Genomic DNA, 56,062 nt, shown 5'->3' on the forward strand with positions numbered 1-56,062 from the left:
TGGTCACCTTCGGTGACTACGGGGCGGTTCGGCCGGCCGAGGCGTACAAGCCGTGGGTGGGGCCCGGCGGTGGTTCCTCACCCGCCTGCGGCGGGTGTTTCTGCTGTTCAGAGCGGTTTGGGGAGGTTGGTGGTGAGGCCGTCCCAAGGGATTTCGCCGCTGGCCCCTGCGGGGCCGACGGCTCCCGGACGAGGACTGACACCCTCTCACCGGTCACAGTATGCACAGGCCGAGAGGGACTGTCCAGCGGCTGGCGGGCCCGAGACAACGACCACACTCCGTACAACACCACCAGCATACCCGACAGCAGGAGGTCTAAACCAATGACAAGACCAACAACGAGAGAAACAGGGTGTACGGCCGGACATCCGGCGACCCCATTCGGCACAGGAATGCCAAAACCGCACCCAGGGAAGAGACCTGACTTACCGCCAGAAACCAGACCCAGCAGCCCGTATGACGAAACCGCAAAAACCCTCGGATTCACGCCGACTGACTCCACGAAACACCCCGCATACACAATACGCATAAACCCCGAATACGCATATCGCATACCGCCTCATGCGGAAAACGAATACGGCCGGGACGGAAACCACCGCCCGTGCGAGGGCGGGGCGAGGGGCGCCAGAACGGCGTGCGGGGCCTCCATGGAGACGGAGGGGCAAAGGGACGGGACCGGACAGCGGCCCTCGCCCGGAGAGCCGGGCGAGGGCCGGTGGATGGCCGGCCCGCGCGCGTCCGGGGGGATGGTCCGCGCGTGCCCGGTCCAGGAAGTGTCCACTTCACTCCGCCGCACCACCTACCCCAGCCCACGCCACACACACCCACCGTCCCGAACGGTTTTCTCCCAGGCGCCCGGCGAAAGGCGGGGCCGGGTCACATGGGTGCGTCACACCTCGGCTGGGACGGGGATCGGGAGGCGTAGGCGCAGGTGGGAGATCGTCTGTCACACGAGCGGGTACGAGCCAGCCCGCAGCGGAGCGGTGGCCCGTGACAGGCGGCAAGCGGCACGGAGCAAGGCCGGGCGAGCGTCATCGAGCGCGTCAGCGAGGGCGGCAAGGCCGTCATGGGGGCGTCACCGACGGGACGCGGATGACACTGTTGGCGCTCTTCGAAAACGGCTCTGTCCGCACTTCCGTGAACGATCTCTCAGCACCCTCTCTGCTGGCCGGTCGGTACGATCGACAGGTGATGGACGAACCTGTGATAGAGCTGTCAGACGCTGAGGACCGCCGCGTCTGGGACCGCTTCTACAAGAAGTTCAGCTTCCAGCCGAGCACGAGTCCGTCCAAGTGGCCGGCCATCAAAGAGCCCGGTGCATCAGTCACATGGAGTCTGGCGACTCTTCCCGACGAACCTGACTATGAGCGTCTGGACCGCCTGGTCTCCGTCGTCGAGCAAGGACTGTCCTCCTGTGCCGGCCCGTCGGGCACTCTGTTCGCCCTCGACTGGCAGCACCCGTCGTACCGCTTCGCACCGCAAGAGGTCGGTGGTCCTGGGCAACCGACCTGGCCGTTGAGCCCGTATCCCGACGGGGATTACTTCATCTTCCTTGCAGAGGACTTCCGCTTCGGCAGCTTCGGACACCCCTGGGAAGAGTCTCTCTGCCTGTTCGGTGAGGAACTTCTCGACGTCGCGGCCACGGAGGTCGACAAGGTTCTTGGCCCGCCGATCCGCAGTTCAGGCAAGGCGGTAGGCCCCGCCTGAGCCTGGACCGGGCTCAGCGTCTCGCGAGAATGCGTGCCCGCAGCAGAGCGAATGTTGCGCGTCCGTACATGCTCCTCTTCAGCAGTTTCACGCGGCAGACGTGACCTTCGACAACGCCTGAGCTGTAGGGCAGGGTCAGGCCGGCCGTCACCGCGTCGAAGTCCTGCCGCAGAAAGCTGCCGAACGATCGGAGGGGCCCAATCGGGGATTGCTCGGCCTCTCGGATCCAAAGCCCGAGCATCGCCCCGCGGCGGTGCCGCACCAGATCGGTGAAGGCACGCGCAAGATTGCACGAGTGCAGAGGCTTCCCGGCGTGGTGCTATTTTTGGTCGAAATTTGTCGGAGAGGTGAGTGAGTTGGCGGACGGTGCCCTGCGGCGCGCTGCTGTCGTGGCCCTCGGCGAGCTCGCTCGAAGCAGCGACTTTGGGGACCGTGCGGACGCTGGTCGTGGCCTCGCGGGCTTTGCCGAGATGGAGGAAGCTGTCGGTCCGCTGCTGGAGCTGGTGCTCGACCGCGAGGACACCTTCGTCACACGGGCGACCGCAGAAGCCTTGCTCAGACGGCATGACAGCGCCGGGCTCAGGGTCGTCGCGTCAGCGCTGGCAGTCGCCAGCCCGAACCATAGCGACTGGATCCACACCGCGACCCTCGATGCGTTTGCCATCTACGCCACCGACCGCGACGACGCGGTGCGGCTTTGCGAGGCGCTCACGCGGGATACTGACGAGCACGTCACCCTGGGAGCTCGCGAGCTCCACGACAGCCTGTCCGGGATCGACTGCGTTCTTCATCCCGCATAGCGCAGGAGGCGCACGGTGCCGTGGACGCCCTCGAAGAGGGCGATCGGTGACCGCGATGCAGTCAAACAGCCGAGCTCATCGCCACCCTTCAACCGAACGCATTATCACCCTGTGCGACGGCTCCCCAAGATCTGTGCCAGAACCCACCTCTCACCTACGCAGCCAGGCCCGATGACGGCGGGGCCGTTCCCAGGTCTGGGAACGGCCCCGCCGTCATGTCTGGGCGGCCCGGCGGTACTGCCCCCGGAGGGTGAACCCCCTGGGCGCCGGGCCTCGCCCGCGCACGCCATATCGGCACGGGCTGGCCCCGACCCCTATCCGGGCCGGCCGGGTGCGGCGCCGGGGTCGGCAGGGCCGTCTCCGAGGGGGCGGCGGCCGGTGCGCGGTGGAGGCGGGGTGGTGTCGGGAGCGGCGGTCCACTCCCCGGCAGCGAGGACGGCGGCAATACGGGCCCACCGGTCGGACGGAAGCCGGTCGGGGACGTCGGAGCCGGAACCGAGCGGACGGCGGTGTGGTGCGGTGCTCACCCCACCCCAGTCTCCCGCCCCGTGGCGGAGTGTCAGAAATTTCTGACACCCGCGGCCCAGACGCGTCTGCCGCCCGCCCCGCGAAAGAGGAAGGAGAACCCTCTCCTGCCTTCCGCAGGAGAGGTGTCGGCGCGGAGATCGACTGACCCACGGTCGGTGACCTGCACGAACGCGAGGCACGGCTGAAGGGGCCCGCAACCGGTGGCGCAACTTATGGCGCAACGGGTGGTGCAACCTGGCGCGGGGGCTGGTGGCTGCCTGTGCCTCGCAGCGATAGATGACATCTCGCAGCCCAAACTGTCACCGCACCGCCGTTCGCCCCGATGACGGTCCCGACGTCCGCGCGAAGCGCCAGGTCATCGGCTCGCACCTCCGCCGGGCCTGGTGACAACCGGTCTGCGAAATCGGCGCTGGTGACGACAGGCTCGCGCATTCGGTGACGAGTACCGCTGAAAATCCGACGCCGCACCGCAGGCCGGCCGCCATCGCCGGTGTCATCTATCGCCGCGAGGCACAGGGAGGCACCCACCTGCGCCCCGCGCCGGACGGGCGGCACGAGGCAGAGGGCCCGGGGCAGGGCGGGCGGCGCCCCGACGCGCGAGGAACAGCCCGGCCGGAGGGGGCGGGTGGAGGAGTGACCCAAAGACTGACCCTCGCAGGTCACAGCGGTGCAGGCCGCGGCTTGGCGAGGCCGGTGGTAAGCGTGGTGGCAAGTCCGGCAGCAAGCACGACCAAGATCATTCTTGCCCCATTGTCCAAACGGCCCGCTCCCCTTGCGGGACTTGGGAGCAGCACGCCGCAAGGGGCGGCACCCGAGCGGGTACCGCCCCTGCGGACGGGTCACGAGCAGGTCGCGGCGGCGCAGCTCTGGGCCGGGGTCAGGGGATGTCGCCTGTCCGCTCGTCAGCGGCCCGGGGCGCCGGGGGCTACGTGTCGGCGTACTCGTCGAAGTACCCAATCAGGTACGGACGAACATACCCAGCCAGCCGGCCGCCACCTGGGCCGTGCGCCTTCTTCCCGGAGCGCTGGCCAGGGTTCGTGATGCGAGCCGGAGCCAGGGATGATCGCCTTGTGATGAGAGGTGTCTTTGACGATGTCCCTGTGACTGCGCTCTTTCCTTTCCTGACGGCTGCGGATGTGGAGTCGTTGCGTCAGGTGGCCGGCATGGTCGACGCGGCTCGTGCAGACAGAGCCCCAGCAGATTGGGAATGGGCCCTGGAACACGCCGTCTTCCCGGGCGCACAGCAGAGCACGCCGATCGTCTTCGGGCTGGATGTCATCCAGCATGCCGGGGGAGGCGACCAGCTGGAGTTCTTGCTTCAGGTGGTATGGGTCGACCCAGGTCGGCTCGCTGTCGATGCGGCGGTGAACGTGGCCTGCTGGTGCGAGACCGACCACGCCACCCACGACGTCGACACCTTCAGGCTCGTGGTCGACGAAAAGACCCCGCTGCCTGAAGCTTTCCTCGCCGGCGCAGTACGTCTGGCTGGCTGGCTGGCCGATCCTCACGACGCCGACCACTGGCGGGCTACAGCGAGCCTGCCTTCCCGGGTGATCGACTGAAGGCACAAATGCCGGGCACGTTCGTCTGTACCTGACTGGGTACGTTCACGCATACGCCGACACACGGTGACCAACGGGACCGCTACCCCGGGGCCATCCCCGCGCGAGCGGGGAGCAGTCTTCCTGACCAGCAGTTCTACCCCACACCAGCCACCCCACAAGCAACTTTCACCGAAACAGACAAAACACCCGCCACTCCCCTGCCAACCATCCCCTCGCAAGCGAGGGAGCAGCTCGAGCGGCACCTGGGCCCCGGCCATGCCGGCAGGCCATCCCCGCGCGAGCGGGGAGCAGACGCCGAGGGCGAGGGACTACCGGCGGCGCGGGGGTCCATCCCCACGGGCACGGGGAGCAGGGGGCGAGCCGGGCCCGCATGACGCGGCGCCCGGGGCCATCCCCGCACAGGCGGGGAGCAGTCGGCGACGATCAGGGCGGGGACGATCGGCCCGGGGCCATCCCCGCACAGGCGGGAAGCAGCCGTCCCGGCGGAAGTCGCGGAGGAAGGACCCGGGGCCATCCCCGCGCGAGCGGGGAGCAGCTGGAGTCGGCGTCCACGGTGAAGCCGCCGAAGGGGCCATCCCCGCGCAAGCGGGGAGCAGTCGACCGCGACGAACGGGTCGTCGTCCCGAGTGGGGCCATCCCCGCGCGAGCGGGGAGCACCGGATCTGCCAGAGGCCCACGCAGCCGAGTTCGGGTCCATCCCCGCGGGCGCGGGGAGCACCAGGTGTCCGGGTGCCCGAGAACGGTGAGGTCGGGTCCATCCCCGCGGGCGCGGGGAACACCTTCCTGACCTGCAGTTCTACCCGACGGCAGCCACATCCCAAGCAACTTTCACCGAAACAGACAAACCACCCATCACCCCTCCCGCGCCAGCCCAGAACAGCGACCCAAGCGACCGAGACTCGAGCACCTGGCTTTATCGAGCAGTTGCGGCTCTGGCACACATTCCGTGATTGGTGACAATCCGTCACTACTGCCGGGCGAGCGGGGAGCGTGGTGCTTGCCGGTGGCGGGTGTCATGATCGGCTGGGGCCGGCTGAAAGTGCAGAGATGGGGAGAGCGAGTGGAGAAGTTCACCGTCGAGCCGCTTCGGATGGTCGACTTCGTGGAGCACGTGCGGCGCCGCCCGGCAGGGTATTTCCTGGTTGAGCGGGGCAGCCCTGAGCTTCCCACCGAGGTGCTGCGGGCGGTGGCCTGGGATGCGCTGCACCGTCGCGACGGCAGGCATGGGCAGATCAGTGTCGAGATCGGATCTGATCTCAGCTTCACAGTGGAGAGCGACCAGCGGCCCAGCTCTGATGAGCGGGAGAGGTATCTTCCAGAATTCTTCGGTTCCCTGCTCGACATGTTCGACATGGAGCGTTGGGCACCCTCCGCAGCCGCCGCTCTCAGCGTCCGCACGGTCATCGAGGTGTGGCTGGATGGTTGCGGCTATCGCCAGGAGCTGGTCGGGATGGACCCGACCGGCTCCAGGGAAGAGTTCGTAGCGCCGAAACCTTTCGGGACCTGGATCACGTTCCACCTCGATCCTTCATTCTGCGGTTCGGGCGAGGCCATTGCCTGGGCGCTGAGGCCCGAAGAGCTGCACGGGGAAACGTGCAGGGAACATCCCTCACCCACGACGTTTCCGATTCGCGATCTTCGCGCGGAGGCTGAGGAGTCACTCAGCAAGTAGGACTCGTTTTCGCAGGAGGTCGAAGCCGGCGCGGCCGAACATCTGGCGCTTGAGCATCTTGATCCGGTTGACGTGTCCTTCGACCACGCCTGAGTTCCAGGGCAGAGTGAGGCCGGCGATGACGGCGTCGCGGTCGCGGTCGATGCCTGCGGCGAGGGTGTGGAGGCTGGGAAGATCGTCCTGGCGGACGGCGTCGAGCCATTCGGGAAGTCGTCGCCCTTGGCGTTCGGTGAGCATCTTGGCGAAGGACCGGACGTGGCCGGTGAGGGCTTCGAGTTCGGGGCAGTTGGCCAGCACGGCCTTGAGCCGGAGCTGCTCGACTTCCGTGAGCGTTTCCGGGCGGCTGAGGATCCATCTGGCCACCTGGCGGGGTGCCGGGGGTTGTGCGGTGATCGGCCGGGGTGACGTGCGCTTCTTCCGGATGTAGGCGCTGACGATGCCGTAGCTGCCCTTGTAACCAAGCGGGATGATCTCCTCCCAGAGTTTCCAGGCGTTGGTGCGGCCCTCGTTCCAGCGCTCGTCGAGGTAGGGCTTGTACTCGTCCAGCGCGGAAGCCCGGTTGAACTGGTACTGACCGGTGAAGAGGTCCTCCGGTCTGGCCGCATCGGCAAGGCTTTTGACGGTGCGATGCGTCATGTGGAGTTGGCGGCCGATGGAACGGCGGCTGTGGCCGGCTTCCAGCATCGCGTGGACGGTGGCGTGTCTGGTTCGGATGCGGTTGGCGAACCGGTCGCTCTTCCACGGCGAGGCGGGGTCCACCACGGAGGGTGCGGACCCGTCGGATCCTTCCTCGACCGGTTCGGGGACCAGGACGCGTAAGCACTGGCGGTGGCGGGCGACAGCTCGCTCGGCGGCCTCGCTGAGGTTGTGCCACAGATGCCACCGGTCAGCGACCTGAACCGCCTGAGGCGCCCCGACCGAAGCGCCTTCGGCGAAGAACGGAGCCCGGTCCCGGCAGACCACCTCGATGCCTGGCCGCTTCGCCAGCCACTCGGCCAGGCTGGACGCCTCCCGGTCAGGCAGAAGGTCCACGGGCCTGCGGGTCTCGCAGTCGACCAGCACGGTGCCGTAGACGTGGCCCTTGCGCGTGGCGTACTCATCGACGCCGACCACCCGCGGTGCCGAAACGTTGGGCTCAGGTAGTGCCGCGACGAACCGCAGCACCGTGCTGCGGCTGACGGGCACTCCGAACACGCCCGCCATCCGGGCGCCGGCTCGGCCTGCGAGGGCGAGGCCCACCAGGGCCAGGGTCGATCGCAGCCGTTCGGTCCACCGGCTGTATCTCCTGGTCAGGCCCGGCATCTGCTCGACGAACGTTCGCCGCCCGCATGCGGCATCTGAACAGAAGAACCTGCGGACGCGCAGGCACAGAACGACCCGTCGTCCTGCGCTGGGCACATCAGCGGGAAACCGCAGGTAGGAGCTGTGTATTCGGCTTGAAGAGCACCCACAGCTCGGACATAGCGCCTCGTCGGTCGTACGGCGGGCCTCGACGCGTACCACCTCGTCGCACACGTCCACCGACAGCACCGACACGTCCGCGACCGACGGGAACAGCAGAGCTTCCAGCCGGAGCAATCCCTCTTCCACGACGTCGAACTGTCGGCCACCCCAGGATCAGCCCCGATCGTTTTCAGGCAACTTCCCAGAAGCCGCCGCAGACGGCGGCCGTTACTCAACGTGTGCGCTTCACGGAAACTGAGCCAGAACCGCAGTTGCGACGTCGCTTGTCGATGGGTTTGGGAGGCGCCCTGTTCCACGGATGGGTGATGTCGACGAGTTTGGGAGGCACTGGGGTTCTTGCCAGGGCAGCATCGGGATGCTCCTGGTGAAAGGTGCTGGTCATGCCGCGGATGTCGAAGGTCGAGCTGTACGCGGCGATCCGGCGTGACCACCGTGGCGGCATGTCGATGCGGGAGCTTGAGCGCAAGCACGGTGTGACGTGGCGGACGGTGCGAAAGGCATTGGACTCGTCGTGGCCGGAGCCGCGCAAGAAGCTGTCGCCGCGGGCGACCGGGCTGGACCGCTACAAGCCGGTGATCGACGAGATCCTGCGGGCGGACCTGGACGCGCCGCGCAAGCAGCGGCACACGGTCACCCGGATCTTCCACCGGCTGGTCGAGGAACACGGCGCCGACGTCTCCTACGGGATGGTCCGCTACTACGTGGCGGCCCGGAAGCCCGAGATCCTGGTCGAGTCGGGCAAGGCCCCGCTTGAGGCGTTCGTCCCGCAGACTCACCAGCCCGGTCATGAGGCGGAGGTCGACTTCGGTGACGTGACGATCCGCCTCGCCGGCGAACTGGTGACCTGCTACTTGTTCTCCTTCCGCCTGTCGTATTCAGGCAAGGCCGTCCACCGCGTGTTCGCTTCGGCCGGCCAGGAAGCCTTCTTCGAAGGCCACGTTCACGCGTTGCGGTCGCTGGGCGGGGTCCCGCGGGTCAAGGCCCGAGCTCGGCTACATGGAACTCGACCGCCACGGCGCCGAACTCCTCTTCCAGGTTCTGACCGAGCGCGAGGAGAAGAACAGCGTCGCGATCGCCTCGAACGAGTCGTTCGGCGGCTGGACCAAGACCTTCACCGACCCCAGGCTCTGCGCGGCCATCGTCGACCGGCTCACGTTCAACGGCACCATCATCGAGACCGGCACTGACTCCTACCGCCTCGCCTCCACCCGAGCCCAAGCGGAGCGAGCAGCCGGCTGAAAGGCTGAGCAGCTGCGTCATGAGGCGTTGGCGGGGTTCCAGCTTCGATCTCCCGCAGCAGTTCCCCGTCATCGTCATAGAGCTCAAGGCTGAACCGCAGGCCGAACCGGGTCAGCAGCGCAGCCAGCTCCTCGAAACGTTGAGGATCGACAACTCCGTTCAGGAGTGTGTCCCCGTCGGTCGGGTCGATCTCGATGCGGCACCAGCTGGTCTCGACCTCATACGACTCCCACGACGAGCCTGATTGGGAGTTCCAGCCAGCCCCGATGAACCGCTCGGCCACCAGCGATGCACTCGGGGCTCCTGCCAGGCCACCACACACATTGTTGTTGATCTCAAGCCAGACGGGATCGAGCGGCTGTCCCTCATCGGATATGTCCACAGCTGGATTATGAAGCAGACCCCGCAACCCGCGATCGCACACGCTATCGACATCAAAACTCGTCGATGTTGATCACTGCACACCGGGCCCCACGCCTCCCGAACTCCTCGACAAACGACTCCCCAAGAAGTCGTCATAGCCAGACCAGCCCACCACGCGCGGCGAGCGGATGCCGATCACCGTGGCGAGGTAGAGCCAGGTCGTGCCGACGGCGGCGTAGGTGATGTCACCGCACCACCTGGTATTCAGGGCGTCCGCGGTGAAGTCGCGCACCACCAGGTCCGGCACGGGCGGCGCGGTCCTGTCCGCGATCGTCGTCCGCTTCTTCTTCCGCAGATGCCGGCCGACGATGTCGTTGACCCGCATCAGCCGGGTCACGCGCTTGCGGTTGATCCGCCGTCCCCTCGCACGCGGCTCGGCATGGACGCGCGGGGCACCATAGGCGCCATCGTGCTCGGCGTGGATGGCGCGGATCTCGCTGATGGTCCGCTTCTCCTCTGCCTGGCGCTCGGCGCAGGCCTGCTTGGTGGCCAGATGGCGGTAGTAGCCGGCGCGGGATGCCCCGAGCACCCGGCAGATCGCTTGACGCCGAAGTCGGCGCGGTGGTTGGAGATGAAGTCCCCTCGGCGAGGGCCCACTTCACCTCCCGAGCGAAATACGCGGCCGCCCGGCGCAGGATCTCGCGTTCGAGGTGCCACTCTTCCTCGGCCTTCAGCAGCCGGGCGTTCTCCGCCCGCAGCCGGGCCGGCTCCTCCGCCTCGCCGCCCGTGTCACGGCGTCCGGGCACGGCCTGGTTCTCGTCCTTGCGCACCCCGCGTCCGCAGCGACTCCGCGGTGATGCCCAGATCCGTAGCCACCGCCGCGTACGTCCGCTTCCCGGCCGCGGCACGGTAGAGCGCGACCGCGTCCTTCCTGAACTCCTCCGGATACGGAGACCTGTGTCCCACCTGGACATCCCTCCCCGGACCATCAAGATCCATTGTCAGGGTGTCCACTCCACAGGATCAGCCTCACTCACGCCGGTGGCCCGCGAGGGGCCGCCCGGGCGGACGAAGCAGGCGGCCCCGCCTCCGCCCCGGGCGATCCTCGTTCGGCGGCCGGCGGCGCCTCGTGCCCGTTCGAGCCGTGCTGGACGGCCCTGTCGGCGCCCGCACGTCGGAGTTGCTCAGCGGGTCGCGTAATAAAGGGCGTTGTGAGCGGTGTCCGGAACATAGAGCACATCGTGGCCGTCGGAGTTCCGGCGTACCGCGAGCCGGTCCGCGGTCACGCCCGGGGTGACGGAGAGGGCGGTCCAGGTCCCGTCCGCCGACTGGGTCGCGGAGAAGGCCCGGTCGGTGCCCGAGGCGGTCACGTAGTAGATCCGCTTGGTGTCCGTCTCGTCCCAGGTGATGCCGAGCGCGCTCGCGGTCTGTCCGCCGGCGTACACGGTCTTGCCGACCCAGCCGCCACCGCTCGGGTAGGCGTAGTACACGCGGAAGTGGCCACCGCTGTCCGCCGAACGGTAGCGGTAGGCGATCTTCGGAGTGGAGCCGTCGAGGGTGAGCTTGGCGCTCTGCACCGCCGGCCCGGTGTACGCGTTGTCGGCGCTCCACTCCTCGCCCGCGGTGAGGTCCTGGACGACGTCGGAGGTGGCGGGCGTGACCGGTGTGGTGACGGTGGTGTTCGCACTGTCCGCGAAGGCGCCGGTCGACGGGTCGTAGGACAGGTACGAGAGCTGGTGGCGGAACGCGGTCGCCGGCGCCTTCGCCCACTCGTAGAGGAGGTGTACGCGGCCGGAGACGTCCACCGTGAGGTCGTCGGGGTACACGGAGCGGTACAGCGCGCTCGCGAAGGTCGCGACGACGCTCCAGCGGGAGGCGGCGTTGTCCCAGCGGTACAGCTTGCCGGGGCGCCGGTCGGAGGTGGCGCCGACGCGGGCGGCCAGGTACAGGTCGCCGTTAGGGGCGGTGGTGACGATCGGGTAGGTGATGCCCACGTCCTGGTCGGGCAGTTCGGACGCGTGGTCGGTGACGTCCCCGCCGGGGGCCTCGGTGCGGAAGTAACGCCAGGGGTTGGCGTGCATGGAGGTGAAGACGTGCAGGCGCCCGCTGCCGTCGCGGGCGACCGACGGCTGGTTGTGGCCGTTGTCGTCGGGGAACTCGGCCTGCTGTCCGTCCCCGTTCAGCAGCGGCAGCCGGCTCCAGACGCCGTCCGGGTCGCGCCGTGCGATGGCGGGCCGGTGCGTAGCTGCCGTCGAACCCGGCTCGTTGAAGGCGAAGTACGTGTACTGTCCGCGGCCTTCGTAGGTGGCGACGGGCGTCCACCAGGCGGCCTGGTTCGACGCGTCCATCGCGTACGGGACCTTCTCGATCACGGTCGCCGCGACCGCCGTGGTGTGCTCGGTGCCGGCCCCGGCGGCCGGGGCCGGCAGGAGGAGGGCGGCCAGGGCCGCGGCCGCGGCCGTGTACGTGCGGAGCAGGTGACGTCGCAAGATGAGCCCCTTCGCGGGTGCGGGTGCGGGTGCGGGCGTGGCGGATGACGCGCACGGCATCGGCCGGGGAGCCGGTCGGCGCGGTCTTCGTGCGGGGTGGGGGCGCGGACGGGGCCCGGCGACGCCTGCGGCGTTCACCGGGTCCGGGCCGCGGCGCCCGGTCTCAGCGCTTGATGAGCGCGGCGGTGTCCTCGCCGGCCTGCTTCATCGCGTCCTTGGGCTTCGCCGTGCCGACGAGGACCGCCTGTACCTGCTTGGCGATGGCCTCCTCGATCTGGGCGCTCTGCGCGAACTGCCAGAACGGGCTGCCGGTCGCCGTTCTGGTGATCTTCCGGGTCCACTCCGTGGTGAACGCGTCCTTGGCGACCTCGGGGGCGGCGAGACCCGCGGTGGTGGACGGCGGCAGGGCGCGGGCGGCAAAGTACTCGGAGGTGGTGGCCCGGTCGGTGGTGGTGTGCAGCGCGAACCGGGTGGCCGCGTTCTGCCCCTTGCCCTTCACGATCGCGATCACGCCGCCCCACAGCAGCGCCTGCGGCGTGTCGCCGGCCTTGAGCACCGGACGTTCCATGGGCTGCATGGCGTCGGCCAGCGTCTTGTCCTTGGACTGGGCGGAGGTCACGCCCTTCCCGATGATCGCGTCGTCGTAGAAGGCGGCCTTGCCCTGTCCGAACAGGGCGCGCGCGTCGAAGCGGTCCACGTCGGCAGCGATCAGCTTCTCGTCGTGCAGCTTCTTGTACCAGGTGACGGCGTCGACGGAGGCGTCGTCGCCTATCGTGACCTTCCCGCCGTCGAGCATCGTGCAGCCGAAGGTCTGCATCCAGGGGAAGATGTCCTTGAGCTGCGCGACCTTGGTGGCGGCCGCGTACGGCACGACGCCGCCGCCGAGCCCCTTGAGTTCCCGCAGCGCGGCCTCGAACTCCTCGACGGTGGTGGGGTGCTTCTTGATGCCCGCCTTCTCCAGGAGCTTGGAATTGGCGATCACACCGATCGATCCGGTGTTCCACGGCAGCCCGTACTGCTTGCCGTCGTAGACGCCGCTCTTGAGGGCCACGTCCGTGTACCCGGCCTCAGCGGCCACCGATCCGAGGTCGAGCAGCTTGCCCATCTGGGCCATCGCGGCGAGCCAGGCGATGTCCAGGTGCACCGCGCCTGTCGTCTCGCCGCCGCCCAGCTTGAGGGTGAGCTGGCTCAGGTACTCGTTGTAGGGGTACGAGACCGCGCGGACGGTCGACTTCTCGGCCTTCTCCCACGCCGTGATGATCTTCTCGATCGAAGGCTTGGCGGCCTCCTCGTTGAGCGACCAGGAGGTGAAGTCGAAGTCCTTGGACTTCGGGTCGCCGCCGTTGGACGGGGAGCCCGCACCGGACGGCGCGCAGGCGCCGAGCGCGCCGGCGCCCGCTGCACCGAGCGCGCCGAGGCCGAACATGCGCAGCGCCGCGCGCCGACTGATGCCAGAGGTGGTCATGATTCTCTCCATGGGGAGTGTGCGGGAGGGGGTGCGTGGAAGGGGGCGGGCCGAACCCGCGGGTTCAGCTCTTGACCGAGCCGGCGGTCATGCCGCCGACCAGGTAGCGCTGCAGGAACATGAAGGCGACGATCACCGGGACTGACACCACGAGCGAGGCCGCCATCAGTTGGGGCCACGCGGTCTGGAACTCGCCGATGTAGGTGGAGACGAGCCCGGGGGGCAGGGTCTGCTTCTCCTTGCCGGCCAGGGTCAGCGCGAAGACGAAGTCGTTCCAGCCGCGCACGAAGGCGAAGAGCCCGGCGGCGATCATCCCCGGTGCGGCCAGCGGCGCCACGATGGAGTGCAAGGTCCGCCATCGGGAAGCGCCGTCGATGGACGCGGCTTCCAGCAGGGCGTCCGGGATGGTGTCGAAGATGCCCTTCAGCATCCAGACGCACAGCGGCATGGTGAACGTCGTGAAGGAGAGCACCAGGGCGGAGTACGTGTTGAGCATGCCGAGGCTGGAGAAGACGGTGTACAGCGTCACCAGGAGGAGTGCCTGGGGGAACATCTGGGAGGCCAGCACCAGGTGCATCAGCGAGCGTCGTCCCCGGTAGCGGAACTTGGAGAACGAGTAGCCCATGTACGTGGCGACGATCACGCTCAGCACGGCGGTGATCGAGGCCACGATGAGCGAGTTGATCATGTAATTGATCAGCTGGTCGTTCTCGGCCAGGGCCGTGAAGTTGCCGAAGGTGAGATCGGTGGGTATCAGCTTCGGCGGGAACTGGAAGGTCGACTCGGGGGTGCTCAGCGCGGTGGCGAGCAGCCAGTAGACCGGCAGCAGGCCGAAGGCGCCGATGACGGCGACCGCGCTCCAGGCGGCGATCCGCGAGCGCAGCAGGTCCTTGCGCAGGGGGCGCCGGGTGCCGCGCCCGGCCCGCGTGGCGGACGGGCGCGGGCGGACGGCCGCGGGCACGGGGGTGGAGGTGGTGGAGGTCATCAGGCGTCGCCCTTCCGCTCGGTGATCCTGAGGTAGACGGCGACGAGGAGGAGCAGGAGCAGCATCCACAGTCCGCCCAGGGCGGTGGCCCGGCCGATGTCGAAGCCCTTGAACGCGGTCTGGTACACGGCGGTCGCGAACGTCTCGGTGGTACCGGCGGGCCCGCCGCCGGTGAGGACGTAGATGGTGTCGAAGTGCTGGAAGTTCCAGATGAACTCCAGCAGCAGCACGATAGAGGCGACGCCGCGGACCTGCGGCCAGGTGACGGCGAAGAAGCGCCGGATCGATCCCGCCCCGTCCATCGAGGCCGCCTCGTGCAGTTCCTTGGGCACGGTCTGCAGACCGGCCAGGAGCATCACCATCATCCAGGGGAAGCTGGCCCAGGTCTTGGTGACGATGACGGCAAGCATCGCAGTGCCGGGCCGGCCCAGCCAGGCCACGGACTCGTCGAGGATGCCGGCCTCCATGAGGAGGCCGTTGAGCACCCCGTAGTTCGCGTTGAAGATCCACATCCAGAGGAAGGAGACCACCACGCCCGGGATCACCCAGGGGAAGAGGAACAGGCCGCGCAGGAAGCCGCCGCCCTTGAGTCCGGTGTTCAGCGCGAGCGCGAGTGCGAAGCCGATCACGAAGGGGACGAGGGTGGCGCCGACGGTGAAGGTCAGCGTCTGCTCCAGGATGGTGAGGAAGTCGCCGTCCAGCCAGTAGGAGAAGTTGTCCAGTCCGACGAACTCGCGGCCCGGCAGCCGCAGGTCCTGCCTGAAGAAGCCCGTGAACAGCGCCGACAGCAGCGGGTAGCAGATGATCGCGGCGAACAGGGCGAGTCCCGGTGCGGCCAGCAGCAGGGCGAACGCACCGTTGGAGAGCCGCCCCCCGGTCTGCTCGCGCGGCGGGGGCGCCTTCTGGGGAGGTGCGGCCGTACTCATGGATCTGTCCTCTCACATGGTGGCGGGAGCGCCGAGGCCCTGGGGAGTGCCGCCACTTCGATGAATACAAGTTGCAGCATGCGGGATCGTTCTTCATATATTGCGATGGCGTCAACCCCTTTCATCGATGAATCACCGATTCTGTGGGGGGTCTGCGGACACGCCCGACCTGCCCTGAGCATGCCCAGCGACTCACCGCGGCCGGGGTGACGACCGCAACCGGAACTTACAGCGAGTCCCATTGATTGAACAGTGGTTGCACAATGTGGATGTGATGTACGTTCAAGGCCGCCCGCTGTGGCGGGAGTAATCCGAGCTTCACATCAAGGAGGCCGCACCGTGCGGGAAGAAGAGGTCCATTACGACATCGCCGTGATCGGCGGCGGATTGGCGGGGACCTGCGCCGCCATCGCTGCGGCCCGGCTCGGCCGACGCGTCGCCCTGGTCACCAACCGGCCCGTCCTGGGCGGCAACGCCAGCAGCGAGATCCGCGTCTGGGTCTGCGGCGCCAGCGCACACGGCGTGCAGCGGTGGGCCCGCGAGACCGGGATCATGGGCGAGCTGTACACCGAGAACCAGTACCGCAACCCCGAGGGCAACCCCTACTACTGGGACCAGGTCGTCCTCGACGCCGTCCGGGCCGAACCGAACATCGACCTCTACCTCAACACCGATGTGCACGAGGTCGAGGCGAGCGGCCCCAACGACAGCCGGGAGGTGCACTCCTGCACCGGCTGGATGATGGGCTCGGAGCGCCGCATCACCTTCCGCGCACGCCAGTTCCTCGACTGCACCGGAGACGGCCTGGTCGGCCACCTCGCTGGCGCCCGCTACCGCATCGGCCGGGAGGCCCGGGCCGAGTTCGACGAGCCCTGGGCACCGGCCGAGGCGGACCGGGCGCTGCTCGGCTCGACGATCCTGTTCCACACCAGGGACGCGGGCCGGCCGGTGAAGTTCGTCCCGCCCACGTACGCCAAGGACCTGTCCACCACCTCCATCCTGCGCAACCGCGTCCTGCGCACTGGCGACAACGGCTGCGACTACTGGTGGATCGAGTGGGGCGGCGAGCTGGACACCGTCCACGACAGCGAGCGCATCCGCGACGAGCTCCAGGCCGTGATCATGGGTGTCTGGGACCACATCAAGAACTCCGGCCGGTTCCCGGACGCGGCGAACCTCACCCTGGAGTGGGCCGGCAGCCTGCCCGGCAAGCGCGAGTACCGCCGCTTCCTCGGCGACCACGTCCTCACCCAGCGGGACATCCTCCAGCAGCGCCGGTTCGAGGACCGGATCGCCTTCGGCGGCTGGTCCGTCGACCTCCACCCCGTCCAGGGGATGTACGCCGAGGAGCCCGGCGCGCGCCAGCGGTACACGGACGGCGTCTTCCACATCCCGCTGCGCTCCCTCTACTCGGCGAACGTCACGAACCTGCACTTCGCCGGGCGGAACATCTCCGCCACCCACATCGCCTTCGGGGCCACCCGCGTCATGGCCACCTGCGCGACGCTCGGCGAGGCCGCCGGCACCGCCGCGGCCCTGTGCGTCACCGAGAACCTCACGCCGAGGGAGCTCGCCACCGAGCGGATGGCTCTGGTGCACCGCACCCTGCTGCGCCAGGACGCCTCCGTGATCGGCCTCGCCGACGAGGAACCCGGCAACCTGGCGCGCGCGGCCCACGTCACCGCCTCCTCCAGCCTGACCCGGCTGGCCGCCGAACCCACGCGGGACGCTCCCGGCGCCCCGTACCCCCTCAACCGCGACCTCGCCCTCCTGCTGCCGGTCGATCCCGCCCTCGACTCGGTCGACCTGCTCGTCCGCGGCGCCCCGGACGGCCGGTCCCGCGACCTCACCGTCGAACTGTGGGGCACGGGCCGGCCCGAGAACGCGGTCCCCGCCGACCACCTGCTCACGACCACCGTCACCGTCCCGCCCGGCGGCCCCCACTGGGTCACGGCCCACCTCGACCACCGCCCCGGCACCCCCCGGAACGCGGTCCTCATCGTCCGGGCCTGCGCCGACACGGCGCTGATCCTCCTCCCCGAACGCACCGACGGCGTCCTCGCGCTGCGCAGGAAGGCCGAGGGCGACGCGGGCGTCGACCACGACATCCCGGAGGAGGACGGCCAGCCGGTCCTGGAATGGCAAGCCCGGGGCCTGCGCCGGCAGACCTTCGCCTTCCGGGCGGCCCCCGACACCGGGGCGTTCCGCCCCGAACGGGCCGTCGGCGGATATCAGCGTCCCTACGGTGGCCCGAACATGTGGTCGTCGGCTCCGGAGGAAGGGCCCCGGTGGCTCCGCCTCGACTGGTCCGCCCCGCAGGAACTCGCCGAGATCCGCCTGGTGTTCGACGACGACGTCGACGAGTACCTCAACAACCTGCACCGCCACCGCACCCCGTACGAGGTCATGCCGGAACTCGTCCGCGACTACCGCGTCCAGAGCCGCGACGCCTCCGGCGCATGGCACACGCTCCTGACGGTGACGGACAACCGGCGCCGCCACCGCGTACACCCGCTGACCGCCCCGGACGGCGGCCCCGTGCGCACCGACGCCCTGCGGCTCGTGGTCGACGCGACGCACGGGGCACGGCACGCCCACGTGATCGCCTTCAAGGCGTACGGCGCGTAGCCGCATGGCGGAGGGGGAGGAAGCCGACCGGCTTCCTCCCCCTCCGCCATGCGCGTCACAGCGCGCCGAGTGCCTGACTGATGGCGTCGGCGGCCTCGATGACCTCGCGCACGAGCGCGAGGCGCTGCCCCTCGGGGTCGGAGCCGTCCCCGAACACCGAGGTCGGACCCCACAGGGAGATGGCGGCGACGATCTCCCCCGAGGCGTCACGGACCGGCGCGGCCAGGGACGCGCGGCCCAGGGCGCGCTCCTCGGCCTCGACGGCGTAACCGGTCCGCCGGACGGTGTCGATCTCGGCGTCGAGGAGGTCGTGACTGGTGGTCGTGTACTCGGTGTGCGCGTCGAGAGGATCCCCCAGCAGCGTGCGACGCTCCGCGGGGGGCAGGCCCGTGAGCAGGCACTTGCCGATGCTCGTGGCGTGCAGCGGGGCGGTGTGCCCGGCCTGTGTGTAGGACTTGGGGGCGCGCGTGCCCTCGAAGTTACACAGGAACATCAGCTCGGCGCCGCGGCGCACTGCCACGTTGGCCCCGAGCCCGGTACGGGTCGCGAGGCCTTGGAGCACCATCCGGGCGGCCCGGTGCACGGGGTGGCGGTTGGCGGCGGTGGCGGCCAGGGGGAGGAGGCCCAGGCTGAGGCGGTAGAGGTTGCTGACCGGGTCCCGCTCGACCATGTCGAGGCGTTCGAGGGTGGACAGCAGGCGGGAGGTGGTCGAGGAGCCCAGTCCGGTGAGTTCGGCGACGTCGGAGACGCGGAGTTCGGGTCGGCCAGAGTCGAGTGCGCGCAGCACCGACACCGCCCGTTCGACGCTCTGGTTCGTCCCTGCATCGGTCCCCCGCGTGGTCATGACCCTCCTCGTTCTGCAAACCTTTTGCACATTCTGCATCAGCATATCGCTTCCGAGGGAAAATCGTCCCTGTAATCCGTAGCCGTGGCGGCTCCCTGGCGGGGCGTTCCGTTACGGGGTCCGGCCCGACAGGAAGCGTCGCTGCGTCTCCTCCAGGGCCGCCGTCTCGGCCGGTTCGCCGGGGTGGCCGAAGTGTCCTGCCCGCAGCACCGTGAGTTCGCGCGGCCCGGCCAGTGCGTTGTACACCGCGAACTGCCCGGGCGGGGGCACGTGCGGATCGAACAGGGCCGCGCCCACGTGTACGGGGATGCCGAGGTGCCGGGCCGCGGTCGCGGCGTCGAAGTACGCGAGGACGTCCAGCACCGAGGGGTCCTCGGCCAGCCGTGCACGCACCGACTCCCCGCTGCCCGTGCACGGGAGCGTCGCCCGGAGCGGGTGGTTCCCGAAGGTCGGCACCGTCAGGCCAGCGGCCCGGAAGCGGTCGTCCCAGGGGAGCGCCAGCGCCCCGATGCCACCGCCGAAGCTCGTGCCCAGGTACGTCAGCCGTCCGGCGGCCTCCGGCACCAGCTGCCGCAGTGCGGTGGCGGCGCACCAGACGTCCGCCACGCACCCGCCGATGAGGTACGACTCCCGGGCGCCGATGCCGTGCAGGACGTGCCCCGCCGACTTCGAGGGGACGCCGGGCAGCAGGCTCCGCGTTCCGAGCCCGCGCAGACAGGGCCAGATGGTCGCGGTCTCCGGCGGGGACTGCCAGGGGTCCGGGGCCGTCCGGCCTCCGTATCCGTGTACCGCCACACAGCCCTGCGTGACCCGCCCGTCGGCGGGGACGGTCAGCCACCCGCCGATGCGGACGCCGTCGGCGGACGTGTACGAGACGTCGGCGACCCGCGTGCCGTCCACCGTGACCCAGGGCCCTTCGATCCGGGGTGCCGTGTCCACGCGCAGCGCACGGGCATGGCGCTCCCGCCAGAAGCCGGCGAAGTCGTCCGGGCCGGCGGGCGCCTCCACCGCCAGGAGGCGCCGCAGGTCGTAGCCGTGGGTGGGGTCGAAGGGAAAGTCGTGGGGCAGCAAGCCGGGTTCGCCAGCGTCCGTGGTGAGCGGATGGGGGGACAAGATCTCTCCTTGTTCGGTGTACGCGGTGACCGGCACGTCCCGCGGAACGGTTCCCGGCGCGACGCACCGGGTCCGGTCGACGCCGGTCCCCCGCCGCGGGGCCGGTCCGCGGCGCGTCGGTGACGTCCTGCCGGGCGGTGCGGTCACGGGCTGCTGACGCGACGGGAACAACGGGTGCGGCCGGTCCGGGCGTCCGTGCGGAGGGGCCGGGGCGGCGCAGGTTCGTCGTTCGGTCTCCGGGGCCGTACAGGAGCGGCCGTCGGTCCGCCGTGCACGTCGCGGATCCGTCGCCGACCATCAGCCCGGGGAACCTCGCGGTGCGGCCTGCGGAGCCCCTGACGTGATCTTCGTCGCCCGCGAGACCATACGGCGATCGTCCCGCGCCGTGCAAGAGGACGAGACCGGCCGCCGACGGCCTCGCCCCCGTCAGGGCACCCGACCGCCCGGTCCCGGCCGACGCGGCACCCGCTTCTTACGGAAGGCCCCGTTTGCGTCCGGTGCGCGGGGTGAAGAGATGCGTGTCCCGAGGGGGACGACGGACGCCCCCGCCCCGCACGACAGAACAGACGAGACCCCATGCCTTCCCGCTCCGGAGACACCGGCGCGCATCAGCCGCTCCGCCAGGTCCTGACCACCCGCCTGCTGTACTTCTTCATCCTCGGTGACGTCCTCGGCGCGGGGGTGTACGTACTGCTCGGGGAGGTGGCCGCCCAGTCGGGCGGCGGCGTGTGGGTGCCGCTCACCTGCGCGCTGCTGCTGGCCCTCCTGACCGCCGCCTCGTACGCCGAACTGGCGACGAAGTACCCGAGGGCCGGGGGCGCCTCCCACTACGCCACGCGCGCCTACGGCCCCGCCGTGGGGTTCTTCGCCGGTTACTGCATGCTGGCCGCGGGCGTCGTGTCGGTCGCGGCGCTCGCCCGGGGTTTCGCCGGGGACTACCTCGCCGCCCTCGTGTCCGTGCCGGTGGTGCTCGTCGCCGTGGTCTTCCTCGTCCTGCTGGCGCTGCTGAACGCGCGCGGCATCCAGGAATCCACCCGGCTGAAGATGAGCCCCGTAGTGAGCAACCCCGAGCATGGTGAGCTCCGTGGTGAGCGACCGCAGCGACCGCCCCAGGCCGGGGAGCAGCAATCTGGACGAGCGCGAGCGAGGGGCGGATAGAGGCCATCCCCGGGCGGGCGAGGAGCAGTACAGGAACAGCTTCCGCGTCCGCAGGATCACAGGACCATCCCCGCGCAGGCGGGGCGCAGAGGCCGTGGAGGCGCGCCTCGTCCTGGGGGGCCATCCCCGCGCGCGGGGAGCAGTGAGGAAGTTCCACGGGGCGCACACCGGGCCGGGGGCCATCCTCGCGCAGCCGGGGAGCAGGGGTACAGCTCGGCGAACTCGTCGCGGAACTGGGGGCCATCCCCGCTCGCGCGGGGAGCAGCTGCAGCGACAGACCGCCCAGGTCGCGATGGCGGGTCCATCCCGCAGGCGCGGGAAGCAGTCGTAGGCGTTGCGACCGCGGACGGTCCGGAGGGGGCCATCCCCGCGCGAGCAGGGAGCAGCGCCTGCCGCCGGGCCGGCCCGGCTGGCGTTCGGGGCCATCCCCCGCAGGCGCAGGGAAGCCCACCTCAACCTGGATGAAGGCCTGGGCCACGGAGCCATCCCTGCACAGGCGAGCAGCAGTCATCCCTACAGACGATGATCAACCCGAAGTCGAGACCCTCCCCACGAAAGCAGGGAGCAGTGGAGAAGGCTCAATCAAGGCAAACACCATCGCACTGCTAGGGACGAGCGGTGACGCTGAGGTGGACCGCGGCGATCTCGTAGACGGCCTGCACCGCCTCCGGGGCAACCCGGGCCAGAACCGGAAGAGCGTGGTACCAGCCGGCGGTGGTCAATACCCGCCCCAGGACCCCGAGGGCGGCCTCGGGAGCGGGGACCGTGAGCGGCGTCGCCGTCAGGGCCAAGTGCTGGACGGCACGAGTGAAGGAGTCCGTACCGCCCGCACCGGGGACGGGGGACGGACGGACCGGTACGCGGGCGAGGTGCGAGGCCACCGCGGTCAGCGCCGCCGCCCGGTGGTGCGGAACGGCTGGCAGCCCCGCGGTGGCCTCGGCCGCCGCGAGGTCGCCGAGCGCCGCGTGCAGCACGGCCAGCGCGGCGGTCGGGAAGTGCTCGGCCCCACGGTTGCGCAGCTCCTGCCTCAGCCAGTCCACCTGACGGCCGGGCAAGTCCCCGGTCCCCAGCCGCAGGAAGGCGACAACGAGCACGTCCTCGGGCCGCCAGGACTGCGGACCGCTCCGCGCGGCCTGCGTCCGCGCCGCCTCCATGAGGTCGTCGAAGAGCTCCCGCGCGGGCGACGGCAGCCGGGGGGCGGCCGGGACGAGTTCCACGACCGAGGTCAGCAGCGTCTGGCTCCGGACGGCCTTCCGCGCGGCGTCCAGGCGCTTCAGGACGGGCAGGAGCACTTCGCCCGCGGCCTCGGGGGAAAACGCCGCGAGTTCGGCCGCGACGGCGATGCGCACCGCTTGGTCGGTCTTCCGCCAGGCGGCCCGCGTCCCGGCCCGGTCCGGCTGCTGCCCAAGCCGCGTCAGCAGGTCCACCGCGCCCTCCACGTCCCCGACACCGGCCAACGCCTGCGCGGCATGGGCCCAGTCCGTATCGGCTCCGCCGGCCCCCCGCTCCGCCTCCCGCGCGTAGCCACGCGCGGCGTCGGGCCGACCGCCATCCGCACAGGCCAACGCCAAAGCGGCGTTCACCCGCACCTGATCGGCAGGCCGCCGCATGGTCCTGAGCATCTCTCCGGCAGCCTCGAGAGCATCCGTACGGACGAGCGCCCCCGCCAGCTCCGCCACCCACACCGGACTGAGCCCCTCACCGGTCCCGCCCGCCGGAAGCAGCGCCAGCGCCTGCTCCAACCGCTGCTCGGCCTCGTCCTCGGACCCACGGTCGGCCAGGGCGAGGGCCTGGTCCGCGACCCGTCCGGCCTCGACGAACGAGCGATTCTCGAACGGATCGGGATCGAGCACCTCTTCCTCGGCCTCCACCGGAACAACACGAAGCCCGAGCTCCCGCACCCGATTGACCGCCGCCGGCGGCGCCCCGACCTCGTCGAGGGCCCGGCAGAACGCCTCCAGGGTGTCCCGGAAACCGAACTCGACATGGAACGCGTCCGCGGCCGAAAGCCCCCCGCCGTCCCCACCCAGCACGCCCTCCAGGTAGTGCTGTGCCACGTCCACGAGCCGTGCGGCTGGCTCCGGCCGCGACCGTGCCACGAGGGAGGCGGCGACCGCGACCACACCGACCTTCTCCAGCGTCGGGCCGTCCTCCCACACCTCCGTCACATGGGCCAGCACCCGATCGTGAAGGCGTGCGGCACGAGCGGGATCCGAGGCCACGACGGCCTCCCACACCTGAACGGCCCCCGCCGAATCCCCTCGCGCTTCCAGTTCTTCGGCTTCCTCCTCCAGCCCGTCCAGCAGCGTCGCGGCCTCGTCCGGATGCTCCGGCGCCAGCAGACGGGCCGCCAGCGCCCAGGCCTCGTACCGCGCCGAACCCGTCCCCCGCGTGGCACGCAACAGCGCGAGCGCCTCCCGGAGGTCGTCGCCCCGGTCCGGCGCGAGGGCCGTCTCCAGCAGTGCGACGGCCGCCCGCGCCGCCGCGGCCTCCGCCTCGTCGACGGCGGAGGCGAACCGGCCCGCCTCCCGCCGTGCGGTGTCCGCCCACCTGACTGCCGCACGTGCGGTGGCCGCGGCCTCCTCGTCGCCCTTCGCGTGCAGGGCCCCTGCGAGGTCGGCCAGGTGTACGGCCTTGTCGACGGCCCGCCCCAACGCCCCCACCAGCGCCCGCGCCCGCCCCGCGTCACCGAGCCGGGCGACCGTCCAGGCCACGGACTCGGGCAACTCCTCCACGCGTCCCCGCAGCAGGTCTCGCGACACGGCGACCGCCGCCGCCAGCGCCGGAGCGCCCCCCTCCCCGTCGGACGGCGCCACCGACTCGACGTCACGGAGCGCGACGTCCGCCCCCGACCGCAGCACGAGCCGAAGCTGCCGCCGAGGATCGAGTACGAGCCCGGCAAGCCGATCGGGAACCTCCTCGCGTACGAGACGGGTGTAGCCGGTGAGGAGGTAGTTCGGGGTGTGGTCGGGCCAGTGCTTCTTCTCCTGGTAGTGCCGGGCCCAGCGATGAAGGTCATCGAGGCAGTCGTCCAGGATGGGCCACCCGAGGTCTTCGCATGCTGTCTCATGCAGTTCGGCATGGGCGATCACGAAGGTCTGTCGCTCTTTCTCCGCTTCCGCCTCGGACTGAGCATCCAGAGGAAGCAGATCGACACGGGAGGGTGCCAGCGAACGGCCCACTACCGTGCGGAGCTTCGCCTTCACGGCATGCTTGGTGATCCCCAGGAGCTCGCCCAGGTCTTTCCAGCTGAGGGCCCCGCGAGCGGCGACGAGCAGCCCGAGAAGGCGCTGGCCGAACTCAGGGTCCTCGAGCAAGGTGTGCAGTTCCGTGGTCGCGGCATCGCGGATGATCCACGCCTCGGGGGAGTCGGACAGCCGCCGGACGATGCCGCGTTCCCGCAACGGGTGATCCGCGGCGAGTCCCGCCGGAACCCGCGGGTTCGGCCGCCCGGAGACGATGACCCGCATGCCGTGCGGCGGCTCTTTCGGCAGCAACCCGGCGATGCCCCGGCATTCGAGACTCGCGTCGGCGTCCTCGTCGAGCCCGTCGACGACCAGTACCAGACGGCGGCCCCGCTTCTCGCACTCCTGCGCCGCGACCTCGCACAACGGGTCGAGGTCCGCATGCTTCGGGTCCAGCGGCGGCCGGCGCCTGCTGCCCGCGGCCACGGCCAGCTGAGCGCCGACCGTCCGCGCGAAGCCGAGACGACGATCGGTCCCGTGACGTCCGGAGACGAAGTAGTGGGCGACGTCGACTCCGGCGGGCAGCTCTCGGGCGAGGAACCACGCCAGCAGCGCGGTCTTCCCCGCCCAGGGCCCTGCCTGGTACCAGAGGTACGACGGAGACCTGTCGGGAGCGGTCATGAAAGCCGCCAGATCGGCGCATTCCGGCTCCCGCCCGACGAAGTCGCGGGGGAGGACGTCCTGGAGGGCCGGGGACGCCCCGCCCAGGAGACGCCCGGCGGACGCTGCGTGGACACGGGAGCCGCGGCCGCCCTGCCCACTCCTGCTGACGACCTGTGCGGCGCTCAGCCGACGGCCCCACACGCCGTCGGGGACCCGGTGATGGCCCGGGGAGTGGAGCGCCGCGCGATCCTCCAGGAAGGGGATCAACACGGTCAGAACGTAATCGACGTGCCGTGGCGACTGCGGTGGTGAGTCGAGAAACCAGCCGCTCAGGTTCGACTTGCCCACCGTGAAGCCGTGCTTCGTGCCCTCGGCTATCAGGCGGGGGTACCCCAACGCCTTGCCGCCCGCGGCCTCGTAGAGCGCCTTCAGGTCCCTGGCGAACATCTTCGGCGGTCCGTCGCCGGCCTGTCCGCCGTCCGCCGAAGACTTCGTTGGACACATCTTCATTCCCCCTCTGACCAAGGCTTACATGGCTCTTCGACGCGCGGCGACTTCGTTGGACGCGGCCCGCACGGTGGATACCTGAGGCACCGAGCCCCGCGGAACAGACCGCCGGGCGACCGATTCCGAGGGGGATTCCCTTGTCCGTCGTGCTGACCGTTCTGGAGACCGTGTTCCAGGAAGCCGCCACGCTCTCCGCCGCCACCGGTCTCGTCTACACGGGGGTCGTCGTGACCGTCGCCGTGTCCTCCGTCGTCTTCCGCGCCCCGCAGCGCCGGCGGGACGCGCGCGCCACGCTCGCGATCCTGATGCGCCGTGGTGGGAAGCGGTAGGCCCGGGCGCCGCCCGGAGGGTCTGGTCCCGGCGGGGCCGCAGGGCTTAGTCTCGGCCACGGACGGGGTTTTCCGCCCGTGCGGGGATGGCTCCCGTTAGGAGCAGGCCCTTCTTCCCTCCCGCGTGTGCGGGGATACCCGGCCGGGCTCCTGTGTCAGCGCGTCAGGATCAGCCCGCAGCTGTAGGCCCGTGCGTGGCCGACGCCGTTCGACAGGACGTTCACGAAGGTGTCCGGGTCGGTGACGGTGAGGTCGCCGCGGATCTCGGCGCGGCCGACGCGGACCGGTTTGGCGCGGTGGGCGCTGGAGACCGTCGGCAGCATGCGGATGCCCAGCGATTCGGGGTCGGCGGTGGCGCCGATGCGGGCCACGCCGTCGTCGGCGTGCGCCGGTTCGCCGTCGGCCTGGAGGCGCCGGGTGAACCAGCGCTTCACGTGCTCCGGCGTGGTGTGGGCGGTGCGGGTGCCGCGCACCTTCTCCGACGCGGGACGGCCCGACGGCTTGCTGCGGGTCGGGTTGACGACCGTACGGAAGCCGACGACCTCGCCCGCCTTGAACGTGCGGTCCACGGTGATGAGCCGCGGCGCCGTCGTGAAGGCCTCGCGCGGGATCCGGGCCCAGTCGCCGGGGATCCTCGACTGGACGACGAGCACGAGGGCCGCCGCCTTCAGGTCCACCGACCACGTCGACAGGACGCCCATCTGGGCGCGCGCCTCCGGGGCGCCGTCCTCGACCCAGCCGCGGAAGCCGCTCATGACGGTCCGGTGCATCTCCTGCGCGTCGACGAGGGACTTGGCGACCAGCGGGTGGCGGGCGTTGAGGGTGAGGACGGCGTGGGTGGCGACGAAGCGGGCCGTCGAGGCCCGTGCGCTGGTGGTCACGGGATGATGTCCCATCCGGTTGCGGTCGGTGCGATGGTGATGCGCGTACGGGTCTCCCAGCGCCTGGCGTGGGCCCGGTTCGCGGGGTCGAAGCTGACCGGCTGGTCGTTCACCTGCGAGGCGCCGCGGGTGCCCGGCGCGGCCTGGATCCACGCCCAGGGCCGACGGCCGGAGGTATCGGGTCCGTCCGGGCCGGGGAGCAGGAGTTTGCCGGCGAACGCCGTGGCGATCGTGCCGGGCAGGATCTCCGCGGCCAGGGTGCCGGACGGCGGGCACGACTTCCGGCCGAGCCACAGCAACTGCTTCGGGTGTTCCAGCGCGTACGCGATGTCGTCGAGGAACACCCGGTCCGAATGCTGGAGTCCGACGACGAAGGCGGCGTCCGACAGGTACCAGCGTTCGGTGACCATCGCCGAGCGCGACAGCTCGGCGGAGACCAGTGCCCCCGACACCGGGTCGGTGGTGATCTTCTTCGGTGCCCCGTACCACCCGGCCAGTTCGTGGTGGCCGAAGGCCGGGCCGTCGGCCGCCGCCATGCTCGCGGCGACGGCCGTGGCACGCCGGTGGTCGGTGATGATGTCGCGCGGGCGCAGCGGGTACCGGCCGGAGCCGACCGTGTGGTAGTCGCGCACCGGGGTGCCCGGGTGGTCGGCGCGGACCCCGAAGACGAGCGCGGCGAGGTCGTCCACGGGGTCGGTGCGGTCCCGGCCGAGGGCCGCCGCGACCAGGCCGACGACCGCCGACTTGGTGGGCCTGACGTGACTGTCGCGGTGCGCGAACCGGGAGGCCACGCCCCAGGACTGGAGGGGCGCGGCCAGCCGGACGAGCAGGACGTGCGGGGTCACGCGGTCAGCTCCTCGGCGGAGGTCACGGCCAGCGCGGCGGTGTCCTTGAGGGTGCCGAGGAGTTCGTCGATCTGCGGGTCGTAGGTGAGGACGCGGCCGGACTTGATGTCGGGGCGGCGCCCGCTGACGAAGGCGTGGTGCTTCAGGAGCCGCTTGACCGCGGCCGGGCCGGCGGGGCCCTCGCCGCCCCCGCCGACGGGGTTCTCGTCGATGGGGTTCTGGAAGGCGGCCGCGTAGTTGTACGGGCGCTCGCCCTCGAAGGCGAGCACGAGGGCGGGCAGTGAGCCCGTGGACGCGGTCGAGTTCTTCTTCGCCTCAGGGAAGGCGTCGACGAACGCGGTGACGAACTCCGCCTCGGCCGCCACGGACGCCTCCTCGGCCTCCTCCTCGGACATCCCGGCGGCCCGGAGGTTGCGCCGCAGCTTCAGCCGGTCGAGGACGGCGTGTCGGTAGAAGGTGCCGGTGATCAGCGACTGGTAGCCGGTCATGCCCGCGCCGGCGTCGTCCGCCGCGTCGAGGAAGTCCAGGGCGTTCGTCTTCTCCGCGGGCTTTGGGTTCCGCTTGCGGTCCAGCTTCGCGTCGTCGGCCGCGGCGTAGAAGTCGTCGACCTGCTCGGCCTCGTGCACGGTGAAGGCGTGGCTGCTCTGGACGGCGCCGTCCACGTTCGGGGAGTCCGCGATCTCGGCGAGGAAACGCCCGTAGAGGGCGATGTCGATGGCGTCGCGCGGAGCGAGCGCGGTGAGCACGGCGGCCCGGGTCGCGGCCGGCAGCGCGGGCAGTTTCGCATCCGCTGCGGAGGCCTCGGCGGCCGCCCCCGACTCCGCGCCCCCCTCGGCGCCGTCCGCGCCGGGCGGCTCCTCTTGAGCTGCGGCGGCGCCCTTGCGGGCCGCCTTCTTCTTGGCCGAGGCCGCCGCTGCCGAGGCCGCCTGCGCCGCCGTGTACGCCTCGGCCCAGGCCCGTACCGCCCCGGCCTGCTCCCCGATGTGAGCGGCGATGCGCGCGCCCGCGTCCGACGGGGCGAACAACAACACCTTCGTGAGGTTCGCGACGGTCTTCTTGCCCGGGTCCCCGAACTTCAGACCGGTGGCCTCGATCACGGCCCGCGCGGTACGGACGGCCTCCTCCGGCTCCCAGCCGTGCTCGGCTGTCAGCGCCCGTGCGGTGATCAGCGCCCACTCGCGGGTACGGGTCCCGGTGCCGCGCCCGGCCAGCGCGCCGACCCCGGCGTTGGCCCGGTTGCGGGTGTGGACGCGCTCGGCCCTGCGCCGCGCCTGACTGGTGATCATGTGGCGTTCGGCACCGCCGTAGACGATCGACTTCGGCGCCCCGTTCTCGTCGCGCACGGGGAGGACCGCCACCAGGGTCTCCAGGAGGTGCAGGGAGAGGAACTGGCTGCCGGAGGAGGGGACGCTGCTGGTCACGTGATCGGGTCCTTCGGGAGGGAGACGGCTGAGGTCGGGAGGGAGGGCGCGCCCGCACGGTCGGCGGCGGCTCGCGCGGGCGGCATGTGGAAGGCCACGCCCCACTCGTACGGGACACGGGCCCTGCGGTCGTGCCACCGGTTCAGGTCGTCGACGAGCCCGGCCCAGGACGGCGGCTGCTGCTCGCAGGAGCGCAGCCGCGCGATGGCGTGCTGGAGGTGGCGCCACGGGATGCGGCGGCTGGACACGATCCGGTCGACGAGACGGGCCGCACCCGGGTCGTCGGGCCCGCGCCCCGCTCCGCCGCCGATCCGTCGGGCCGCCTCGCCGAGACTGCCGTAACCGAAGGCGGGCTTCGTCCGCCCCTGGTGGTAGACAGCGAACAGGAAGGCGACCTGCCCGTACACCTCGCGCTGCGCCTCGGTGGGGCTGTACCAGAGCGCCCGGAAGTGCGGCTCCCGCTGGACGCGCGGCCGGCGGAGCTCGGCCAGGCTCGCGTAGTCGTGGTTGTGGACGAGACTGGCGAGCCACGCGGTGAGCGCGGCCCCGCCCTCATTCACCGGGGCGTCGGTGCGGTCGGCGGCGCGGTGCCGGGTGCCGTCGACGGCTCTGGCGGTGGTCATGAGGTGCTCCCCCCTCTGAGTTCGGCCGGGGCCTTCTGCTGGTCCAGCTCGTCGTCGAAGCGCCGCAGCGCCGCGGCCCGGGCCTTCGCGCCCTGCGCGTTCCTGGGCAGGGAATCGAGGCGTTCGGTCAGGAACCGGCGGGCCGCGGTGGCGAGGGCGGCCGCGTACTCCCGGAGGGACGCCCCGACGTCCTCGCCCAGGGCCGTCTCCTCTATCAGCAGCTCGAACGGCGCCCGGGTCGCCTTCCAGTGCCGTTCGCGGGCGTCGAACCGTGCGATCTGGAGGAGCTTGTCGGTCGGCTTGGGATTCGGGTACGCCACCCTCCAGGCCGCGTACGCCGCCTTGTACAGGGCGCCCGCCAGGAACTCGGCGAGCACCGAACCGCGGTAGGACGCCTCGTACAGCTCGGCCTCCAGGCCGGGGGCGAAGGGGAACGTCCCGTCGACCCAGGCGATGGCCGTGGTCTGCTTGGCCACGAGCCCGACCGCCCACAGTTCGACGCGACGGGCGGGCCGCTGGCCGGGCTCGGGGGCGACGCCTGCGGGCGGAAACAGCGCGAGCCGCCGGTAAAGGGTGCTCCCGTCGTTCCCTCCCCCACCCGAGCGGCGGGCCTCGTCCACCGCCGCGTAGAGGGCGTGGGCCTCGCGCCAGACGGCCCGGGTCGCCGACGCCCACAGCGGCTTCCTGGCGCCGTCGCCCTTCTTCCCGAGGTACACGGCGTCCTGCAGGTGCTCGTCCCCCAGCTCCAGCACCTCACCGGCGCCGAGCAGCACCCGGTCGACGTACTCCCCGGTCCGCGTGGGGCGCAGCAGGACCGACCGGCCGAGGTAACTGTGCAGATCCGCCGGGCCATCGACGGCACGCGGGGTCGCCTTCGCCGTGAAGCCCCGGCGCTCCTTGCCTACGGTCCAGGTCCTGTTCAGCGTCCCGGCCGGCCCGGACACCGGGGCGAGGTTGAGCCGCAGAGTCTCGCCGAGGGAGTCGCCGAGCGCGATCACCCGGATGCGGGTCCCGAGGCGGGTGGCGGCGAGGTTGGTGATCGTGGCGCCCAGGGTCTCCTTGCCGGAGATCCGGGCGCGGCCGGCCGGCCCGTACACGTGCTGGGTGAGCATGGCCCGGAACGCCTCGGCGACGGGCAGGGGGCTGGGGTGCTCCAGGTGGTGGTGGTCGAAGAACTGGTTGTAGTCCCCGACCCGTTCGATCACCAGCTGCGCGGGACCGGCCCCGTGCTCGTCGAGGAAGGGCGCGAGCAGCGCGTTCTGCCCCAGGGGCTCCACCGGATGGAACAGGTCCCAGACCTCGTCCTCCGGCCGCTTCGCCAGCCACTCGGCCGCCGGCCGCAGCGCGTCCTTCCGGTCCAGCCACACCGGCCACTCGGCCGCCGACTCCGGGTAGGTGCCGGAGGCGTAGCAGATCGCCAGCAGGAACTCGACGACCGCGACCTGTTCGCCCGGCGTGCCGCCTTCCACGCTCCGCACCCCGTCGGCATCGTGAAGCAGCTCCACCAGATTCATCTCGACGAGCCGGTCGTCGAGCGTCGACACCCTGACGCACGGGGACTCCCGAGGATCCCACCGGGGCCGAACACCCCCACCGGATAAGCCCACGACCCCACTCACGCGCCACCGCCCCCTTGCTCTTAACGGTTACGGCCCGAACGGAACAGGACGCTAGCAGCCCGGGCCACGCCGGGTGTCGCGTTCCGAAGATTCCGAGCCGCCCTGGGTTCTGTCGTCAAATGCCAGGCCCCATCAGGAGTGACGCAAGGGTGACGGCTGCTCCATAGGACTCGGCGGTCTCGGTGTCGCGAGTGGCGATGCCGCACCACTGCTTCAGGAGATCGCGCCGGCGCCGAAGACGGCCTTGAAGGGGCCGTCCCTGCGCGGGCGGGGAGCAGGAACCCGACTGGGCAGTCGGATCACTTACTGATCTTTTCATTAGTTCTGTGGGTCTGGTGGGTGGAGGGTGAGGCCGGTGTGGGCGAGGAAGGGCCAGGGCAGTTGGGGGTTGGTGTTGATGCGGTGGATCCCTTGTTCGGTGGCGTCGGCGACATCAGCGAGATGGTTGTCGGCGAGGTTGGCGAGTTCGCGTTTCTTCAGCGAGGACCACAGCAGTTCCACCGGGTTGAGCTCGGGTGCGTAGGCCGGTAATCGCTCGGGGGTGAGCCAGTCCTGCTCGGCGACCCGGGCCCGTATCGCACGGCTCCAGTGAGCGGACAGTCCGTCCCGGACCAGCACCACCCGTTCATCGTGGTGGAACACCTTCATCTGCTCCAGGACCTCGATGAGTCCGGCGGTGTCGTAGCTGCCGGGCTTGAGGTGGAAGCACAGCCGAGGGCCTCGGTCCGGGTCGGCGGCGTGGTAGCCGAGGGCGCCGGCCATCGAGGCGCGTTTCCAGTTCAGCCGGTGCCGCAGGAGAGGGGGTGCGGCCGCGGGGCGCGTAGGTGCGGCGGACCTGCGGCAGCAGCGACACTCCTGATTCGTCGAGGAACACGATCCAGGCACGTGTGTTCACGGCCCCTTTTTGATCCGCGGTCATTCGTGCGCGATCCAGCGGGCGATCTCCGACTCGTCGCGCTCGACCGCCCGACGCTCGGGCCGCCGCGGACTCCGCCCCAGCCGGCCGGTCAGCAGCCGCCACACCGAGGCCCGCGACAAGACCACTCCGGTCACCCGCTCAACCACCAGGCCGACCCGTTCCAGGGTCCACGGATCGGCCTCGAAACCATGGGCCTGGGCGCCTTGTTCCAGCGCGGTCCGCACCCGCTCGACCCGGGCGTCGTCCAGCTTGGGCGGACGCCCGGTGGCCGGGCGCCAGCGCAGAGCATCGGCGCCGTTCTTCTCCCAGACCCGTTTCCACCGCCGCACGCTCTCGTCACTGACCCCGAGCATCCAGGCGATCTCGGCGTTCGAGTGTCCCTGGCCGAACAACTCGGCCGCCCGCACACGCCGGGCCTCGGACAGCTGCGGCCGTGTCAAAGGAGGAACAACAGACGAAGGCTTGAAAGACGCCGCATCAGGATCTCACCAACGAAGCCGTCGAACCCACAGAACTAACGAAAAGATCAGTAGTAGGGGCACGGCAGCCGTGCTGGTTCAGCGTCGTCTGAGGCGTGTATCAGGGCAGAGGTGCCGACCGCTCGACCGTCCGGCACCCAGCGTCCAGCGTCCTGTCAGGCTTCGCCGCGGCGGGCCCAGGTCCCTCTTCCACCCGCCGTCATCAGCGTGTTGACGATGTGCGTCCGGTTGCGGCCGCCCCGAAGCAGTCGTTCGGCCGCCAGGCCGAACGCCAGCGCAGGTCCCACGAGACCGAGGGTCTCGCCGGTGCCGAGCGCCAGCCCCGCGCCGGCGAGCCCGAGGCCTGTCTCGGCCGCGGCCCAGGCGAGCCGCCCGGGCCGTTCTCCGGAGGCCGGCAGCTTCCGCCGGACCGCTCGGAGCAGTGCGGGGAGCGCGTCGTCGGCCGCCGCCGCGTCCCCAGTGCGCAGCGCCGCCTGGAAGGCGTCGCGCCGACGGGTCACGACCTCGTCCTGATGGATTTTCGCGATGTCCTGCCAGCCCAGTTCGGCGACCGCCGCCAGGTTGCCCGGGGCCATGCCGTGTTCCGCAGGGGCTGTGGCTCCGGGGTCTGCGGGCTCGAAGAGCGCGTCCGTCGGACGCCCGAGGTAGAGCCCGATGTCGGCCGCTTCCGGGAGCGACCGCGGGGAGGCCCCGTCGGTGCCCAGCGTCCGCTGCACCGCTGCGTTCCAGGCCTGCGTCGCGGTGTTCCACATCGCCGTCCTGTGTGGCGGGTCCGTCGCGTCGAGCTGGGCGAAGAGCACGGCCCTGCGGTGCCGGTCCGACGGCTCGACGTGCTCTTCGAGATAGGCCAGGGTGCGTTCCACCGGGGCGTAGTCGTGGCCGGGGAGCCCCGGCAGCTCCGCCACCTCCTCCAATACGTCGTGGTACGAGCAGGGGTGCGTCACGGCGCTCGTGCCCAGCGGCACTCCCGCCTCGCGGGAGAAGTGGTGCAGTGTCCACGCCACGGCCTCCAGCCTGCGCCGGATCGCCCCGCCCTCCTCGTACCGTGCGCCCAGCGCGGTACCCCGCGCGAACAGCGGCCCGGGATTCGCCTCCCCGCGCTCCAGAACGGCTTCGGACAGCCTGACCAGGGGCTCCGCGGTGTCGAACGAAGACGAGAGCCAGCCGGGCTCCAGGGCGCGGTGCAGGCCGGTGGTGACCAGGTCGAAGGGGGCGCTGCCGGCCGGAGCGGCGGTGGTGCAGCGCAGGAACGACGGGCAGCCGCGCACGAAGGACCGGAAATCCTCCGTCTCGAACAGCTCCTGTATCGCATGGCTGTCGATGAGCTGCACGTCGCTCAGCACCACCGTGTGCCCTAACAGGGCCTGGATCTTCAGCATGACGGCCAATGACGCGTCCTGCGGACTCCACCCGGACACGCGCAGATGCTCACCATCAAGCCAGTGGGCATAGATCTCCATGGTTCCCCCTTCCCCGCCGAGCGAGGGCTCCCCCCTCGGCAGCAGACCCTACGGTGGGGGCGCCAACTTTGCTAAGTACTTGTTCGGTTGGGGCCCGGCAGCACACCCCGCCCTGCCCCGAACCGAGACCGCGATGGCCCAGCCACAGCGCGGTGGAGATCCCCGGACGACTTTCTGATCGCTTCAGAGTGGGCTGAGCCGCGAGTCCTGTGCTCTTCTGCGGCTGGTCACGGAGGCGCGAGGCGGGAACGGGCGCCGTGCCGACCGCGCGCCCCATCGGCAAATCGGGCCCGGCCCCGTGTCGGAGTCTGCCGGCCGAGGTGCCGTTCACCTGATCGGTGATCGCCCACGTATCGCGAACCGCAGGGATGTGGTGCAGTCAGGCACGTAGCGTCGTATCCGTTGACCGACTTCTCCTGGAAGGAAGCCGGCATGGTGCGTCGAGTGGGAACGGCTGTGGCTGGGGTGGGCCTGGGGCTTGTCGTGATCGCTCCCGCGCGGGCCGACAGCACGGCAGTCGAGGCCGCGGCGTTTCGGTTCCCCGCAGGCAGGGCGGTGTGTCTTGCGGCCCCGGAGAGCCCTCACTGGTCTTCGGGTGCATCCGACCGGAGGGTTCTGTTCAAGACTCGCGTGACCTGCGAGAGCACGTACCCGTCTGTCACTGTCAGGATCAAGGGGCGGCTCGAGCGAGGACCGTTCATCGGACCGAAGTACATCGCCGCCGCCTCCGACCAGACCCAGGTCATCGAGAAGGGCGCGAGCGCGACCTTCTACACCCCGCAGATCGGTGGTGTGCAGGTATCTGAGCCGGGTTGGTACACCGGCGCGGTGACCGGCCAGATCACCGCCCCGGTCCGGGGCAACATCGACGACGGCCGTAGCAAGACGGTAGAAGTCCGGTAGAGTCCACCGCCTCTACGCTCAGATCATGAAGATCCGCCGGGTCGATCCCCGTGACACGGTCTGGGAGCAGGACCATGCCCGCTACCGCGTCCACTTCTGGGATGTACCCCGGCTTACGGCCCATGAGTTTGAGATCGCCGAGGAGTCCGACGCGGACGCGGTTCTCGCCTGGCCCGCGAGCACGCGGGCCAGCACGGCTGGAACCACACCGTCTACGTGGTGATCCAGGACGACGACGGTCCCGGACTCATCCGCCTTGCCGGTGTCCTCGGCGACCTGTTTGCCCACGGCGCGTAACCGATTGTTTCAGGATGAGGTTCTCGGGCGGCGGAGGGATATGAGGCTGCAGGCCAGTTCGAGCAGGTCCTGGTGGAGATCGGCGCGTCGTTCGTAGCGGGTGCGGAGTCGTTTGAACTGGTGCGGCCAGGCGAATGCGCGCTCCACGACCCAGCGCACCTTGCCCAGTCCGGAGCCGTGGGCGACGCCGCGTCGCGCGATCAGCGGCTTGATGCCGCGCTTCCACAGCAGGCGACGGTACTTGTCGAAGTCGTAGCCCCGATCGGCGTACAGGCGCCGGGGCTTGCGGCGGGGGCGTCCCCGCAAACCCCGGATCGATGGGACCGCGTCCAACAACGGCAGGAGCTGGGTGACGTCGTGCCGGTTGCCGCCGGTGAGCGTGACGGTGGGCGGGGTTCCGTGCCGGTCGGCGATCAGGTGGTGCTTGGGGCCGGGGTGGGCACGGTCGACGGGCGAGGGGCCGACATGGTCCCCCCTTTGAGGGCCCGGATGTGTGAGCCGTCCATGGCACAGTCGTCCAGGTTCAGCAGGTCGGCACGGCGCAGCTGGGCCGGCAGGGCGGCGTGCAGGCGTGGTCAGACGCCGGCCTCGGTCCAGTCCCGCAACCGGCGCCGGGCCGTTACTCCGGAGCAGCCCACGGCCTCGGCGGGGATGTCGCGCCAGGCAACGCCGGTTCGCAGCACGTACATGATGCCTGGGAGAGCGGCCCGGCCCGGAACGCGAAGCCGCCCAGGATTTCGTCGAGCACAGGACCTACGGCTCAGCCCATTCTGAAACGATCACTTTGTCCGCGAGAAGGTGTTCCGGGGCTTCTGTTGAGCTGCGCTGACCGGGTTTTTTTCTTTCTCCGGGTCTACCGCTGATCTCTGGGATCCCGGCGTGCTCCGGCCTCGGGAACCAAAGGCTCGGCTCGGCACCACGGAAGTGGGCCCTTTCCTCTGAATGGCTGGAGGTCAGGGGTGTGTGGACGGCTTGGCTGATGGTGCCGGTGCGGTGGGTGGAGCATCTGGATCGCCTGAGGAGCCGCCAGGCTTCGACTGTGCGAAGGTGTGCTCGGCCGGGGCTCTCGGGCGGGCACGGTCGTGGTTGAACCGATGGTAGGACTTGGGCTGTTCGCGGTGGTGGCGGTGGTACGGGGTACGGAAGGCGGCGCCGGCTCTCTGGCAGGCCTGGATGATGCCGTGGGCGCGGGCCGCGGTCAGGTCGTGGGTGCGGCCCGGCATTGCGCGGGAGAACCAGAGTGGTGTGCCTCATCAGGCAGGTCCTCGTGCTCACGGACCGTGCCTGCCAGGGGGCCGGCGCCGCCTTCCGTACCCCGTACCACCGCCACTGCGAACAGCGCGAGCAACCCCCGGCCTTTATCAGACGCAATCCGAAACATCACCTGCCGTCATGCTGTGGCGGCCAGGTGTGGAGAAGGGGACGACGCCCTCTGTGCCACCGCTCCGGCGACGGGCTGGAACGGTCCCCGCAGTCGCGTGGCCCGCAAGCTCCACCTCGCGGGCCATGCGGCTGCAGCCCTACGGCCCCGCCACACGCGCCGGGCCGGCGAGGCGCTGCCCCGCGGGTGAGCGCAGCCGCTGCTGGGGCGATGACTTCCATCGCAGGCACGATTCCGGAGCCGAAAGCGAGGATCCCGGTATGCCGGCTGGGCTGGGCTGGGCGTCATCGGCGGGGTGGGGTGGTGTGGTTCGGGCCGGTCGTGGGTGGGGCGAAGGGGCCGTCCAGGGCCGCCCATTGCAGGAGCAGGACGGTTTTGCCGTCGGTGATGCGTCCGTCGCGGGTCATGGCGAGGGCTTCGGCGAAGGGGAGTTCGAGGACTTCGATGTCCTCGCCTTCCTCTTCGATCCCGCCGCCGTTCCCGGTCCGGTCGGCGGGGGTGTAGGGGGCGGCGAAGAAGTGGAGGCGTTCGGTGACGGAGCCGGGGCTCATGTAGGCGTCGAGGGCATGGGTGAGGGGGCCGAGGGTGACGCCGAGTTCTTCGGCCGCCTCGCGGCGGACGGCGGCGGCCGGGTCGTCCGCGTCGAGCAGCCCGGCCGCGATCTCGATGAGCATGCCGTCGGGATGGTCGTTGACGTAGGCCGGGTAGCGGAACTGGCGGGTGAGCAGGACGACGCCGCGTGCGGTGTCGTAGGGGAGGACGGCGGCGCCGTTGCCGCGGTCGTAGGTCTCGCGCTGCTGGGTCTCCCAGCGGCCGTCGCGGCGGCGGTAGTCGAAGGTGGTGCGGCGCAGGACGTGCCAGCCCTGGGAGGTGAGCTCAACGTCGCGGATCACGATGTCGGGGTTGCGGTCGAGGTCGCGTCCGGCCCGGTCGAGGCCGGTGCGGCCGCGGTGGTCCGGGGTGTCGACGCCGGGGTGGGGCTTCACGCGTCCGCCTTCCGGCCGAGGGCGGGGATTTCCGCGACGTCGTGGTAGACGGGCAGGCCGCGGCGGCGGGCGAGGGCGACGTCCTGGTCGGCTCCGGTGGAGTCACCGGGGAGGCGCAGTACGGCGTCGCAGCGGGCCAGCAGGCGTTCGGCGGTGGGGTACAGGACCTGGTCGGCGAGGGGGTCGGTGGGGCCCGCGCCGGCCGAGTGCAGGACGGGCAGGGCGATCCACTCCCCGATGACGGGGAGGTGGCCGGCGGCGAAGACGGGCCACGCGGCCTCTTCGAGGCGTGCGAGGTTGGCGGCCATGGCCTGAGGGTCACCGTCGGTGCCGGAACGGTAGGGGCCGGCGATGAGGATGAGCATGGGCTTGTCGGTCATGGGAGCTAAGATACATGCAGAAACGTGAAAGAACAGGAGGGAACGTGAATGCTGGCTGCTGAACGGCGTGCACATCTGCTGGATCTGCTCGCGCGGCAGGGCAAGATCGTCGCCAAGGACGTCGCCGCCGAACTGGGGATCTCCGAGGACAGCGTGCGGCGCGACCTGCGCGATCTGGCGGCTGAGGGACTGTGCCAACGGGTCTACGGCGGGGCGCTGCCCGTCTCGCCGGCCGTGGTGGACTACGGCGCCCGGCGGGCCGTGGCCCCGGACGGCAAGCGGAAGGTCGCCGCGACGGCCGCCGGCCTGGTGCGGCCGGGGGGCGTGGTGATCCTCGACGGCGGCACCACCGCCCTGGCCGTCGCCCACGCGCTTCCGCGGGACCTGGACTGCACCGTGATCACCCACAGTCCGACGGTCGCCACCGCGCTGCTCGAGCACCCGCGCGCCGAGGTCTTCATGCTCGGCGGGCGGCTCTTCAAGCACTCGGCGGTCACCTGCGGGGCGGCCGCGGCCGAGGCCGCGCGGAACGTCTCCGCCGACCTCTTCCTCCTCGGCGTCACCGGCGTGCACCCCGAGGAGGGACTGACCACCGGAGACGCCGAGGAGGCCGCGATGAAACGCGCCCTCGCGGCAAGGGCCGCGGACACCTACGTCCTGGCGTCCTCCGAGAAGATCGGCACCGCTTCCCGGTTCCGCGTCCTGCCCTGGGAGGAGACCAGCGGGCTGATCACCGACGAGGCCCCGCACCACCCGGTGATCGAGCGGCTCACGGCACGCGGGGTCGAGATCCTGACGGCCGGCTGACGGCGGCGGGGACCGGCCTGGGGAGCGGCCGGTCGACCGGGCGCCGGACGCCGGACGCCGGGCACCAGACGCCGGGCACCAGACGCCGGACGCCGGACGCCGTCGCATCGAGACGGGGCCCGCGCCCGTGCGAGAGGTGCGATCTCCCCGCCGCGACCGGCGGGGAGATCGTTAGGCGCGCGTCCGGACGAGAGCTCGTTCCGCGGTTGGGAGGGGACGCGGCCTCGGCGTCGGACACTCCTGCCCGCTCATCCTCGGCATGGCCGCGGCGGTGCCCCCACGGCATGGAGTCACGGCGGCCTGGGCGGCGTGCCGTTCGGGGTCGAGGCCCTCCCCCACGGCGGGGCGTCGCGGAAGACGGTGCTCGGTGCGCACGCGGCGGCGGTGAGGTCCCCGGACGCGGCGACGCGCGCGGGGACGGAGGCGGGGTGGCGCCCGGGGGTCATGGGTTCCTCCCTTCCAGCAGGGCGAGGGCCGTCTGGGCCGCGGCGAGGTCCTGGGGCCGATGCCGATGAGCTTGGCGACCGTGATGTCCTCCGGTGTGCGCCGTCCGGGAACCCTGCCCGCCAGGACCTCGCCGATCTCGCCGTCGACGCGGTCCCGTGTGACCTCCCCCCGGGCGAGGGCGGCGTGGACGTCCCCGTAGCGGAGGGCGAGCTCCCGGCTGTCGACGATGACCCGGGTGGCGCGGTGCAGGCAGGCCCCGTCGAGTTCGCGCTTGGCCGGGGCGTCGGCGCCGAGGGCGGTGACGTGCTGGCCGGGGCGGAGCCAGGAGCCGAACAGGACGGGGGTGGGGCTGGCGGTCGCGGTGACGACGATGTCGGAGCGGCGCACGGCCCGCTCCGGGTCGTCGGTCGCGGCGACGTCGAGGTGCGGCAGGTCCCGGCCGAGGCGGCCGGCGAGGGCGAGTGCCCGGTGGTGGTCGCGGCCCCAGACGTGGAGCTGGCGGAGCGGGCGTACGAGGGTGAGGGCGCGGGCCTGGAGTTCGGCCTGCATGCCCGTACCGAGGACGGTGGCGCGGGTCGCGTCCGGGCGGGACAGCACGCGGGCGCAGACGGCGCCGGCGGCGGCGGTGCGGAGGTCGGAGAGGTGGTGCTCGTCCTCCAGCACGGCGGTGACGGCTCCGGTCGACGCGTCGAAGAGCGCGACGAACCCGCCGCCTTCGGGCAGGCCGCGTGCCCGGTTCCCCGGGAACCAGTTGGCGATCTTGACGAGGAAGTGACGGCCTCCGGGCAGGTGGGCGGCCTTGACGTGGGAGTCACCGCCGTCGGCGACGGGCAGGACCATGACCGGCGCCTGGGCGCCTTCGGTGGTGCTGAACGCGGTGAAGGCGTCGGCGACCGGCTCCAGGAGGTCGGCGAGGTCCACGGCCGCGCGGACGCGGTCGGCCGTGTAGAGAGGGAAGCTGGTCATGCTGGGGGGGTCCTCACTGGGGCAGGGTGTCGAGGGTTCCGCGGGCCACCGGGCTCACGTCGCCGCCGACCCGGATGTTGCGCAACGCGTCGGGGTGTCCCTGCGGCAGGACGGTGAGCCGGCTCGGGCGGCCGATGAAGCGTCCCTGCCGCAGGGTGAACGGCTTCTCGACGGGTACGACGCGGTGCCGGGCGAGATAGGCGCCGGCGCAGCCGGCCGCGCTGCCGGTCGCCACGTCCTCCAGGACGCCGTCGTTGTTCCAGTGGCGGCATTCCAGCGCCTCGACGTCGAGCACGTACGCGAACTGCGCGCCGTACCGGCCGACCAGCTCGGCGAAGTCGTCGCGGACGATCCTGGCCTCGGGCAGGCCCGCCGTCACCGGCACGACGAGGTAGCGCAGGCCGGTGGAGACGACGCTCAAGGGGAGATCGGCGAGTGCGCGGGCCGGCAGGTTCAGGGCCGCGGCGATCTCCGCCGTGTCTTCCGCCGGGACGGTCGCGAGGAACTCCGGTGCTCCCTGGTCGAGTTCGGCGTGGTAGCCGGTGACGGTGCGCCTGGTGGACACCTCGACGGTCCTGCCGGTGAGGTGGAACGTCCAGCGCCGAGGACCGAGGGTGCCGTCGTGCTCGTGCAGGACGGCGGCCGCGCCCAGGACCGGGTGCCCGGCGAAGTCGAGTTCCTCGAAGAGGTCGAAGACGCGGGCGGTGACGTAGTGGGTCCCTTCCGCGCGGCTCAGGAAGATCGTCTCGAAGTGGCGCAGCTCCTGGGTGACCGAGAGCATCTGCTCGGCGGAGAGGCCGGGGGCGTCGGGAAAGACGGCGAGGGAGTTGCCGGTGTACGCCTTGTCGGCGAACACGTCGACGTGGCGGTAGTGCAGAAGCATGAGGTTTCCAGGCGGATGGAGGGCGGGCCGGTACGTCTCGACGCTAAGCGGCACCGGCAACGCCGTCGTGGTCCAATCGACGTAAAGTGGCCCAATGGATCGTGTGGTGCGACGCGTGCCGGCGTCGCGGTTGCCCCAGATGCTCGGTGACTGGCGTGCGGGCGAGGGCTCGCTGGCGCGGAGGCTGGCCGATGCCCTGGAGAAGGCCGTCTACGACGGACGGCTTCCGCTCGACGCGCAGCTTCCGGCCGAGCGCCTCCTCGCCGACGAGCTCGGCCTCGCGCGGGGCACCGTGGCCGCGAGCTACCAGATCCTGCGTGCCGAGCGGCTGATCGTGACCCGGACCGGCTCCGGCAGCACCGTCGCCCTGCCGCCCCGCCTGCACGACCGCCTCGCACCATGGGCCAGCGACCGCGGCGAGGCGGGCAGGAACGGGGCGCCACTGGACCTCACCGTCGCGGAGCCCGCGGCCCCCTACGACGAACTGCTCCAAGCCGTATGGGAAGCCGCCGACGCCCTGCCCGCCGCACTGCTGGAAGACGCCCCAGGGGCGGGCCGTACATCGGCGCTGCACAGGGCCGTCGCCGGTCTCCACAGCGCCCAGGGGCTCACGACCGACGACGGACACCTCCTGCTGACCAGCGGCGCCGACGCCGCGCTGAGCCTGCTCAGCGCCGCATATCTGCGGCCGAACAGCAGGGTCGTCCTGGACTCGCCCACCTATCCGGGCGCGCTCGCCGTGTTCCGTGGCGCGGGCGCCCGTCTGGTCTCGCAGCCCCTGGCCCCCACCGGCTGGGACATCCCCGCCCTGGACCGCACCCTCACGACGGCCCGGCCGTCGCTGACCTACCTGGTCGCGGACTTCCACAACCCCACCGGTCTGCTGATGGGCGAGGAGGACCGCACCGACCTCACACGGCGGCTGCGCTCCCACGACACCCTGGTCGTCTTCGACGAGACCATGCGGGACCTCGACCTCCGCGAGGACCCCACGCCACCGCCGCGCGTCGTGGCACGCGCAGGGGACCGGCACGTCGTGTACGTCGGTTCCCTGAGCAAGTCGTTGTGGCCGGGCCTGCGCGTGGGCTGGATCCGCGCCCATCCGGATGTCGTCCGCCGACTCGCGGCGCTCCCGCTCGCGGCGGCGCTCGCCCCCTCGCCGCTCGACCGGCTCGTCGCCACTCGCCTCCTGGAACACAGGCAACCTGTCCTCGACCGCCGACGCGCCCAGCTGGCACGCCGGCGGGACCACTTGGCCGCGCGGCTGTCGGCCCTGTCATGGTGCCGTTTCGAAGTGCCGCAAGGCGGGCTGTCGCTGTGGCTCGAACTCCTCGACACCGGCTCCCGGCGGCTCGTCGACCTGGCGGCCACCCGCGGCCTCGCCCTCACGCCGGGCTTCCGCTTCTCCCCGGACGGCGCGCTGGACCGCTACCTACGGCTTCCCTTCACCCTCCCGCCCGAGGCGATCGACACCGCGGTCGACAGGCTCGCCGAAGCCCACGCCGCCCTGAAGGACGGCCACTGACGACGCCCACGCCCGAGGCCGCGACCACGCCCGATCCGGCGACACCACGCCCCGCGCCGGCGGGCCCTCGCGACTGCGCTCATCGAGGCGGTTCGAGCAGGTCCGCAGTGGTTCGAGCAGGTCCACAGGGGAGAGTCCGGTTTCGCCGTCGGCGAGTCGGAGGGCGGCCTCGGGGCGTGCAGCGAGGTCGAGCGGATCGAGCCCTTCGGTGTGGGGGCGTGGACGATGCGGTCGAGACCGGCGCCCAGGAGTGGTGAGGCTCCCGCAGGAAGGCGTCCGGGGCGACGCCTTGGGTGGCGTGGCCATGGAGGGCGACGTTGCGGGTCCGGTAGGGGCATCGCATGGGGGTGCGGAAGGCGTGGTCGACCTCGGTGGGCTGCCTGCGCTGGTTGTGGGCGAGTGCGGCCATTCGGTCGGTAGCAACGCCACGGCCTTTCCTGAGCGTTCTCCGTCGCCTCGGGGGCGTCAGGGCGGCCTGCTCGTCGGGAAAGTGCCCGCGGGTCTCGACCGCCCGACAGGGCGGCGCGTTCACGGGCTCGATCGCGTTCGTGGTGCGGACGGTGCGGTGGAGCTCGGTGTCGAAGCGGAGGAACGGGGTGCACTCTCTCCCCCAGGCCCCGTCCTGGGGCGCCCCCGCCCAGGCGTTCTCCCCCGGCTTCACGATCGCCGGTTACTTCCCGTCCCAGGCATCGGCGAACTCCGTGAACCGCTCCGGGGCGGCCTCCTCGGTCGCAGCGGTGCAGAGAGGCTCGAAGGTTTTGGCGATCTTGTGCCAGTCCTGGCGGGCCGCACGGCGGAAGGAGTTCCGTAGGTGTGGATGACCGGCTGTCCGAGGAGCTGGTCTCCCGTGCTCAGGCCGATGCCTTCAGCCGACCGATGGGGACGGACCGCTCCAGCGGCTGACGAAGCGGCTGCCGAAGCAGTCCGTCCTGGAGGGTGAGATCACCGGCCACCTCGGCTGTGACAAGCGCGATCCCGCCGGGGGGACAGCGCGAACTCGCGCAACGGCACCCGCGTGAGGACCGTCCTCACTGGCGTCGGCCCGGTGGAGACAACCGTGCCCTGGGGCCGCGACGGCGTGTTCGAGTCGAAGATCGTCAAGAAGCGACCCCAGCTCCTGACCGGCGTGGGCGAGAAGGGCAGCTCCCTGTCCACGAAGGGCCTGACCACCGGCGGGGTCCAGGCCCACCTCACGGAGGTCCATGGCGCCCACGTCTCACGTCAGACGATCTCCACGCTCACCGACAAGGTCCTCGAAGGCATAGCCGAACGGAAGACATCCACCGGGGTCTGCAGCCGCAGGCCGGGCCGGTAGGGGGCCGTGCATCCGCGTCCGGCCAGGAGCCCGCGTATCTGTCCGATCGCACGGGTGACGGTGACACGGTCGGCGCCGGACAACAGGGCGAGGACGGAGTGCGGGAGATCGTGCGCAGGTGGATCAGGGGGACGGCCAGCCGGTCGATGAACACCAGCCGGCGCCGGGCGCCGGCTCCCGCCTCACGCTTCCTGGCCCCGCCACGTACCTCGTGACGACGACCCTCGATCACGGCCTGTCACGGTCCGGACAACTCCTGGGTCAGGCAAGCCAGATGCTGCCGGGAGATCCCGGTGAACAGCTGATGCACAAGGAGGTCCCGGTCGCCCCTGATCACCACAGGCTGGATCGTCCCGCCCACGCACGATCTCCCTTCCGCCGCTATCACGCACCAGCCCGTGAAAGAGCGTTCTGTCCCGGCAGGGCTGTTTGATATCTCGGGGGGCAGGGTGGCTCCGTGTAGTCGTTCGTGCAGGATCACCTGTAGAGGCACGCAGGGGTGCCGGGAACGGACAGTTTCGGAACAGCGCGGCTGCTGGTCAGCAATGGAGGTAGGTTCGCGCTGGAGTTGACCGTGGAGCCCTGGGTGGAGACGCACCAGATGCTGCCGGAGCAGACGTGGGTCGTTGTCACCCACTCGCCTGCAGCGGATGGCTCATGGTCCGGAACTCTGATCCCGATCGACCGGATCCGTGCGGACGAGCCGTACTACTCGATGGAGCACCGCCGGCGCGGTATGACCGTGCAGGTCACCGCCCGCCCTGACGGCACACCGCTGTGGTTCTCCCGCGCGACGCCGGGCCGGACTCACGGCCTGACCGCGGCCCGGGCCCACGGCATCGTCCAGGCCTGCCCGACCAGGCAGGTCCTCGTTTTCGCCGACCGCGTCCACGAAGGCGCCAGCGTACTACCACCGCCGCGAACAACCCGAGCACCACGAGCAGTTCAACAGAGACCACGGCCGCATCAGAGCGCTCGGCGAACGAGGCTTCGCCTGGTCGAAGTCCTGGCGACTACTCCGGCGAGCGCGATGCTCCACCCGGCGCATCAGCACCATTGCCCAAGCCGTCCACACGCTTCTGAGCCGCAGCTCTTCAGGATGAAAGAGGCTCGCTGCCGCCTGCTCGTTTTCAGGCGGTTCGGCTGACGTCCAGCCGTTCGGGCGACGGCTCGTATCCAGCTGCCCTGTAGGCGGCGACGGCGGCGGCGTTCGAGGTCGGGGTGCTGACGAGTGCGCTCGACGCGCCCAGCTCACGCAGCGCCGCCGCGGCGGCGACGCTGATCGCCGTCCCGTAACCGCGACCGCGGTGGTCGGCGTGCACGCCCATCGGCTCCAGCAGGCCGGGTTTGCCGGGTCCGGCCGACCAGACCGTCGCCGCGGCGACCGCGTTGTCCTGGTCGTCGTAGCCGATCAGGCAGCGGGCGTCGGCATAGACCGGCCCGGCCGCGAGGACGTGCCAGATCTCCTCGGTGAACGCCGGGCTGTCGAACGCCGAGCGATGCACTGCGGTCCGTACCCCCGCCGTCTTCGGGCCGGCCACCTCGATCCGCAGACCGGAGTCCTTCACCGGCTCGGCGAGGTCGTGGCGCAGCGGCGTCCAGGGCTCGTCCAGAGTCCAGCCCGCCTCCACGAGGACCTCGCGAAGCAGGGCGCCATGGGGGATTTCGAGGCTGACCCTCCCGGGCGGCAGGACCCCGCGCTCCGGATCATCGAGGTCCGCCAGCAGCCTGCGTGCCAGATCACCGTCCTGCCGCAGATCCGGCGCGGTCGTCAGGCGCAGCAGATCAGGGTCGTCCAGGTATCCGACGGCGACGATCCGTCCGTCCACGCTCCAGGTGCGGAGGGCCGCGGCCAGCCTCTCCGCACCCAGTGCCCAAGCCCAGCCGAGGTCGCCTGGGTGGAGTTGCAGTGGCGTGCGGTCGTCCTGCCATGCCCGAAGGGCGTCCACGGCCCCGGTCAGCTCATCGACGCCGGGCTTGTTCAGAACGATCGTCATGGCCCGCATCCCACACCATCACGGTGGCCTGCCGCATCTGATTTTACTCAGTCGGCCGGATCGACGGGACACACCCCCGAGCGAACGCACCGCGAGGACAACGCCTCGACGAGCTCGTGCACGGTGAGCGATGAGGTGTGAGGTGTGAGGTGTGGAGGGCTTCGGTGGGGCTGGTGCTCGCCTCTGTCGTCGAGGGCCTGGGTCCGCGGTCTGCTGGTGGGAGAGCAGGCCGGCGGTGGCTTGGACGGTGTCAACGCATGTGCTCGCGGCGGGCGAGGTGGCGCGCGAGAGCCTGCCAGTTCGAGGGTGGCCAGGAGTCGGTCGACGGGCACCGGCTGGTGCTTCGTGTCAGCGCCCACGGTCCGCTGTCGCGGAGGAACGGAAGGTTCGGCCCGGTGTCGCTGATGCCGCGACGGGCCTACTGCGGCCATGAATTCAGCGATCACACCGGTCTGCGAACCCGTGACCCGACGGTTGCCGAGGAGCACTGCACGAGACACGTTCACCAGCGCCCGACCATGATCAACCGTCCAAGGGCCGACTCTCACCGTTTACCGTGCACGGGCTCGTCAAGGCGCCTGGGTGGCTGCGGTCTCGGTTGTGGAGGCGGACGGGGTCGTCCCCGGGTGGTGCGGCCCGGGGACGGATGACGTGGCGGCAGTGGAGCGGGTCAGTTGCGGCCGGCCATGGCGCCGCCGTCGACGTCCCAGACGGCGCCGGTGACCCAGTCGGTCCGGTCCGACAGGAGGAAGGCGGCGGTGGCGGCGACGTCGTCGGGGGTGCCGGTGCGGCCGAGCGGGTGGAAGTCGTCGAAGCCGTCGAGCGCGGAGTCGAGGTCCTGCTTCGGGATGGACTCCTCGTAGATCGGCGTGCGGACGACGGCCGGGGCGACGGCGTTGACGCGGGTGCCGGCCGGGGCGAGTTCCATCGCCAGGTGCTGGGTGAGGGAGTGCAGTGCGGCCTTGGCCATCGAGTAGGCGGAGGACGGGGTGGCGGCGACGGCCTGGTGGGCCCACATGGAGCCGATGTTGACGATGGAGCCCTTCACGCCACGGGCGATGATGTTGGCGGCGACGGTCTGGGTGAGGAAGAAGAAGGCGCGGTTGACGGCCTGGTAGCGGTCGTAGTCCTCGGCCGTGTGCTCCAGGAACGGCTTCGGGGCGAACACTCCGGCGGCGTGGACCAGGAGGGTGGCGTCGGCGTGCTCCTCGGTGAGCGTGGCACGCAGGCGGTCGACGGCGGTGGGGTCGGCGAGGTCGGCCGCCAGGCCGAAGGTCTTGCCGTGGGCGGACAGGGCGGCCTCGGCCGCGGCGGCGCTTGCCTGGCTGCGGCCGGTGACGACCGCGGTGCCGCCGGCGTCGAGGACGTGGCGGGCGATGGCGCGGCCCATGCCGCTGGTGCCGCCGATGACGATGACCTTCTGGTCGGTGAAGACGAGGGTGTTGCCGGTCAGGGGGTGCTCCTGTTTCAGGTGATGGGGTGAAAGGGGGTGGTCGGGGGTCGGGTGGCAGACGGGCTGTCCGTGGGCTCGGTAGCCGCAGTCGGTCGGCATCACCGTCGACGGCACCGGCCTTCTCTGTGTCGCCCTCCTGCTGCGCCTGCGCAGAGAGATCGACGGCGCCGAGCCCGGCACCGTCGTCCACGTCATCGCCACCGATCCGGCCGCCCCGCTCGCCCTCCCCGCCTGGTGCCACATGACCGGCCACCACTACCTCGGCCCCGTACCCGACCCGGCCGGACGACCGGTCTATGCCTTGAGACTCGCCGCCGAAGACCGCCCTACCCGGCCCGACGCCCCCTGGCACAGCGCCGATCGCTGACCCCGGCGCCCTCACTCCACGACGAGGCAGAAGGGTGTTCCGTCCCGGCGGAGTGCTGCGTCGCGGTTCGGGCGGCGGACCGCTCGGTTTGCGCCGCGTGGTGGGGCGGCTGCCGTCGGTACCACCGGGACATGCCTCGTAAGCAGCGGCCGTCCCCGAGAGACCCGTCGAACGGTGCGTCAACCTGCTCAGGCGGTGGCGTGGCGTGGTCCGGCCCTGGCCATGGGAACCGCCGGGTTCGCCCTCGCCTACCAGGCCGCACCGCGCCTCGCCGCGATCCTCCTGTGGACACGGCTCGGGCCGAAGGCCAGAGTCCAGGGCAGCGGCCGACCGCCGGGGCCCGTCCGTTTCGCACCACGAGGTGAGAACGTCATCGGTCCTGTCCGACCCGCGCGGACGAGGGCGATCCGGGAGGGCAGTGGTGACACGGGGTCGAGTGCCCTCCCTCGGGTCCAGTTCTCGAAGAGCCCCTCGGTCGTCTCGACCGCGGACACCACCAGGGTCACCTTCAGTTCCCCGTCGCCCCAGGTGTTCCACAGCGCCCAGCCCTCCGGCCCGGGGTCGACGCCGGTCCGGGCGCACACCTCCTCGTACGCCTCCTCCATCCCGGCCGGCATGGCCCCGGGGTTCACCACCGAGGCTCCGACCAGCCGGACCGGAGGCCGGTCCTCGTCCGGACAACCATCACCGTCGAAGTGGTAGTGGCGCAGAGCCCGAGCGAGTGCGTTCACACTGCGCTGGAGTGGTGTCGCCTCTTCCGGGCCCGCCCTGAACCGGGGCGGACCCGCTTCGGCTTGTGCCTGACACGTGGGGCCGGCGGGGGCTCCCACGGGTCGGCGCGTGCTCGGAGGGCGGGGTCCGGGCCGTGGGCAGCGGTGTGGGCCGCACGGTTGCCGTGCGGCCCACGGGGGTGGTCGGCGGGTGGGTCAGATGCTGATGGCGCCGGTGACGAGGGCGAAGGCGATGTAGGCGAGGGAGACGGGGACGCCCCAGCGCAGGGCGTGCTTCTGGAAGTCGCCGAGTTCGGCCTTGACGAGGCCGAGGAGGACCCAGAGGGGGGCGCTGGTGGGGCCCATCATGTGGAGGATCTGGCCGATGGCGCCGGCGCGGGCGATCTCGTTGGGGCTGATGCCGTAGTGGGAGGCGGACTCGGCGAGGACGGGGATGACGCCGAACCAGTAGGCGTCGTTGGACATGAAGAAGCCGAGCGGGAGCGCGAGGACGGCGGTGACGAGGGGGATGAGGTTGCCCATGCCGTCGGGGACGACGGCAAGGGCGGCGTTGGCCATGGCCTTGATCATGCCGGAGTCGGTCATGATGCCGGTGAAGACGCCGGCGGCGAGGACGAGGATGACGACGGGGACGGCGTTGGCGGCCTGTCGCTTGATGAGTTCCTGCTGGTCGGCGATGACGCGGACGTTGATCAGGAGCGCGATGACGAAGCCGACCATGAACAGGACGAGGAGGTCGGCGACCTCCAGGACGAGCAGGACCATGAGGACGGCGGTGAGGGCGGCGTTGAACCACATGCGCCAGTCGGCCTTGACGGGCTCGAAGGCGTTGCCGGAGGCGATCTCCAGCTTGTAGGCGTCGAGCTTCTCGTTGTCGATCTTGCGGCGTTCGCGCAGGCCGAGCCAGTAGGCGACGGCGATGATCGCGAGGCTGGTGAGGGCCATGGGGCCGATCATGTGGACGAAGTACTCGGTGGCGCTCAGGTGCAGGACGCTGATGCCGCGGGTGGCGGCGCCGCCCCAGGGGGTGGTGCCGGAGACGGTGCCGAGCGCCATGGCGGCGAGGGTGGCGAGGATGAGCGGGTTCATGCCCAGGCGCCGGTAGATCGGCAGGAACGCGGAACAGACGATCATGTAGCTGGTGGTGCCGTCGCCGTCGAGCGCGATGCAGATGGAGAGGACCGCGGTGCCGACGACGATGCGGACCGGGTCTCCCTTGGAGGCTCGGACGATGGCCTGGCAGACGGGGTCGAAGAGCTTCATCTCCATCATCAGGCCGAAGTAGAGGACGGCGAAGAGCAGCAGGGCGGCGGTGGGGGCGACCGTTTCGAGGCCGCTCATGATCATGTCGCCGAGCTGGGATCCTTTGCCGGCCACGAGGGCGGCGGCGATCGGCGTGAGCATGATGGCGGTGAACGCGGAGAGGTACTTCCGCATCACCAACAGCATGAAGCTGGCCAGGGTGGCGAAGCCGAGGACGGCGAGCATCGTTGCTCCTTGGGGCAGGGCTCTGGGGGCCGCCGGCGTGCGGGCGGCCCGGTGCGGCGCGGGGCGGGGCGTGTCAGGTCGGGAGGTGACCAGGCAGGCACGCCGCGGTTCTCGGCTCGCGCATCTGGTCGGTCATCGTACGTGCGGCTCCTGTACGGCTGGGGTTCGTCGTGCACGGGCAGGCGGGCTTCGACCTGGTGCGACGCGTCGAAGGGCGGGCCTGGCGTGGCCGGAATCACCAGCGGGATGTACCGGGGGTGGGACGGCTCCTCGGAACCGGACAACCGGTTTACCGGATTGCCGGTAGGTAACTAGAATCCAGCCATCACGTCAATACCGAGAAGAGGATTTCGATGGCCGAACTCGCCAGGATCACGGTCGAGCCGCGTGAACCGATGGCCGCGGAGGTCTCCCGCCGACTGATCGACTACCTGATGTCCGGCGAGGTGCAGCCCGGCGACCGGATCCCCTCCGAGCGACAGCTGACCGAGATGCTCGGGGTGAACCGGCCGACCGTGCGCGAGGCGATCAAGTCGCTGGGCTTCCTGGGCCTGCTGGAGATCCGGCAGTCCAGCGGGACCTACTTCCGCGGCGCCGATTCGGACGTGCTCTACCGGCTCTTCGAGCTGGGTCTGGTCCTGGGCGAGCGGGGGGCGCGGGACATGGTCCAGGCACGCGCCGAGCTGGAGGTCGTCGTCGCGGGCCTCGCGGCCGAGGCCCGCGACGAGGCGGGCGTGGAGCTGCTGCGCGCCCGGCTGGCGGCCATGCGGGACTGCTCGGACGAGGAGTTCCCCGAGGCGGACACCGCCTTCCACGCCGCGCTCGGCGAGCTGGCCGGCAACGCGGTGCTGCGCGACATGCTCAAGGGCATGCGGGCGATGATCCAGCGCGGCTGGGTCGAGCGCACCGGGGCCGTGCGGTCCCGCGAGGTCGCCTACGCCGACCACGTCCCGATCTTCGAAGCGGTGGTGAAGGGCGACTCCGCGGCGGCCCGCGCGGCGATGGCGCGGCACATGGAGGGGGCCTCGCGCCGCCTGAGGGAAGCTCTCGACCAGCGCGAATCCTGAGCGATCCGGCCGCCGGGAGGACCTCCCGGCGGCCCCGGGGCCACTCATACCCCCAACCGGTTGACCGGTTGACCGGTTGGTTCTACAGTGGCGGCGCGGCAACGCACCGTCCCGCTGCCCAGCCCACCCCCGAGGCCCTTCCGCCCTGTCGGCGAAGGCCGTCCCCGCCCCTGGACACGGGGCGGGCGCGGGGGCCCGGGGCCCCTGCCGGCCCCGTTACCGGAAAAGGAAAGAACCCCGGTGATCGAACCCCGACCCCTGGTCGCCATGATCCACGCCGTGCCGGCCGGAGCCCGCATCGCGCAGGAGGCGTTCGCCCGAGAGTTTCCCCAGGCCACCGTCTGGAACGTCCTCGACGACCGCCTCCTGGACGACGCCCGCGACGCCGGCGGCCTCACCGACGCCCTCAGACGCCGCATGCTCCGCCTGATCGAGCACACCATGGACGGCGGAGCGCAGGGCCTGCTGCTGACCTGCTCCTCCTACGGCGAGGTCGTCGACACCGCACGCGCCCTGTGGCCCGCGCCGGTGCTCAAGTCCGACGAGGCGATGTTCAAGGCCGCGCTCGCCGGCCCCTACGAGCGCATCGCCGTCGTCGCCTCGACCCCTCCGGCCGTCCCGGCCGCACTCGCCCAGCTCGAAGCCCTCGTCCCCGCCGTCCGCCGGGGCCGCCCGGTCGAGATCGTCACCGCGCTGAGCGAGGCCGCCGCTGCCGAGCGCGACCCGGCCGCGATCGCCGGGCACCTCGCCGGGGCCCTGCGGGCTTCCGGTGGGGACGGCGCCGATGTGGTGCTGCTCGCCCAGTACTCCCTGTCCCCGGCCCGCGACCACCTGGCCGCACAGATCGGGCTGCCCGTCCTCGACGGCGCCGGCGCCGCCGCCCGCGAGCTGCGCGACCTGCTGACCGCCGCCCCGGCCCCGGCCCGTACGGGCGGCACGCCGTGACCGGCCGGCTGCCCTGGCCGCTGGCCTACACCGTCTCCGCCGACGACTGCACGGCGCCGATGCCGCTCGGCTACGCGGCCCCGCTCGCCGGGGCCGTGCGCGACCTGGCCGAGCTCGGCTACGACGGTGTCGAGGTCCAGGTCCGGGACAGCACCGCCCGCGACGCCGAAGACCTGGTCCGTACCGTCGGGACAGGCGGGCTGAAGGTCCTGGGGATCGGCACCGGTCCCGTCGCCGCGCAGGACGGGCTGACGCTCACCGACCCGGCGCCGGACGTCCGCCGGCACGCCCTCGACCGGCTGCTCGGCGCCGCCCGCCTGGCCGGTGCGATCGGAGTGCCGGTCACCCTCGGGCAGACCCGCGGCACCTTCCTGCCCGGGCTGGAGGACCTACAGCGGACCTGGGCCGAGCGGGCCGTCGCACGCCTGGCCGAGGAGGCCGCCGCCCACGGCACCCGGCTTCTGATCGAACCCCAGTCCCGCGCCAACACCTCGCTGTGGCACACCCCCCAGCAGGCCCTCGACGTGATCGACTCCCTCGCGGTCCCGGCCGGGCTCGTCCTGGACACCCACCACCTGGAGGCCGAGGGAACCGACCTGCTCCAGGCCGTCACCGAGCACGCCCCGAGCACCGGCGCCGTGCAGCTGGCGAGTCCGCTCACCCGCGGCCCGCTCCAGATCGGCGACCACCGCCTGGTCCCCCTGCTCCAGACCCTCGCGGCGAGCGGGTTCACCGGCCGGCTGACGCTGGAGCACACCCAGGACGGCGACAGCCGCAAGGCCGCCGCCCGGTCCTGGACCGCGCTCACCGACGCCGCCACCCACCTGACCTGACCGCCTCCCGCGACCCTCACCTCCCCGTTCTGAAAGGAACCCCCATGAGCACCACCACCTACCGCCTCGGCGTCCTGCAGGGCGACGGCATCGGCCCCGAGATCGTCCCCTCCTCCGTGGAGATCGCCACCGCCGCGGCCCGGGCCGCCGGCGCCTCCGTCGACTGGGTCACCCTCCCGCTCGGCGCCGAGGCCATCACCAGCCACGGCACCCCCGTCCCCGACGAGACCAAGAACGCCCTCGCCGACCTGGACGGCTGGTACCTCGGCCCGCACGACTCCGTCAGCTACCCCGAGCCCCACAAGTCCGCGCTCAACCCCTCGGGCACCCTGCGCAAGCACTTCCAGCTCTTCGCCAACATCCGCCCCGCCAAGTCCTTCCCCGGCGCCCGGGCCGTCTGCGACCACGCCGACCTGGTCATCGTCCGCGAGAACACCGAGGGCTTCTACGCCGACCGCAACACCTTCGCCGGCACCGGCGAGTTCATGCCCACCCCCGACACCGCGATCATGCTGGGCATCATCACCCGCGAGGCCACCGAGCGCGTCGCCCGCGTCGCCTTCGACCTGGCCCGCTCCCGCCGCAAGAAGCTCACCATCGTCCACAAGGCCAACGTCCTCAAGCTCACCACCGGCCTGTTCCGCACCGTGTGCCAGGAAGTCGCCCAGGACTACCCCGACGTCCAGGTCGACGACTTCCACATCGACGCCATGACCGTCCACCTGGTCCGCCGCGCCCAGGACTTCGACGTCATCGTCACCGAGAACATGTTCGGCGACATCCTCTCCGACCTCGCCGGCGAGATCTCCGGCTCGCTGGGCACCGCGCCGTCCATCAACGCCTCCGCCACCACCGCCATGGCCCAGGCCTCCCACGGCTCCGCCCCCGACATCGCCGGCCGCGACATCGCCAACCCCGTCGCCATGATCCTGTCCGGCGCCATGCTCTTCCAGTGGCTCGGCGCCAAGCACGGCGACGACGCGCTCATCAACACCGCGCAGATCATCGAGCAGGCCGTCGCCGACACCATCGCCGCCGGCACCTCCACCCGCGACCTCGGCGGCACCGCCTCCACCACCGAGTTCACCGCCGCCGTCATCAAGGCCATCGGCTCCCGCCAGAACTGACCCGCAGACCGTCCGGGGGCGGCAGGCCCCGACCCCTGCCGCCCCCGGACCTCCCGCCCCGGCACCACCCGCACGCCCAAGGAGAAGCCCGACCATGACCCTGCGCATCGGCTGCATAGCCGACGACTTCACCGGCGGCACCGACGTCGCCGCCGCCTTCCGGCGGGCCGGCCTGCGCACCGCCCTGGTCTTCGGCACCCCGGACGCGGCCACCGCCCTCCCGCCGGACTGCGACGCGGCCGTCGTCGCCCTCAAGTCCCGCTCCACCCCCGCCGCCGAAGCCGTCGCCGACTCCACCACCGCCCAGAACTGGCTCTGGGCCCAGGGCGCCGCACAGATCTACTTCAAGTACTGCTCCACCTTCGACTCCACCCCGCACGGCAACATCGGCCCCGTCACCGACGCCCTCCTCGACGCCGCCGGCGCCACCGTCACCCTGCACACCCCGGCCTCCCCCGCCAACGGCCGCACCGTCTACCAGGGCCACCTCTTCGTCCACGACCAGCTGCTGTCCGACTCGCCGCTGCGCCACCACCCGCTCAACCCCATGACGGACCCCTCCCTGCTCCGGCTCCTCACCCCCCAGACGGGTCACCGAGTGGGCCTCATCGACTGGGCGACCGTCCGCTCGGGCTCCGCCGCCGTCCGCGACGCCCTGCTGACCCACCAGCGCGACGGCGTGCGCCACGTCATCGCCGACGCCCTCACCGACGACGACCTCGCCGTCCTCGGCGCCGCCGCCCTCGAACTCCCCGTCGTCGCCGGCGCCGCCGGCCTCGCCGAGGGACTCGGCCACGCCTACCACGCCAGCGGCGCCGCCACCCCCGCCCCCCTGCCTGCCGGCGGACGCGCCGCGGTCCTGGCCGGCAGCTGCTCGGCCCGCACCCTGGAACAGATCGCCCAGTTCTACGCCGCCGGCCTGCCCTCCCTCCACCTCGACGTCCTCGCCGCCGCCACCGGCCGCGACGTCGTCACCGAGGCCCTCGCCTGGTACGACGCACAGGCCCCCGCGGCCCCCGTCCTGATCTACGCCTCCGCCTCCCCCGAGGAACTCGCCGCCGTCCAGGCCCGGCTCGGCGTCGCCGAAGCAGCCGCCCAGGTCGAAGAACTCCTCGGCACCCTCGCCGTCCACCTCGTCGACCGCGGCGTCAACCGCCTCCTCGTCGCCGGAGGCGAGACCTCCGGAGCCGTCACCACCGCCCTCGGCGTCCGCGCGGTCCTCGTCGGGGACGAAGCCGACCCCGGCGTCCCCTGGACCACCGCCGACACGAAGAACGGGCCCCTCGCCCTCATGCTCAAGTCCGGCAACTTCGGCGCCCCCGACCTCTTCACCCGCGCCCTCTCCACCACGGGAGGCGACCGGTGAGCACCCCCACCGGCGAACAGGCCGCCCGCGCGCTCCTCGTCCGGACCGCGCGCTCCCTGTTCACCCGCGGTCTGACCCACGGCTCCACCGGCAACCTCTCCGTGCGCCTCGCCGACGGCACCCTGCTGCTGACCCCCACCGGTTCCAGCCTCGGCAACCTCACCGAGACCGGCCTGTCCCGCACCGACGTCCACGGCCGCCACCTCGACGGGCCGCGCCCCACCAAGGAAGCCTTCCTGCACGCCGCGTTCTACCGCGCCCGCCCCGCCGCCCACGCGGTCGTCCACCTGCACTCCACCCACGCAGCCGCCGTCTCCTGCCTCGCCGTACCCGACACCGGCGACGTCCTGCCGCCGCTGACCGCGTACTACGCCATGCGCGTCGGCCGCCTGCCCCTGCTGCCCTACCACGCCCCCGGCGACCCCGCCCTGGAACCGCTCGCCGAGCACACCGCGCGCACCCACCACGCCGTCCTGCTCGCCAACCACGGGCCGGTCGTCGCCGGCGCATCCCTCGAACAGGCGGCCGACGCCATCGAGGAACTCGAAGAGACCGCCAGACTCCACCTCCTGCTCCAGGGGCACACCACCCGCCCCCTCACCCCCGAGCAGGCTGCCGCGCTCGCACCCCCAACCGCTTGACGGCCGGAAAAGGAAACGCGAGCGCGGCAGCCCCCCTGCGTCACGAGAGGCCACCCGTGCCCGGGCGCACCACCCCCGTCCACACCGGCGACACCCTCCACGCCGCCGACGGCACCTCCCTCCTGCCCGGCCGAACCCGACCACCGACCACCCCACCGACCGCCCCACCGAGACAAGGCAGTACATGCTTCTGAAAACCTTCGGCTGGTCGTTCGCGATCACCGCCCTCGGCCTCGTCGCCGCGGTGTTCTACGGGGGGTGGGAGGCGTTCGGGATCGTC

The 56,062-nt window shown here is 71.2% G+C and carries 45 protein-coding genes and 8 pseudogenes; 22 read left to right on the plus strand and 31 right to left on the minus strand.

All coding sequences use genetic code 11. The features are described from left to right. Positions 1–1,191 precede the first annotated feature (1,191 nt). On the plus strand, positions 1,192–1,707 hold the full coding sequence (locus tag ACF1ED_RS35745; RefSeq protein ID WP_391767575.1) for a DUF2716 domain-containing protein: 516 nt from the start codon (positions 1,192–1,194) through the stop codon (positions 1,705–1,707). A gap of 13 nt (positions 1,708–1,720) precedes the next feature. Here the strand turns inward: ACF1ED_RS35745 and ACF1ED_RS35750 are convergent, their stop codons facing one another. After that, positions 1,721–1,969: a transposase gene (locus ACF1ED_RS35750; protein ID WP_391767534.1), complete on the minus strand. Its 249-nt coding sequence runs from the start codon at positions 1,967–1,969 to the stop codon at positions 1,721–1,723. 94 nt (positions 1,970–2,063) lie between these two features. Here ACF1ED_RS35750 and ACF1ED_RS35755 point away from each other — a divergent pair, with 94 nt between their 5' ends. The 3 genes from ACF1ED_RS35755 to ACF1ED_RS35765 all read left to right on the plus strand — a co-directional run bounded on the left by ACF1ED_RS35755 (position 2,064) and on the right by ACF1ED_RS35765 (position 6,272). Continuing rightward, positions 2,064–2,507, plus strand: a complete 444-nt coding sequence (locus tag ACF1ED_RS35755; RefSeq protein WP_391767535.1) for a hypothetical protein — start codon at positions 2,064–2,066, stop codon at positions 2,505–2,507. Positions 2,508–4,135: 1,628 nt separating this feature from the next. Then, entirely contained in the window at positions 4,136–4,597 is a 462-nt protein-coding gene (locus ACF1ED_RS35760) for a hypothetical protein (protein ID WP_391767536.1), read from the plus strand. A gap of 1,063 nt (positions 4,598–5,660) precedes the next feature. Next, the gene (locus ACF1ED_RS35765) at positions 5,661–6,272 is read left to right on the plus strand and encodes a hypothetical protein (protein WP_391767537.1); all 612 of its coding nucleotides are present in this window, start codon (positions 5,661–5,663) and stop codon (positions 6,270–6,272) included. On the opposite strand, the gene ACF1ED_RS35770 is transcribed toward ACF1ED_RS35765, so the two are convergent. Continuing rightward, entirely contained in the window at positions 6,258–7,862 is a 1,605-nt protein-coding gene (locus ACF1ED_RS35770; protein ID WP_391767538.1) for an ISL3 family transposase, read from the minus strand. The two genes, ACF1ED_RS35765 and ACF1ED_RS35770, sit on opposite strands and share 15 nt — an antisense overlap. Before the next feature lie 858 nt (positions 7,863–8,720). Between ACF1ED_RS35770 and ACF1ED_RS35775 the strand changes: the two are divergent. Beyond that, positions 8,721–8,975, plus strand: a pseudogene (locus tag ACF1ED_RS35775) (ATP-binding protein); the annotation flags it as partial. On the opposite strand, the gene ACF1ED_RS35780 reads toward ACF1ED_RS35775, so the two are convergent. From ACF1ED_RS35780 to ACF1ED_RS35805, 6 genes and pseudogenes are all read right to left on the minus strand, one after another. Then, on the minus strand, positions 8,905–9,357 hold the full coding sequence (locus ACF1ED_RS35780; RefSeq protein WP_391767539.1) for a hypothetical protein: 453 nt from the start codon (positions 9,355–9,357) through the stop codon (positions 8,905–8,907). The pseudogene ACF1ED_RS35775 and the gene ACF1ED_RS35780 overlap by 71 nt on opposite strands. A gap of 141 nt (positions 9,358–9,498) precedes the next feature. Then, positions 9,499–10,304 (minus strand): annotated as a pseudogene (locus ACF1ED_RS35785) (IS3 family transposase); the annotation flags it as partial. 218 nt (positions 10,305–10,522) lie between these two features. Continuing rightward, the gene (locus ACF1ED_RS35790) at positions 10,523–11,827 is read right to left on the minus strand and encodes a BNR-4 repeat-containing protein (protein WP_391767540.1); all 1,305 of its coding nucleotides are present in this window, start codon (positions 11,825–11,827) and stop codon (positions 10,523–10,525) included. Between the two features lie 163 nt (positions 11,828–11,990). Next, on the minus strand, positions 11,991–13,292 hold the full coding sequence (locus ACF1ED_RS35795) for an extracellular solute-binding protein (protein ID WP_391767541.1): 1,302 nt from the start codon (positions 13,290–13,292) through the stop codon (positions 11,991–11,993). Between the two features lie 64 nt (positions 13,293–13,356). Then, positions 13,357–14,277, minus strand: a complete 921-nt coding sequence (locus ACF1ED_RS35800) for a carbohydrate ABC transporter permease (RefSeq protein WP_391767542.1) — start codon at positions 14,275–14,277, stop codon at positions 13,357–13,359. Beyond that, entirely contained in the window at positions 14,277–15,203 is a 927-nt protein-coding gene (locus tag ACF1ED_RS35805; RefSeq protein WP_391767543.1) for a carbohydrate ABC transporter permease, read from the minus strand. Before ACF1ED_RS35805 ends, ACF1ED_RS35800 begins: the two co-directional genes overlap by 1 nt. Positions 15,204–15,542: 339 nt before the next feature. Between ACF1ED_RS35805 and ACF1ED_RS35810 the strand changes: the two genes are divergently transcribed. Beyond that, the gene (locus ACF1ED_RS35810) at positions 15,543–17,831 is read left to right on the plus strand and encodes an FAD-dependent oxidoreductase (protein WP_391767544.1); all 2,289 of its coding nucleotides are present in this window, start codon (positions 15,543–15,545) and stop codon (positions 17,829–17,831) included. Positions 17,832–17,886: 55 nt separating this feature from the next. Here ACF1ED_RS35810 and ACF1ED_RS35815 read toward each other — a convergent pair whose 3' ends face one another. Together ACF1ED_RS35815 and ACF1ED_RS35820 are read right to left on the minus strand one after the other, a co-directional pair. Then, on the minus strand, positions 17,887–18,675 hold the full coding sequence (locus ACF1ED_RS35815; protein ID WP_200430089.1) for an IclR family transcriptional regulator: 789 nt from the start codon (positions 18,673–18,675) through the stop codon (positions 17,887–17,889). Between the two features lie 111 nt (positions 18,676–18,786). Next, positions 18,787–19,788 (minus strand): acetylxylan esterase, encoded by a 1,002-nt coding sequence (locus ACF1ED_RS35820; RefSeq protein ID WP_391767545.1) that lies wholly within the window; start codon positions 19,786–19,788, stop codon positions 18,787–18,789. Positions 19,789–20,364: 576 nt separating this feature from the next. On the opposite strand from ACF1ED_RS35820, the pseudogene ACF1ED_RS35825 reads away from it, so the two are divergent. After that, positions 20,365–20,847 (plus strand): annotated as a pseudogene (locus ACF1ED_RS35825) (amino acid permease); the annotation flags it as partial. Between the two features lie 704 nt (positions 20,848–21,551). Here the strand turns inward: ACF1ED_RS35825 and ACF1ED_RS35830 are convergent. Next, positions 21,552–25,241 carry a hypothetical protein gene (locus tag ACF1ED_RS35830; RefSeq protein WP_391767546.1) on the minus strand — a complete coding sequence of 1,230 codons (3,690 nt, stop codon included), beginning with the start codon at positions 25,239–25,241 and terminating at the stop codon, positions 21,552–21,554. A 206-nt stretch (positions 25,242–25,447) separates the two neighbouring features. On the opposite strand from ACF1ED_RS35830, the gene ACF1ED_RS35835 reads away from it, so the two are divergent. Continuing rightward, on the plus strand, positions 25,448–25,630 hold the full coding sequence (locus ACF1ED_RS35835) for a hypothetical protein (RefSeq protein WP_391767576.1): 183 nt from the start codon (positions 25,448–25,450) through the stop codon (positions 25,628–25,630). Between the two features lie 155 nt (positions 25,631–25,785). On the opposite strand, the gene ACF1ED_RS35840 is transcribed toward ACF1ED_RS35835, so the two are convergent. From ACF1ED_RS35840 to ACF1ED_RS35875, 8 genes are all read right to left on the minus strand, one after another. After that, positions 25,786–26,511, minus strand: coding sequence for a type I-E CRISPR-associated protein Cas6/Cse3/CasE (locus tag ACF1ED_RS35840; protein WP_391767547.1), 726 nt, complete (start codon positions 26,509–26,511; stop codon positions 25,786–25,788). Next, positions 26,508–27,356 (minus strand): type I-E CRISPR-associated protein Cas5/CasD, encoded by an 849-nt coding sequence (cas5e, locus tag ACF1ED_RS35845; protein WP_391767548.1) that lies wholly within the window; start codon positions 27,354–27,356, stop codon positions 26,508–26,510. Before cas5e ends, ACF1ED_RS35840 begins: the two co-directional genes overlap by 4 nt. Then, on the minus strand, positions 27,353–28,777 hold the full coding sequence (locus ACF1ED_RS35850; RefSeq protein ID WP_391767549.1) for a type I-E CRISPR-associated protein Cas7/Cse4/CasC: 1,425 nt from the start codon (positions 28,775–28,777) through the stop codon (positions 27,353–27,355). Before ACF1ED_RS35850 ends, cas5e begins: the two co-directional genes overlap by 4 nt. Beyond that, complete coding sequence (casB, locus tag ACF1ED_RS35855) at positions 28,774–29,400, minus strand: type I-E CRISPR-associated protein Cse2/CasB (protein ID WP_391767550.1); 627 nt, start codon at positions 29,398–29,400, stop codon at positions 28,774–28,776. Before casB ends, ACF1ED_RS35850 begins: the two co-directional genes overlap by 4 nt. Next, positions 29,397–30,944, minus strand: coding sequence for a type I-E CRISPR-associated protein Cse1/CasA (locus tag ACF1ED_RS35860; protein ID WP_391767551.1), 1,548 nt, complete (start codon positions 30,942–30,944; stop codon positions 29,397–29,399). Before ACF1ED_RS35860 ends, casB begins: the two co-directional genes overlap by 4 nt. A gap of 393 nt (positions 30,945–31,337) precedes the next feature. Beyond that, positions 31,338–31,781 carry a transposase gene (locus ACF1ED_RS35865; protein ID WP_391767552.1) on the minus strand — a complete coding sequence of 148 codons (444 nt, stop codon included), beginning with the start codon at positions 31,779–31,781 and terminating at the stop codon, positions 31,338–31,340. Positions 31,782–31,934: 153 nt separating this feature from the next. Then, complete coding sequence (locus ACF1ED_RS35870) at positions 31,935–32,378, minus strand: winged helix-turn-helix domain-containing protein (protein WP_391767553.1); 444 nt, start codon at positions 32,376–32,378, stop codon at positions 31,935–31,937. A 194-nt stretch (positions 32,379–32,572) separates the two neighbouring features. Next, on the minus strand, positions 32,573–33,796 hold the full coding sequence (locus tag ACF1ED_RS35875; RefSeq protein WP_391767554.1) for a hypothetical protein: 1,224 nt from the start codon (positions 33,794–33,796) through the stop codon (positions 32,573–32,575). A 483-nt stretch (positions 33,797–34,279) separates the two neighbouring features. On the opposite strand from ACF1ED_RS35875, the gene ACF1ED_RS35880 reads away from it, so the two are divergent. Then, a complete protein-coding gene (locus ACF1ED_RS35880; RefSeq protein ID WP_391767555.1) occupies positions 34,280–34,780 on the plus strand; it encodes a hypothetical protein in 501 nt (166 codons plus the stop codon). A 25-nt stretch (positions 34,781–34,805) separates the two neighbouring features. Then, complete coding sequence (locus ACF1ED_RS35885) at positions 34,806–35,003, plus strand: hypothetical protein (RefSeq protein WP_391767556.1); 198 nt, start codon at positions 34,806–34,808, stop codon at positions 35,001–35,003. Between the two features lie 83 nt (positions 35,004–35,086). Here ACF1ED_RS35885 and ACF1ED_RS35890 read toward each other — a convergent pair. Then, positions 35,087–35,817, minus strand: a pseudogene (locus ACF1ED_RS35890) (IS5 family transposase); the annotation flags it as partial. 199 nt (positions 35,818–36,016) lie between these two features. After that, positions 36,017–36,327 (minus strand): annotated as a pseudogene (locus ACF1ED_RS35895) (transposase family protein); the annotation flags it as partial. Between ACF1ED_RS35895 and ACF1ED_RS35900 the strand changes: the two are divergent. Next, positions 36,324–36,423: pseudogene (locus ACF1ED_RS35900) on the plus strand (IS5/IS1182 family transposase); the annotation flags it as partial. The pseudogenes ACF1ED_RS35895 and ACF1ED_RS35900 overlap by 4 nt on opposite strands. Before the next feature lie 319 nt (positions 36,424–36,742). On the opposite strand, the gene ACF1ED_RS35905 reads toward ACF1ED_RS35900, so the two are convergent. Together ACF1ED_RS35905 and ACF1ED_RS35910 are read right to left on the minus strand one after the other, a co-directional pair. Further along, positions 36,743–37,444: an NUDIX domain-containing protein gene (locus tag ACF1ED_RS35905; protein ID WP_391767557.1), complete on the minus strand. Its 702-nt coding sequence runs from the start codon at positions 37,442–37,444 to the stop codon at positions 36,743–36,745. Further along, positions 37,441–37,824, minus strand: coding sequence for a DUF4406 domain-containing protein (locus tag ACF1ED_RS35910; RefSeq protein ID WP_391767558.1), 384 nt, complete (start codon positions 37,822–37,824; stop codon positions 37,441–37,443). The genes ACF1ED_RS35905 and ACF1ED_RS35910 overlap by 4 nt, the downstream gene beginning before the upstream one ends. A gap of 48 nt (positions 37,825–37,872) precedes the next feature. Here ACF1ED_RS35910 and ACF1ED_RS35915 point away from each other — a divergent pair, with 48 nt between their 5' ends. Beyond that, positions 37,873–38,631: a DeoR/GlpR family DNA-binding transcription regulator gene (locus tag ACF1ED_RS35915; RefSeq protein WP_391767559.1), complete on the plus strand. Its 759-nt coding sequence runs from the start codon at positions 37,873–37,875 to the stop codon at positions 38,629–38,631. Positions 38,632–38,802: 171 nt separating this feature from the next. Here the strand turns inward: ACF1ED_RS35915 and ACF1ED_RS35920 are convergent, their stop codons facing one another. Both ACF1ED_RS35920 and ACF1ED_RS35925 read right to left on the minus strand, forming a co-directional pair. Beyond that, positions 38,803–40,044, minus strand: a complete 1,242-nt coding sequence (locus ACF1ED_RS35920) for an ornithine cyclodeaminase family protein (protein WP_391767560.1) — start codon at positions 40,042–40,044, stop codon at positions 38,803–38,805. Between the two features lie 13 nt (positions 40,045–40,057). Next, positions 40,058–40,927 (minus strand): PhzF family phenazine biosynthesis protein, encoded by an 870-nt coding sequence (locus ACF1ED_RS35925; RefSeq protein ID WP_391767561.1) that lies wholly within the window; start codon positions 40,925–40,927, stop codon positions 40,058–40,060. Between the two features lie 94 nt (positions 40,928–41,021). Between ACF1ED_RS35925 and ACF1ED_RS35930 the strand changes: the two genes are divergently transcribed. Further along, on the plus strand, positions 41,022–42,452 hold the full coding sequence (locus tag ACF1ED_RS35930) for a PLP-dependent aminotransferase family protein (RefSeq protein WP_391767562.1): 1,431 nt from the start codon (positions 41,022–41,024) through the stop codon (positions 42,450–42,452). A gap of 79 nt (positions 42,453–42,531) precedes the next feature. Here the strand turns inward: ACF1ED_RS35930 and ACF1ED_RS35935 are convergent, their stop codons facing one another. After that, on the minus strand, positions 42,532–43,113 hold the full coding sequence (locus ACF1ED_RS35935; RefSeq protein ID WP_391767563.1) for a transposase: 582 nt from the start codon (positions 43,111–43,113) through the stop codon (positions 42,532–42,534). Positions 43,114–43,467: 354 nt separating this feature from the next. On the opposite strand from ACF1ED_RS35935, the gene ACF1ED_RS35940 reads away from it, so the two are divergent. Further along, positions 43,468–43,767, plus strand: a complete 300-nt coding sequence (locus tag ACF1ED_RS35940) for a transposase (protein ID WP_391767564.1) — start codon at positions 43,468–43,470, stop codon at positions 43,765–43,767. Here ACF1ED_RS35940 and ACF1ED_RS35945 read toward each other — a convergent pair. Beyond that, a pseudogene (locus ACF1ED_RS35945) lies at positions 43,716–44,101 on the minus strand (IS5/IS1182 family transposase); the annotation flags it as partial. The gene ACF1ED_RS35940 and the pseudogene ACF1ED_RS35945 sit on opposite strands and share 52 nt — an antisense overlap. Before the next feature lie 330 nt (positions 44,102–44,431). On the opposite strand from ACF1ED_RS35945, the pseudogene ACF1ED_RS35950 reads away from it, so the two are divergent. Then, positions 44,432–44,870, plus strand: a pseudogene (locus ACF1ED_RS35950) (transposase family protein); the annotation flags it as partial. Between the two features lie 27 nt (positions 44,871–44,897). Here ACF1ED_RS35950 and ACF1ED_RS35955 read toward each other — a convergent pair. Both ACF1ED_RS35955 and ACF1ED_RS35960 read right to left on the minus strand, forming a co-directional pair. Continuing rightward, the gene (locus ACF1ED_RS35955) at positions 44,898–45,764 is read right to left on the minus strand and encodes a GNAT family N-acetyltransferase (protein WP_391767565.1); all 867 of its coding nucleotides are present in this window, start codon (positions 45,762–45,764) and stop codon (positions 44,898–44,900) included. A gap of 670 nt (positions 45,765–46,434) precedes the next feature. Further along, complete coding sequence (locus ACF1ED_RS35960; RefSeq protein ID WP_391767566.1) at positions 46,435–47,331, minus strand: SDR family NAD(P)-dependent oxidoreductase; 897 nt, start codon at positions 47,329–47,331, stop codon at positions 46,435–46,437. Between the two features lie 43 nt (positions 47,332–47,374). On the opposite strand from ACF1ED_RS35960, the gene ACF1ED_RS35965 reads away from it, so the two are divergent. Next, a complete protein-coding gene (locus tag ACF1ED_RS35965; protein ID WP_391767577.1) occupies positions 47,375–47,584 on the plus strand; it encodes a sulfurtransferase TusA family protein in 210 nt (69 codons plus the stop codon). Positions 47,585–47,832: 248 nt separating this feature from the next. On the opposite strand, the gene ACF1ED_RS35970 is transcribed toward ACF1ED_RS35965, so the two are convergent. Both ACF1ED_RS35970 and ACF1ED_RS35975 read right to left on the minus strand, forming a co-directional pair. Beyond that, positions 47,833–48,315 carry a hypothetical protein gene (locus ACF1ED_RS35970; RefSeq protein WP_391767567.1) on the minus strand — a complete coding sequence of 161 codons (483 nt, stop codon included), beginning with the start codon at positions 48,313–48,315 and terminating at the stop codon, positions 47,833–47,835. 195 nt (positions 48,316–48,510) lie between these two features. Continuing rightward, positions 48,511–49,803 carry a CitMHS family transporter gene (locus tag ACF1ED_RS35975; protein ID WP_391767568.1) on the minus strand — a complete coding sequence of 431 codons (1,293 nt, stop codon included), beginning with the start codon at positions 49,801–49,803 and terminating at the stop codon, positions 48,511–48,513. A gap of 353 nt (positions 49,804–50,156) precedes the next feature. Between ACF1ED_RS35975 and ACF1ED_RS35980 the strand changes: the two genes are divergently transcribed. The 6 genes from ACF1ED_RS35980 to otnC all read left to right on the plus strand — a co-directional run bounded on the left by ACF1ED_RS35980 (position 50,157) and on the right by otnC (position 55,782). After that, a complete protein-coding gene (locus ACF1ED_RS35980; RefSeq protein WP_391767569.1) occupies positions 50,157–50,870 on the plus strand; it encodes a FadR/GntR family transcriptional regulator in 714 nt (237 codons plus the stop codon). Between the two features lie 240 nt (positions 50,871–51,110). Beyond that, positions 51,111–51,815 carry an aspartate/glutamate racemase family protein gene (locus ACF1ED_RS35985; RefSeq protein ID WP_391767570.1) on the plus strand — a complete coding sequence of 235 codons (705 nt, stop codon included), beginning with the start codon at positions 51,111–51,113 and terminating at the stop codon, positions 51,813–51,815. Further along, positions 51,812–52,648 carry a sugar phosphate isomerase/epimerase family protein gene (locus tag ACF1ED_RS35990; RefSeq protein ID WP_391767571.1) on the plus strand — a complete coding sequence of 279 codons (837 nt, stop codon included), beginning with the start codon at positions 51,812–51,814 and terminating at the stop codon, positions 52,646–52,648. The genes ACF1ED_RS35985 and ACF1ED_RS35990 overlap by 4 nt, the downstream gene beginning before the upstream one ends. A gap of 44 nt (positions 52,649–52,692) precedes the next feature. Beyond that, the gene (locus ACF1ED_RS35995) at positions 52,693–53,775 is read left to right on the plus strand and encodes an isocitrate/isopropylmalate dehydrogenase family protein (RefSeq protein WP_391767572.1); all 1,083 of its coding nucleotides are present in this window, start codon (positions 52,693–52,695) and stop codon (positions 53,773–53,775) included. A gap of 94 nt (positions 53,776–53,869) precedes the next feature. After that, entirely contained in the window at positions 53,870–55,141 is a 1,272-nt protein-coding gene (gene otnK / locus ACF1ED_RS36000) for a 3-oxo-tetronate kinase (protein WP_391767573.1), read from the plus strand. Continuing rightward, positions 55,138–55,782 carry a 3-oxo-tetronate 4-phosphate decarboxylase gene (gene otnC, locus ACF1ED_RS36005; protein ID WP_391767574.1) on the plus strand — a complete coding sequence of 215 codons (645 nt, stop codon included), beginning with the start codon at positions 55,138–55,140 and terminating at the stop codon, positions 55,780–55,782. Before otnK ends, otnC begins: the two co-directional genes overlap by 4 nt. The last annotated feature ends 280 nt before the right edge of the window (positions 55,783–56,062 follow it).

The organism is Streptomyces sp. NPDC014656, assembly GCF_043084305.1.
Classification (GTDB): domain Bacteria; phylum Actinomycetota; class Actinomycetes; order Streptomycetales; family Streptomycetaceae; genus Streptomyces.

What these genes read in the sequence shown, in the direction of transcription:
- ACF1ED_RS35745 (WP_391767575.1), top strand. Translation starts at nt 1,192, where the DNA reads ATGGACGAACCTGTGATAGAGCTGTCAGACGCTGAGGACCGCCGCGTC.
- ACF1ED_RS35795 (WP_391767541.1), bottom strand. Translation starts at nt 13,292, where the DNA reads ATGACCACCTCTGGCATCAGTCGGCGCGCGGCGCTGCGCATGTTCGGC.
- ACF1ED_RS35800 (WP_391767542.1), bottom strand. Translation starts at nt 14,277, where the DNA reads ATGACCTCCACCACCTCCACCCCCGTGCCCGCGGCCGTCCGCCCGCGC.
- ACF1ED_RS35805 (WP_391767543.1), bottom strand. Translation starts at nt 15,203, where the DNA reads ATGAGTACGGCCGCACCTCCCCAGAAGGCGCCCCCGCCGCGCGAGCAG.
- ACF1ED_RS35815 (WP_200430089.1), bottom strand. Translation starts at nt 18,675, where the DNA reads ATGACCACGCGGGGGACCGATGCAGGGACGAACCAGAGCGTCGAACGG.
- ACF1ED_RS35830 (WP_391767546.1), bottom strand. Translation starts at nt 25,241, where the DNA reads ATGTTCGCCAGGGACCTGAAGGCGCTCTACGAGGCCGCGGGCGGCAAG.
- casB (WP_391767550.1), bottom strand. Translation starts at nt 29,400, where the DNA reads ATGACCACCGCCAGAGCCGTCGACGGCACCCGGCACCGCGCCGCCGAC.
- ACF1ED_RS35865 (WP_391767552.1), bottom strand. Translation starts at nt 31,781, where the DNA reads ATGGCCGGCGCCCTCGGCTACCACGCCGCCGACCCGGACCGAGGCCCT.
- ACF1ED_RS35875 (WP_391767554.1), bottom strand. Translation starts at nt 33,796, where the DNA reads ATGCTGAAGATCCAGGCCCTGTTAGGGCACACGGTGGTGCTGAGCGAC.
- ACF1ED_RS35885 (WP_391767556.1), top strand. Translation starts at nt 34,806, where the DNA reads ATGAAGATCCGCCGGGTCGATCCCCGTGACACGGTCTGGGAGCAGGAC.
- ACF1ED_RS35910 (WP_391767558.1), bottom strand. Translation starts at nt 37,824, where the DNA reads ATGACCGACAAGCCCATGCTCATCCTCATCGCCGGCCCCTACCGTTCC.
- ACF1ED_RS35915 (WP_391767559.1), top strand. Translation starts at nt 37,873, where the DNA reads ATGCTGGCTGCTGAACGGCGTGCACATCTGCTGGATCTGCTCGCGCGG.
- ACF1ED_RS35920 (WP_391767560.1), bottom strand. Translation starts at nt 40,044, where the DNA reads ATGACCAGCTTCCCTCTCTACACGGCCGACCGCGTCCGCGCGGCCGTG.
- ACF1ED_RS35925 (WP_391767561.1), bottom strand. Translation starts at nt 40,927, where the DNA reads ATGCTTCTGCACTACCGCCACGTCGACGTGTTCGCCGACAAGGCGTAC.
- ACF1ED_RS35930 (WP_391767562.1), top strand. Translation starts at nt 41,022, where the DNA reads ATGGATCGTGTGGTGCGACGCGTGCCGGCGTCGCGGTTGCCCCAGATG.
- ACF1ED_RS35955 (WP_391767565.1), bottom strand. Translation starts at nt 45,764, where the DNA reads ATGACGATCGTTCTGAACAAGCCCGGCGTCGATGAGCTGACCGGGGCC.
- ACF1ED_RS35975 (WP_391767568.1), bottom strand. Translation starts at nt 49,803, where the DNA reads ATGCTCGCCGTCCTCGGCTTCGCCACCCTGGCCAGCTTCATGCTGTTG.
- ACF1ED_RS35980 (WP_391767569.1), top strand. Translation starts at nt 50,157, where the DNA reads ATGGCCGAACTCGCCAGGATCACGGTCGAGCCGCGTGAACCGATGGCC.
- ACF1ED_RS35995 (WP_391767572.1), top strand. Translation starts at nt 52,693, where the DNA reads ATGAGCACCACCACCTACCGCCTCGGCGTCCTGCAGGGCGACGGCATC.
- otnK (WP_391767573.1), top strand. Translation starts at nt 53,870, where the DNA reads ATGACCCTGCGCATCGGCTGCATAGCCGACGACTTCACCGGCGGCACC.